Genomic DNA, 57671 nt, shown 5'->3' on the forward strand with positions numbered 1-57671 from the left:
CAGAACCGGGCTCTCCTCACCACCGGTGAATAACTTTGGATGAGCTATAAGCGGCATGGATACCACAGAAAGACCAGGCGATTTAATTTGACGCTGCCCGGAAGCGGCAGCGGCTCACAAGGGAGTCTCCCCGTATCCTCCCCGTATCCACACCATATCCACACCGTGGATACAGCCTTGACATCCCGGGGCGCTTCTGGCGCAACCCATTGTGTTTAATGCACTTACAACAAAAGGGCCGCTCCCAAGTCCGCCGGAGGGCCAAATTCACCACAAGTAACGCCAATTCAAATAGATACGCAAATCTGCCACCCATCAGCCGTTTTTACCCGACCGGAGCCCCCCGAGCCCGCGGCAGGCACTTGCACCTGCGGAAAATACGAAGCTATTTTGTTTGACTCCTCGCCAAAAGGCTTGTCCGCACAACAAGGTTGCGCCCGCACGGCAGGGGACGCGCTGATGGGGCTTTCCTCGGAGCGCAGGTAAGCGCACATTTGGGGCATGGCTTATACAAATAGCTTCCGGCTGGCGGTATGTTGGTTGTGCGGAATGGCGTGGCTGAATACCGCGGCGGCCGCGGCACAGCGGCAGTCCGCGCCCGACCCGCGGAACTTCGGCAACGGCAACCGCATCCCTGCCCAGGGCTACTGCGACCAGCCGCGCATCGTGGTGACCAGCGACGGCACCTGGGTGTGTGTCCTGACCACCGGGCCCGGGGACGAAGGCGACGCGGGCCAGCACGTGGCGGCGAGCTTCAGCGAGGACAAGGGCAAGACGTGGTCGCCGCTGGTTGCCGTTGAGCCGCCAGACAAGGATCGGAAGTCGGCCTACGCGCTGGCGCTGATCACGCCGCAGGACCGCGTGTATGCCTTCTACAATTACAACGGCGACGCCATCCGCGCCAAACCCGACGGCTCACCCATCCGCGACGACATGCAAGGCTGGTGCTGCTACCGATATTCAGACGACCAGGGCAAGACCTGGTCCCAGCGGTATCGCGTCCCGATGCGCCTGACCGCCGCCGACCGCAACAACGAGTGGCAGGGCAAGCTGCAGATGTTCTGGATCATCGGCACACCCGCCGTGTTTGACGGCACAGCCATGTTCGGCTTCACCAAGCTGGGCAAGTACATCCTGGAAAATGGCGAAGGCTGGTTCTTTCGCTCGGACAACATCCTGCGCGAGCCCGACCCGGAGAAGATCGAGTGGCAGCTTCTGCCCGACGGCGATCACGGCGTGCGCGCGCCGGAGTTCGGCTCCGTGCAGGAGGAGTTCGACGTCGTGCACCTGGAGAAAGACGATTGGTTCTGCGTCAACCGCACGACGCTGGGACACGCGGCGTGCTCCTACAGCCGCGACGGCGGCCACACCTGGACCCGGCCCGACGCGCTGCGCTACAGCCCCGGCGGCCGCATCGTGAAACAACCCCGCGCCTGCGCCAAAATCTGGCAGGCCCGCAACGGCCGTTACCTGCTCTGGTTCCACAACAACGGCACCACCACCTACAACAACGGCCCCAACGCCGGCAGCCGCAACATCGCCTGGCTGAGCGCCGGGCGGCTCAAGGACGGCTTCGTCTTCTGGTCGCAGCCGGAGATTGTGGCCTATGTGGACGGCGGGCTGCAGGGATGCAGCTACCCGGATTTCATCGAGGACAGCGGACGCTACTATATCTGTGCGACGCAGAAGACCGAAGCCCGCGTGATGGATGTCGAGCCGGGCTTGCTCGCGGGCCTATGGGATCAAGACACCCGGGGCGAGATCGCGACCAACGGCCTGGCGCTCAACCTCACCGGCGAGAATTGCGCCGCCAACGCCAAAGCCCGCGCGCCCAGGCTGGCGCCGCTCTGCGGGGACATCCAGCGCCGCAAACCGGATGACGAAGGCGCGGGCGGCCTGACCATCGAAGTGGCGGCGCGCTTCGCCGACCTCGCGCCGGGCCAGGTGCTGCTCGATTCGCGGGACGGCGCCGGCCGGGGCTATGCGCTGCGCACCATCGAAGGTGGCGCCGTGCGGTTTGAAATGGCGGACGGCTGGCAAGCCGCTTCCTGGGATTCCGACGCCGGCCTGCTCCAGACCAACACCACGCATCACATCGTGGTCGCGGTGGACGGGCGCGTGAAGGTTATCTGTTTTGTCCTGGACGGCGTGCTGAACGATGGCGGGGCGCGACGCCAGTTCGGCTTCGGGCGCTTTAATCCGACCTTCAAAGACGTGAGTGGGGCGCGCGACCTGCGGATCGCCCCGGCCCTGCATGGCGAGCTGGGATGCCTCCGGCTCTACAACCGGACCTTGCGCACGAGCGAAGCTGTCGGTAACTTCCGGTCCCTGCCTCGCTGACGCAGCGGCGGCGGTCCCTACTGGACCTGAATGCGGTAGTACCGGGAAGCGTTGGTCGCCGCCTCGTCCGTCACAGTGATCGGCACTCCCGTGCCGGTGACATTGGTCAGCAACTGCCAACCGGATGCCTCCAGGTCATCCTTGTGCTCCACCGTGTAAACCGGGCCGGCCTCCGTGGTGAAAGTGAGACTGAAACCGCTCACATCCAGGCTCGGGGAACTGACCGTGGGCTGCGCCGCCAGCACGAGCTGGGCCGGGCTGCTGAGCACGGAGCTGCCATTGCCGCTCACCAGGACGGTGTAAGTCCCGAAATCAGCCGCCTGGATGTTGATGAGGTTCAACGCAGTGCTTGTCTCTCCGGCGATATCCACCCCGCCCAGCCGCCACTGGTAGGCGGTCGCATTGGTCGCCGTGACCTGGAAAGTCGCGCTGCCTCCCGGGCCGCGGATGCAGCTCTGCGGCTGCGTCACGATGCCCGGCGCCAGCTCGTTGGTGACCGTCACGAAGCGCGCCAGAGAATCCACCGTCGCGCCGCCGTTATAAGTGGCTCGAGCCGTCAGGCTATAGCTCCCGGGGCTTGGGTTGCTCCACGAATACACGTAGGGCGCGGTGGCAACATTGGCGATCAGGTTCGTCCCCCAGGCATAGAACCCGACGTAGTCAATCACATTGTTAAAGCTGACGACGGTGGCCCTGAGGTTGATATTGGTCGGCAGCGAATAGCGGGAGTTGTTCAAAGGCTCCATCAACCCAATGGCCGGCTGCCGATTGGTAACAGTGATGTTGCTGCTGGCGGAATTCACATAGCTTGCGCCGTTGTACACGACCCGCGCCCAGACCGCGCTCTCGCCGATCGGCGCGTCGGTCCAGGAATAGGCGTAGGGCGAATTCGTGACATAAGCCAGCAGCGTCCCGCCGTTGAAAAAGCCGACGTAGTCAATGGAGTTGCCGTTGGTGGTGACGGTCGCGGTCATGGCAATGGTCGCCGGGTACGAATAGCTGGCGTTGTTGGTCGGCGTGTTCAGCACCACGACCGGGGCCGGGGCATTGAGCGTGAAGTCATAGCGCACAACGTCGCCGGCCAGCACTTTGGCATTGGCGATGGTCTGCGGCGTCATTCCGCTCTTGCTCGCGGTGGTTGAGCGGACGGTGCCGGCGGCCGTCGCCGGAATCAGGGTGACGACGTAGCAGCCATTGCCGTCCGTCTTGACGCTGGATTTGCCCACAACCGTGACGGTGGCATCGTCCACGTATTGGCCGGTGTTGAAGTCTTTGACGCGCCCCCACATAATGCCCTCCTTGGCGGTGGCCGGGTTGCGCCACGGCATGTCAGGGGTGGTGACAACGCTTGTGTTAACGTTCGCGGCGGCGTAGGCCCACCAATCGGACGGAGCAGTAAAGTAGGAGTAAGTTGCATATCCCTTGAGCCCCTTGCCGCGGAGATAGCTGATCTCGCTGGCGATGGTGGCGCTGTCCGTCCCGCTGAAGCTCATGCCCATGAACACCGGCCGGACGGCTATCCAGCAGGAGGTGATGCGGTCCGCCCACGAGTTGAAGGCACTGGTGCCGTAAGCCTGCGGGATCACCGCGTCCAGCCAGCCGTTTTGGAGCATGGCCGGCCAATCCGAGAAGTAGGTGTAGGCTTCTTCGCTTGTGAAGGTGCAGCTTCCGGGCGGTGAGCCGTAGGCCATCGTCGCGGAGGTGTGGCGCAAGGGCTGGCGCGGGTTGCTCTTGATGGATTGAATCTCGGCCTGAACGCGGGCCATTAGCTCGTTCTTGAAGCGGCGGCGGTAATTAGACCAGGCGGTGTCGCCGTTGCTGGGCGTATAGGTGTCGGCATACCCGTTATTGATCCGGAAACGCGCCAGCCCGGAGCGGGGATAGCTGGCTTGGCTGTAAGCGGGATAGCCGAAACCGGCGGTGTAGCCCGCACCGTTGAGTTCGTCGTCCCAGTTGATGCCATCAATCGGGTAGTTGTTCACCAATTCTCTCACAATGCTGACGATGTATTCCTGCACATCGGGAGATCCCATATCGAGACTGTAATAGCCGTCCACGGGCAAAGGTGTGCCCCCCTCGCTGTTGGCCACTGGAGCGATGAACCATTCGGGATGAGCAATAAGGGTGGAGTTGCCGTTGGGCGGGAAGGTCAGCGAGACGCGATACATGGCGCCGCCGCTGCCGCCGATCCAGGCATGGACCTCAATACCGGCGGCATGCGCCTGGGTGCACAGGTAGGCCAGGGGATCGAAGTTGGCTTTGACCCGCGGAGACCAGGGCACGAGACTCGACTGCCACTGGGCCCCGTGCGAGCTGGTACCGTTGTAATCCATGTAACCAAGCACCTGGACGATGACCGCGTTATATCTGGCGCTGGCAAGGGTCGAAACCAGTGTGTCCACTTCGCTCTGGCTGCTCATGCCGGCATGAAAGATATCAACCCACGCCGCGCGGAACTCCTGGGCCGGGAGCGGAATGGCTGGCGCGAAACAAAGGACAACGAGGGTGGCGGCGAACCGCCGCATGCCGGCTCTGGACCGCCGTGCAAGACCAAAAAAGAGACTCATCCTCTATTTTATAACGAAATCGTTGCCGGAAGTCGATGGGTTTCCGGGGCCCAGGAGCCGCCAGCGGCTCCGAAAAGTGGTTCCCGCGCAACCGTGAAAGCGTTAGGCTGCCCAAAGTGAAAGCACCCGAACAGAGAATTAAACTGGCCCGGATGGATGCCAGCCAGGTGGCGGATGAAATCGGAGGGTTCATCCTGCGCAAGGTCCTGGAAATGAAGAAGACCGGCGGGGTGCTCGGTATCTCCGGGGGCGTGGACAGCACTTGCGTGGCCGCGCTGGCCAAACGGGCCTTTGACCGGCACAACGCAACCCACCCCGATCGCCCCCTGGAACTCGTGGGCTACCTTCTCCCCTCAAATACCAACCATCCCGCGGATGTGGAGGACGGCCTGAAAGTCGCAACCCGGCTGGGGATCCGGCATGAGATCCAGAGCATCGAGGCGATTGTGGAAGCCTTCAAGACCACCAATCCGGAGGCGCTCAATCACAAGTACCATCGCGGCAACCTGACTTCCGAGATTCGCGCCGTGGTCCTGCACGTCAAGGCCGCGACCGAAAACAAAGTCGTCATCGGCACCGGCAACAAGGACGAAGACTACGGCGTCGCTTACTACACACTCTTCGGCGATGGCGCGGTGCATATGAGCCCGATCGGCAACCTGCCCAAGCGGCTGGTGCGCGAAATGGCCGCTCATCTGGGCTTCGAGGAACTGGCGGGCCGGGTTTCCACCGCCGGCCTTGAGCCGGGGCAGACCTCCTTCAAAGACCTCGGCTGCGATTACGAGTTCGCCGAGCTGGTATTGAATGGCCTGGAACAGGGCCTGCGGCTGGAGGAGCTTGCCGGGCACAGCCAGGTGGTGGCATACGCCCGGCAGCAAATGGAGAAATACGTCCAATGGTACGGCGCGCCGAAGTTCACCTCCATCGAAGCTCTGGTCCGCGAAATCATTCGACGGCATGAGATCGCCCTGCTCAAGGCCGAGATCGTCAATCCGGATATCGCTTCCATTACGCTGAAGCTGGAGTAGCTTGATCCTGAACTTATGAACACAACCATTCCGCCCGCTCCGCCGCCGGCGCCCGCCACCCAGACGCCGCCCCCCAAGCGGCGCTCCTTCCTGTTTTACGCGTGCGGGATCATGCTGGCCCTCGTGGTGATCATCGCCGCGACGGTTGCCATCACGCTCTGGTGGATCCAGCGTCCAATCAAGCCGGTCGTGTTGTCACCGCCGGAAAAGGCCGTCGTGGAGGAAAAGCTCCGGCATCTCAGCGGCGCGGAGGATCCGGTCCCCAGTCAGCCTCCGCCGCCCCCGCATGAATCTCAAGTCGAGGCCACTCCCCCTGCGGCCCCCAGTGACGCGTTCTCGCATCCGAGGCATGATCGGCGCTACGTGCCGGGGTCGAAGATGTTCAAGCTGACCGAACGCGAACTCAACGGATTGCTCAACGCCAACACCGACCTGGGCAGAACCGTGCGGCTCGAGCTGGCCAGAGACGCCATCAACGCCTACCTGGCTGTGCCCATCCCGCAGGACTTCCCGATTGGCGGCGGCAAGATGTTTCGCGCGCGCGGCCGTTTCCGCGTGTCGCTGGGCAACGCGGGAGCGCCGGTCGCGATGCTGGAGGATATCACCGTCTTCGGCCTGAGCCTGCCGAAGGCCTGGCTGGGCGGGCTGAAGGGAGAGAACCTGCTGGGCGACGCGGTGGGCAAGCGCGATGGATCGCCCATAATTCAAGGGATCAAGGGCCTGCGTGTCGAGCCCGGAGCTCTAGTCCTGGAGGTTGAAGACTGACCGCCAAGTGACCGCGCGCAGACCAAAGAGCCGCGGTAATCCCTCAGTCTGGCAGGGCGCTTTCGCCGAAAGCGCCACCATTCGGCCGCCTCGGCGAGGCGGCCGTCTCAGCCGTTGTTCTGCCGGCGGTTTGATGGACCACCCCGGGAGCATGACGGAGCGGGCGAGCAGGGGGTGTGTGCTTTGGCCTGCCTGAGGTTCGCCGGTGCGGTTGCGAACGTTACCGTTTGCCTCGCGTGGAGGAGCACACAGCCATGAACAGGACAGTCTCACGAACGGACGCTGCCAGGGATCAGCCTGCCGAGTTGGCGTTCCTCCGGAGCGAAGAACGCTGCCGCCGAATGATCCAGACCACCCACTAGTCGGCTGAGTTGGGGGGAGCGGTGACCGCCCCTCGCCGTTGTGACCATAGCGAGGCCAGTGCAATCCCTGAGACCAGCCCGGCGAGGTGCCCTTCCCAGGAGATGCCTGCCAGGGTGGGCAAGATCCCTCTGAGCATTCCGCCATAAGCCAGCAAGCAGAGCATTGACAAACAAAGAGCTCCAAAAGTGCGTTTGAAGTACGCGAGGGAGGTCAAGTAACCAAAATAACAGAAGATCAGCCCGCTTGCACCAACATGGCAGGCGCTTCTCGCCAGCAGCCAGGTCACCCCCCCGCCCAGAAGTATGCCGCCGACGGTGACCACCGCGAATTCGCTCCGGCTGCGGCCGCAAATAACGCACCCGAGAACCAGTAACGGCAAAGTGTTGGCGGCCAGGTGCGGGTAGGAAGCATGGAGAAGCGGCGCCCACAGCACCCCCGCCAGGCCGTGCAGGTTGCGAGGGATGATGCCGTGCTGGATGAGTTGGCCCTTCCAGACCAGATGATCCAGCAGCAAGAGCAGCCAGCAAACGGCCGTCAACGTGAGTATGGGAGCGAATCGTGTAAGCACAGGCTTTATGCGCGCCAGCCTCCAGCGCCGTTGCGGCTCCGCCCGGAAACCGTTATGGCCGGCATTGCTTTGAGGGCATTCACAGTTCCAACGCGGCAGAATGTGGAACGACGAAGGCTCTATTGGAATAACAAAATGGGGAGCGCCTTTGAAAGGCCGCCAGGGCGTAAATTATTTGTCTTTTCCTCACCGCCCGCCTCAGGCTAGAGTCCGCTCATGTCTGAAATTGTGGCTTTTGTCAATCGTGGAGCGGTGACCATAACACCGGCGATCGTGGAGAAAGTCCTCCGGCATCTGCCGCAATGGAAATTGGAGTTCACGCAGATTTACGAGCCCCTGTTCCCGCACCTGGTGGATCAATTGGAGTTTCTCGCCGATGCGGTGGAGGACATGGCGGAAGGCGCCTATAAGGAGCTGCCGTACTCCGCATTTGCCCAGGCGGTGTTCGCGCTGATTTACGCGCACAAGAAGGTGGGCATTATTCCCGATACAATTCTGAACCTCGGGCGGGCCGACGATTCGAGCGTGGTCCGGGCGGTGCTGATTCAAAACGAGAAGGCCTTCGCGATTTACGCCACCCACCAAAGCCTCGAGTGGTCCAGGATCACCAGCCAACCCTAGCCGGAATGAGGCAAAGAGGGCTCCGGGGCAACCGCCTATTGGGGCGACAAGAACCGGGTCCTGGCGCCAAGCCCTGCTGATTCCTTAGTCAGTCCTGCACCTTCCCGAAGCAGCTCGTCTGGAGGTAATCGCGGAACTGCTGGCGCTTGTGGACTACCTCGTTGTGCCCCAGGTCGGTGTAAAGGAAGATTAACCGGTTTGTCTGCAGGTCGGCGGGCGTGACCTCGCGCTCATTGCCGGCATGGAAGGCGGTGCCGCGCTGCTTGAGCGTGGCCATCAACTGCTCCGTTTCAGCCTTGGTGCCGCCCTGCGCCGTGTAAAGGTCAATGAACCGCCCCTGTTTCCGGTCAATCCAGGCCAGAAAACGGCCCGTCTGCGCGTAGAGGGCATCGAGCAGCCAAACTTCACGCACCTGCTCGGTCAAGCCGCCGTGATCCACAATAGCCGAAATGACTCCATAGCCGCCGCTGTGGCCCGAGAGCACAATTTGACCCATGGCAAAGTCCTTCTGCTTCAAGGCGGACTTCGCGCGCAGCGCGGCAACCACGTCCGCCATGAACCGCTTGAAGCCGTCGGGGTCCTCCAGTTTGCCGCCAAAAGAATCGGGCGCGTTGCGCGGACCTTGCGGGACGATCAGCACGGCGTTGCGTCCGCTCGCCGCCAGTTGCTCGATAAGCTTGTATTGGCCCAGCACCCCTTCCACATGGTTCTTCCAGCCGTGGAAGTGAACGACGAAATCAATCTTGCCGGTTTCGCGGAAGCCTCGGGGGATGAATAGGGCTACGGTCTTGTCGAAATAGTGCTCGTGGGCCGGGTAGAGCTGGCCTTTGTAACGGTGGCCATCCGCGCGTTTGGGGTGTGGAAACGGAGCGGAGTCCAGTTGGGTAAGGATCAACGTGCCTTGGCTGGCGTAGCGTCCCGGCAGGTTCTCGGCGCAGGCGGCCACAGCGGCACATCCAGCCATCAGCAACAGCAGTCGTTTCATGCGTCGGGCTCCATTGTGCCTGGGATGCTGGGCCGGGAAAAGCAGATTGCACACGACCGCGCCAGAAATCGCTGCCGGACCGTGCCAAAATTAGACACATGTGTCTGGCGATTAGCACCCGACCGCTGCGGCGCATGGGAAATTCACGATAATTGCGGCTGCTTCCCAAACTGGCCACAAGTTTGCTGCGGGAAACCCCGTCCGAGCGTCGAAATGAATCGGCGATTGGCATGCCTTGACCGGTCACAGATGAATCGCATGGTTAGCGCTTTAAGTCCGGGCGAAGAAGCCCAATTGGTGCAGACGATTGAGATGTTTGAAGTCATCACTCAATCGCAGCCAAATGATATTCAGTCCCTCGAGATTCTCAGGGAAGCTTATTCCAAACTCAACCGCGAGAAAGACCTCGTTAACACCTCCAAGCGGATCGCCCAAGCCTACGTGCAGATGGGCCAGCTCTCCTCGGCCATTCTGGAGTACGAATCCATTCTGCAGCGCCACCCGGATGATCCCGACGTGCAGGCCGCCTTGCGGCAAATCGAAAGCAAGGCGGAAACCTATCCTGTCGAAGCGCAAACGGAGACTATTATCCTGGCCCAGTCGTCCAATGCGCCCCAAAAGGCTTCGACCGGCCCGAAAGCGGTTGCCAGGGAGCTCGAGGACGGGCGGCGAGCCATGCACAAAATCTTCGTGGACGGCAAGATCATCACGGCCGGCGACTTCGACCTGTGCTGGTCTACGCCGGATCTAATCTCCCCGCCAAACGCTGTGGTGGAACCTTTTATCCAGGTGATGGCCGACAAGGGAATTCTGACCGCGGACGCTTCTTTGAAGGTCCTGTGCGACAAGTCGCGCCTGGCCTTCCTGCCGCTCAAGAGTTATGAAGTTGACATGGAGTTGGCGCGGAGCTTTCCCAAGGATACTTGCCGGCGGTGGTGCGTGTTGCCGTTTGACCGGATGAGCAAGTCGCTTCTGGTCGCCACCGCGAACCCGTTCAACCAGGAGGTTGCGAAAGAGTTGGCTGAGGTCACCAATAACCGTCTGATATGGTATTTGGTGCCGCCCGCCGAGTTGGTTGCTGACCTCCGCAAAGTTTTCCGCTAACCCCATGCCCCCAGTTAAACCATTTGGCGAACGCATCGCGGACGCCTTAGTCGAAGATGACCTGCTGACCGCGTCGCAGGTCGAGGAACTGCTCGAGCAGCAAAAAAAAGAAGGCACTCGCCTGTTCAAGCTGATCCTCGAGAAGGCCTACGTGACCGAGTCGGACATGGCTGTGGCGATGGGCCGCGTCCTCAACACGCCGCCCGTCAACCTTGCCCGCCTTTCCATTCCGCTTGAAGTGGCGGACCTGGTCCCGCGCGAAATGGCGCGCAACCATAAGGTTGTCCCCGTGTCGCGCCTGGAGAACAAGCTCTTCCTGGCGATGGCCGACCCGCTGAACGTGCTGGCCATTGACGACGTGCGGCGCATCACCAAGCTGGAGGTGTCCACACTGATCGCCTCGGAGAAGTCCATCCTGGACAAGCTCAACCACATTGATGCCTCCAAGAGCGGGAGCATGGAGGACATCATCCTGGAGGCGCAGAAGAAAAGCGACGCCGAAGCGGACGCCGACAGCTTGGAGGTCTCCCGGGATATCACCGAGGAGGTCAACCTGGACCAACTGGCGGTTTCCAGCCAGGAAGCTCCTGTCATCAAGCTCGCCAACCTCATCCTCGTCCAGGCGGTCAAAGATCGCGCCAGCGACGTGCACATCGAGCCGTTCGAAAAGACCTTGCGGCTGCGCTACCGGATTGACGGCGTGTTAGTGGATGCGACCCCGCCGCCCAAACAGCTGCAGCTGGCGCTGGTCTCGCGGTTCAAGGTCATGAGCAGCCTGGACATCGCCGAACGCCGCCTGCCGCAAGACGGCCGCATCCGCATTCGCGTCGGGGGCAAGGACTATGATTTGCGCGTCTCGATCATGCCCACGGTGCATGGCGAGAAAGTCGTGCTGCGTCTTCTGGACAAATCCAACCTCTCGGCCAGCATTGATAAGCTGGGCCTCGACCCGGACACGTTCCAACAGTTCAAGGCCGCCGTGGATGCGCCGCACGGCTTGATACTCGTCACCGGCCCGACCGGTTCCGGCAAAACCACGACGCTGTATTCGGCCCTCAACGAACTTAACAGCCCGATCTATAACATCATCACCGTCGAAGACCCGGTTGAGTTCCAGATTGCGGGCATCAACCAGGTGCCAACCAAGAAGGACATCGGCCTCTCCTTCGCCAACGCGCTCCGTTCGATCCTGCGCCAGGACCCGGACATCATCATGATCGGTGAGATTCGCGACGCGGAGACCGCCGAGATCGCCATCGAAGCCGCGCTGACCGGCCACCAGGTCCTGAGCACTATGCACTGCAACGACGCGCCCGGCGCCATTGCGCGTCTTGATGACATGGGCATCGCGCCGTTCCTGATTTCCTCGTCCGTCATTCTCGCCTGCGCGCAGCGCCTGATGCGGCGCATCTGCTCCCACTGCAAGGAACCAGTTACCTACCCGACCAAGATGTATCAGGACTTGAACATTGACCCGAGCATCTTCGACGGGGTCACCCTGTTCCGCGGCCGGGGCTGCGACCGCTGCAAGGGCTCCGGCTATGCCGGCCGCATGGCCATTATCGAAGCGATGACCGTCACGGATGAAATCCGCAAACTCATCATCGCCCGCGCCAACTCCCGCGAGTTGGGCAAGATCGCTATCGGCCAGGGCATGCGGACGCTCAGGATGGTGGCGCTGGACCGCGCCCGCGAAGGCATCTCCACGCTGGAACAGGTGCTGGTGATGACCTCGGCCCATTGATCGGACCATCTGCGCCTTCGCGCGGTTGCGATCCGGGGGGTAATTGGGTTACATGGTTACATGCGTTACGACACTGCTCTGAGGTAGTAGCCTGTGTAAACCGGTAACCCATGGCGTCCACTCGACCAGTCTAGCACCATGCTCCAATACGAAGCAGCCCTGGCGCGCATCCTGGCGGCCGTGCCCGCCCCTTCATACGAAGACGTTTCCCTGAGCGCCGCCGCCGGACGCGTGTTGGCCGAGGAGGTGCGGTCGCCGATTGACCTGCCCGTCTTCGACAATTCCGCGATGGATGGCTATGCCTTGCGCGCGAGCGACGCAGCCTCGGCCAGGCCGGACGCCCCGGTGCGCTTGCGCCTGACTGGCCGGGTTGTCGCCGGGGAAGCCATGACCGGTGAAGTTAGGCCGGGCACTTGTGCGCGGGTATTCACCGGCTCGCCGCTCCCCCGCGGCGCCGACGCCGTCGTGATGCAGGAAGCAACGCGCCTGGAACCGGGCGACCCCAGCGAAGTCCTCATCCAGGATCGAGCCAAACCGGGGGAGAACGTGCGAATGCGCGGCGAGGATGTGCGGTTCGGCGCGCGTTTGGCCGAGGCAGGCGAGACTCTGACAGCCGGTCGAATCGGACTCTTGGGCGCGGCGGGATTGACAGCCGTCCGCGTGGGGCGCCAGCCATTGGTGGGATTGCTGGCCACCGGTTCAGAGTTGAGAGAGCCGGGGCAGCTGCTGGCGCCCGGCCAGATCTACGAGAGCAATCGCGTGGCATTGGCGGCGCTGCTGGCGCGGGTCGGGGCGGTTCCCCGGATTCTTCCCCTGGTGGCGGATGCGCTCGCATCAACCGGCACGGCCCTGGCGGACGCATTCAACCAATGCAATGCCGTGATAACGACAGGCGGTGTCTCCGTGGGTGAGATGGATTTCGTCCGGCGCGCGTTCGAGCAGATCGGCGGCAAGCTGGAGTTTTGGAAGGTGGCTGTCAGGCCTGGCCGGCCGTTTGCGTTCGGCCGCTACCGGGAAAAGCTGCTGTTCGGCTTGCCGGGCAATCCGGTTTCGGCACTGGTAACATTTCTAATGCTGGTGCGGCCCGCGTTGCTGCGCTGGCAAGGCGCGCTCCACGTTACGCTGTCCGCCCGGCCGGGCGTACTGGCCGAGCCGCTGGTCAATGAAGGAGCCCGCCGGCATCTCCTGAGAGTCACGGTGGACTCGGCAGGCAGGGTCTGGTCCGCGGGTCTTCAGGCCTCGCATGCGCTGAGTTCGATGGCGACGGCCAACGGCTTGGTAGATTTGCCGCCCAAAGTCACTCTGGCGGCAGGGGCAACCGTGCAGGTGATGTGCTGGGATTAAGGAGCCCTGCGACGGGTAACAGCTGGCGGTACGGCCCCGCAGCCGTGTGTGCGAGACAACGGGACCAGTCGATGTCGCCGCCGGGCGCGTCCTGCCCATCCCCCTAAAAAGGCCGCTTAGGCGCGGTAAAATCAGGCGCGCGCGGGATTACTCTCCGCTCCTGGACCTTCGGCAGGCCGGCGGTTGATCGGGTTTGTCCAACGGCCTGCGCGTTCACATCAGGCAGCGGTGATGGACCTAGCACAGGATTCAGCACGTCGTAGGCCACGTCTGTCCCATTGCGCAGAGCGGGATTGGAAACGCTGGGCAATCCCGCGGATGGCTTCCCGGCGGTTGGGGCTGGACCAGCCAGCGCCAGAGCCGGATCTAACGCGTTAGCCGCGGTGGGCGGGCGCCAAGTCGGATCCACAATGGTACGGTATTCGTCCATGAGTCGCTTGTGCTGCAATACCTGGTCTTTGGACCGTTCCTTGCGCGCGAGGCCGAATGGATCGGAGAGACTGCCGAGGCTCGAATCCTGGCCAAAAGGGCTCTCGCTCTTGCCCGATTCGAAAACTTTCATCAGCGCTTCCGCGCTTTCCTTGAGCCCGCTGGGCAGGTCCATTTCGTCCTTCGCCGAAGCGGCTTCAGGCGCGTTTGGCTGCCAGGAGGGGCTGAACCGCTCGTTGTCTTTCTCCAAAGCAGGATTGACTCTTAGGGCCTGCTCGCGGACCAGGCGCTGATAGTAGCGCTCCATCGGCAGCAATTCTTCCTTTGTGTGCGATCGCTCCTCGGACTCAGGCGTCTTAAGAATCTGTTCGACCGTCGGCGCGGCCAGCAGGTCTTCGGGAGTCATGAACACCCAATCCTTGCGGCGTTCGAGCAATTCCTTGACTCGTTTGCTCTGGATGGCCGATGGGGCGAGCGTTCGGCGGAGTGGAGCCGCCACGCCATCCAGTGAACTCTTGGGCGTGAAGGTCTGCAACGGCTTGTAGAGGTCTTCCTCCAGGTGCTTCAGCCCGTCCTTCTTGGTCGCCAACTGCTGGAGATTGGTCATGACCTCGAAGCTCTTCGGCTCAGAGAATTCAATGCGCCGGCCTTGCTGCCGGCTGCCCGCGTACGCAGTGCACACCGCCGCGGCACCCAAGGCAACCACACTCAGGCCCAAGCCGCATCGAAGAGTCGAACGCATGACACTCATGCTGCAAGGAAATCGTAGCCCCAGACGGAGCCGTCGTCAAAGCTCAAAACCGGTTGCGTCACAGCTCGCTGCTGTCGTCCGAGCCGCCAACGTCAGCGCAGATCCCGCGTTTGGAGTCGGCGATGAAATCCAGCATCACCCTGGCGGGCGCGCCGGAGAATTGGCTGCGGGCCTCGGCCACGGCTGCGCGCAGGCTGCGCCGTTCGCGGAAAAGCGCACGGTAGAGCTGCTTCAACTCCAGTCGCTCCGCCGGCGACATACCGGCCCGCCGAAGGCCGACGGTGTTCAGCCCACAGATGCCGTTATGGCCACGCGCCACGGTATACGGCGGCAGATCCTTACTGATGGCCGTACCACCTTGCATCAGCGCCAGCGTTCCCACGCGCACGAACTGGTGAATGACACAGTTGCCGGAAATAAAGGCGCGGTCGGCCAGCGTCACGTGTCCTGCCAGCAATGCCCCGTTGGCCAGAATCACCCGGTCCCCCAAGCGGCAGTTGTGCGCCACGTGCGAGTGGGCCATGAGGAAGTTATGCGACCCAATGAGGGTCTCTTCCGCTGTCTGGTTCGAACGGTGGACGGTGACGTGCTCTCGGAAGACATTATGGTCGCCAATTCGCAGCCGAGTGGGCTCGCTGTTGTATTTCAGGTCCTGCGGCGCCTCGCCAATGACACATCCGGCGTAAAAGTGGTTGTGGGCACCAATAGTCGTCAGACCCGTCAGATAGGCCTGCGGGCCGATGACACAACCCAAACCGACCTCCACGCCTTCATCAATCACCGTGTAAGGTCCCACCCGAACCGTCGGGTCAAGCTTGGCCCGGGGATGAATGATGGCGGTCGGATGGATCACGAACAGAAGGGTAGGGCATATACCTGCCTTGCCAAGCCAAAAGGCGCGCGCCGTGATCCGTTATACCTATCCGGACACCCACCTTCGCCAACCAGTAGCACGTAATCGAAACATTGACGCGTTGGTGAGTACCCTGTGGATCTCCAGTTCGCCTTTCCGTCATCTCCACCCACGGCAACGTTACCGTTGCGCTGCAATCTGGAGGTTATTGACAAATCTCTGCATTTGAACCCGTTCTCCCGCACTGCTGGTTACCTACGTTCCTCCCCTTGGCCAGAATCGAATCCAGAAGCGCTGCGGGGATTGGATGAGGATCTCTCGCAGGAGTTCCTCCATGCTGGCGGCTTCAGGTTCATGCAAACGGCGGGCGAGAATCAACGTGACCAGGAAAGCGATGGCGGCAGCGGCGAAGAAGACGGTGAACCGGTTCCACGAGAGACCCAGCCAGATTGGGGAGCGCGCGCCGACGGCGTCAATGAGCAATCCCCAACCGATCGGTGCGAGGCCGAGGGTGACGTTTCCGATGGTGGAGTAGATTGCAAAGAAGTGGTTGCGGCCCATTACGGGGATGACGGCCATGGCAAGGCGGGTGTTGGCCATTTGGATTAACGCGGCCAGCAGGCCCATCAGGAACTGCAGCAACAGAACGCTGACCAGTTTCACCGGCAGGACGCCGCCGGACAAAGTGATCCATCCCCCAAGCACCGCCACCCAACCGGCGAAGCAGAAGCTCAACACAGGTTTGCTGCCGAGGTGGTCGAGCCGTGAGCCCAAGAACCAGAGGCTGCTGAGGCCGCCCAGGAAGGCGCTGGAGTTGACAAGTAATATCTGGCCCTCGGACATGCCGGTTTGGCTCTTGAGAAAGGCCACGACAAACGCTGTCAGTCCGCCATAAGCGATCGAGAAGGCCACGAGCGTGCGCAGCAGCTTCTTGAAAGGGGCATAGCGGATCATCTCCACCCAAGGCACGCGGCCCTTGGATGCCCGCACTGCCTCCGGCATCTCGGCGTCCGGGATGCGGTTCAGGAACGCGAGGCTTACGGCCCCCATGACGGCGCTGAAGGCGAAGAGGGCTGCAAATTGCCAGGAGCGCGTCTGGCCGCTGAGACAGGCACCGGCGATAAGGAAGGTGATGAGGCTGGCGCAGTTTTGCACCGCGGCGTCCCGGGCCAGGTACTTGCCGCGCAGGGGGGCCGGGACCAGGGCGGTGATCCAAGGCAGCCAGGCGCAACTGGAGATGCCGCGCGAGAGGTTAAAACCGAACAGCAGCATGAGCATCAGCGCCAGCCGGGTCTCGGGTCTGAGGAAGAAACCGCTTAGCGGCACCAGCGCCATGGCGAAGATGAACATGACCCGGATGCCCCACCCGGCATAGACAAAGCGTTTGAAGCCGAGCCGGGGGATATGGTTGGCGGCGGGGATTTGGAAGATGACTAGCAGAGGCATCATGCCGGCGATGATGCCGAGCACAGTGGCGCTGGCACCCAGGCTCCTAGCGTAAAGGACCATCGGGCTATTAAGGATGATCTGGTAGGAGAAGGCGTTGAAGACCGAAAACAGGTAGGCATGGTGCAAGCCGGGCGGGAAGACGGGCGCGCCCATCCCTGCCTGGTTCAATTTGTCTGTTGGGTGTTCAGCCATGCTGCCAAGTCCTGCTCCTGCCATTCAATCACCAGACCCGCGGGGCGTCCATGTCGGAGTTGGCCAGGATGTTATGAACACGCGCCAAGCGCGCAACTGGAAGTGTGCCGGGCCGAGTTTCAGCACCAGCTGACCGCATCCCCGGCGGCTCGGCGCGGGCGGGTCTGACTCTAGCTCCTGCGTGCGGCCAAAAGTCGCGCGCAGGGATCCGCGCTAAGCGCGCGGCGGGAGTTTCTTCTCCACCTTCGTTTTTTCCAGCACGACGTAGCGCGGCAGGCCGGCTTCGACCGGGAACTTGACCTCGCCCTCGACCAATGGCCGGGCGTAAGCAACAAACTTCTCGTTGGGCAGGTAGCCGTCTTCGCTGATCCAGTCGCGCGGGATGAAATGCTCGACGTTAGCAATGTCAGCCAGCGGCTGGAGGCCGGTGCTCCACTTAACCGAGCCGTCGGGCTGCGCTTCCCGTACTATCTTGACCATGTAACCGCTCTGGCCGGCAACGGCTGCCTTGACGGCGGCTTCGCCGCAGGCAAAGGCGTTGGAGGCATCGGTCAGGCTCGCGCTGTGGGCCGCCGCGCGCTGGGCGTAGCCGAGCAGCACGGTGCGGGTCTTGGTGTTGAGCCTGCCTTGCACGAGTTCTTTGAGTTCTTCCGCCGCCCCTGCCAGCACGGGGTGGCCAAAGGCATCCAGCCGGGTCTTGTCGGCGCCGACCTCGTGGCCAGTGGGGTCCTTGATGCCTTCGCCGACAACCACCACGCAGTACTTGTAGGCGGCCACTGTCTCCTTGACCTTGGCGAGGAACTTCTCCTCCTCGAAGGGCAGTTCGGGCAGCAAAATGATGTGGGGCGGGTTGGCCGAGTGGCCACGCTTGGCCAGGACGGTGCCAGCGGCGATCCAGCCTGCCGAACGGCCCATCACTTCGATTATGCAGCAAGAGCCGTCGTCGGTCGCCATGCTCCCCACATCGAGGCCGACTTCCATGACGGTCGTCGCGTTGTACTTGATCACGGAACCATAGCCGGGGCAGTTGTCCGTGTGAGGCAGGTCGTTGTCAATGGTCTTGGGCACGCCCATGACTCGCATCACGTAACCGCGCTTGATGGCCTCTTCATGGATCTTGTGCGAGGTATCCTGCGAGTCGTTGCCGCCGATGTAGGCAAAGTAGCGAATGCTATGCGCCTCGAAGACCTGAAAGAGGCGGTCCATATCCCGGGCGGCCTGCTCTGGCTTCTTCTTGAAATCAATCTTGTAGCGGCACGTGCCCAACGCGGCGGCGGGCGTGTATTTCAGCCCGTCGATGGTCCGAGCCTTCTCGTCGTTAATGTCCACCAGTTCCTCGTTGAGGATGCCAAGGATGCCATTGGCGCCGCCGTAGATTTCCTCAATGCAGTCATGCCGTCCTGCTTCCTGGATGACGCCGGCCAGACTGGCATTGATGACGGACGTCGGCCCGCCAGATTGTGCCACTAACAAGTTTCCGTTTAGCTCTGACATAATATTTTAATTAATTCGGTAGTTACGCTGACCCCATTTAGTCCTGCAACTTTGGAAGCCCTTCCCAAATTGGGGTGCCACCCTGCCAGCGAACCGGACAACTGTCAAAGAGGAAATCGCATGAAATTACCTGCCGCGAAGAAGCCCGGGGCCTCAGCGAAGGCAAGGCGGGCAGTCCTCTGCACGGTGTACGGATGGTCTGACGTGTTTATGAGCGGCGGTTCGGAAACAGCAGCTTGGCAACGCCTCGTGGTTTTCACTCTGTCGCCGGCCTGCCGACTGAGTGCGACTGAGTTTCCGATTGCTTTCCAGCCCGGTATTGTCCTTCATTCGCGGACGCGGCCAGCCATGAAGTGTTTTGACGCATACTACAACCGCCTCCCCAAAGCCGAGCTCCACTGTCATCTCGAAGGTGCCATCCGGACGGCGACGATCATTGACATCGCCCGCCAGCACGGGCTCAAGCTGCCCGCTGACGATGAGTCCGCGCTGAACCCCCACGTCAAGGTCTATGACCAGCTCAAGGATTTGGGGGCTGTGCTCGAGGCGTTCCGCATTGCACAATACAGCATCGTTTCCCCGGAGGCGGTGGAACGCATTGCCGACGAACTCTTCGAGGATGCAAACGCGCAAAACATCAAGCTGCTGGAGGTACGCTTCTCGCCAGATTGGGCGTTTAGCGGCCACCGGCTGGATTGGGACGAAGCCCTGGCGGGCATCTTGCGGGCCAAAGAGCGCGCCGTTACCCGCTTTGGGATGGCGGTCGGCTTGATCGCCATCACCTCGCGCAGTCTGGGGGCCGGCTCCTGTGAGAAGACGGTTGACTGGGCCGTCCGCTGGAAAGGCCAGGTCTGCGGCATTGACCTGGCGGACACCGAAACCGCACACTCCATCGGCGAATTCGTGCGCCCGGTCCTGAAGGCGAAGGAAGCCGGGCTCAATGTGACGGTCCATTCCGGCGAGGACACGCCCGCCTCGGCGGTGCTGGAGACCATTCACGCCGTCAACCCGGACCGGATCGGGCACGGCACACATGTCATCCACGACCCGGCTGCGGTGGAGTTGGTCAAGGAGTCCGGGGTGACGCTGGAGATGTGTCCGTGGAGCAACTACTTGACGAACTCCGTCAGGCGCATCGAGGATCATCCGCTCAAACAGTTGTTCGACCGGGGCGTGCGGGTCACCATCAACTCCGACGACCCGGAGGTGCTGGATACGAACCTGAACAACGAATACCGCATCGCCCACGAAATCCTGGGCCTGAGCCTGGAGGACATCGCCGCGTGCAACCGTTGCGCGGTGGAGGCCTCGTTCATTCCCCAAGCCGAGAAGCAGGCCGTGGTTCAGACGTATTTCCAGTGACCAGCCAGCGGTCGGCTGAGGGGCGCGGAGTTGGTGAAGTCGCAAGCTGCCGACACCCGCACTATTCCCGAATGCACGATTTGTGCTTGGCTGCGCGATTCCCCGGCGGGCGACTTGCGCTGGCGCACCTATCGTGCGAATGGTGACACAGGAGCCGGCAGAAATTACGCAAGGCCGATTCCATGCAAATCACAATAGAATGAACTCGACCATGATGACGCGCAGACAAGCCTTGAAGACAACCGCACTGGCGTCCGTGGCCTGTTCTACGGTCGCGGTCTTGCGCAGCGTGAAGGCTCAACCCGCGCCAGGACCGGCTCCGGCGGCAGGACCATTTACGTTGCCGCCGCTGCCTTACGCCTTTGACGCGCTAGAGCCTCACATTGACGCGCTGACCATGCAGATTCACCACGACAAGCACCATGCGGCCTACGTGGCGGGCTTGAACAAGGCCGCGGCCGAGATCCCCGCCATCGGCAAGCAGCCGGTGGAGAAGTTGCTCAGGGACTTGAACGCCGTGCCGGAGAAGGTGCGCACCGCGGTCCGCAATCATGGCGGCGGGCACTATAACCACACGTTGTTCTGGCAAATGATGAGAAAGGGCGGCAGCCAACCTTCGGGCGAGCTGCTCAAAGCTATCGAGAAGCGGTTCGGGAGTCTTGCCCTTTTCAAGGACGCCTTCACCAAGGCGGCTTTGGGTCAGTTTGGCAGCGGTTGGGCCTGGCTGGTCCTGCGGGCCGACAAAAAGTTGGAGATCGAGCCGACCCCGAATCAGGATTCGCCGATCAGCCAAAGCCGGCTGCCCTTGCTCGGGGTTGATGTCTGGGAGCACGCCTACTACTTGAAATATCAGAACCGCCGGCCGGAATACGTGGCGGCGTTCTTCAATGTGATCAACTGGGACTTCGTCTCCGAGCGCTACCAGAAGTCGCTCGACTGAGGCAACGCCCGTCAGTTACCTTATCTATTCATAGTAGTGCCGGCCAGGGCCAACTGACATTGGCGGCTACAATTCCTTCATCCGCGCCTTGTCGCTTCCGTGCCGCCGGTTCGACTTTCAAATCCGCGCCAAACCGGCTACTTTATCACCCATAGACACTGCCGCCATGAGCAGCACGACCATTTACTACTTCGACAATAACGCTACGACACGTGTGGCACCAGAGGTGGTGGAGGCAATGCTCCCTTTTCTGCGCGATTACTGGGGCAACCCGTCCAGCACTTACACCTTCGGGCGGCAGCTTGGCAACCATCTGGACGAAGCACGGGCCAGGGTCGCCGCGCTGATCAACGCCGAACCCCGGGAGATCGTCTTCACCAGTTGCGGCACTGAAAGCAACAACTCGGCCATCCAGAGCGCCCTGGCCACGCAACCCGACAAGCGCCACGTCCTGACCACCGCCGTCGAGCACTCCGCCAACATCAAATGCTGCGAACTCCTCCAGAAACGGGGTTACGCTGTTACCTTCCTCCCCGTTGCCTCGGACGGAGCACTCGACCTCGAGCTGCTGGAAAAGTCCATTCGCGCCGACACGGCCATCGTCTCGGTCATGTGGGCCAACAATGAGACCGGCGTCCTGTTCCCCATCCGCGACATCGCCGCCATTTGCCACCGCAAAGGGGCCCTGTTCCACACCGATGCCGTCCAGACTCCGGGCAAACTCAAGATTGACGTGCGGGAACTCGACGTGGATTTCCTCTCGTTGTCCGCGCACAAGCTGCACGCGCCCAAGGGCATCGGGCTGCTCTACCTCAAGCGCCGGGTCAAATACCAGCCCTACATCGTCGGCGGCGGGCAGGAGCGTGGACGGCGCGGCGGCACCGAGAACGTCGCCAACATCGTCGCCTTTGGCCGCGCGGCGGAACTGGCCCGGGCGAATCTCGACGAGGAGAACACCCGCGTTCGCGCCCTCCGCGACAAGCTGGAGGCCGGCATCCTGCAAGGCATTCCCGGAACCGCGCGCAACGGCGCCCGAGAACCGCGCCTGCCCAACACCAGCAACATCGCCTTCGAGGGCGTCGAGGCGGAAGGCATCCTGATGCTGCTGGACCAGGCGGACATCTGCGCTTCGAGCGGGTCGGCCTGCACCACCGGCTCGCTCGACCCGTCGCACGTGCTGACCGCGATGGGCTGCGACGCCGCGCGCGCGCGAAGCAGCATCCGCTTCAGCCTGAGCATCTACAACACGGAGGACGAAGTGGAATACGTGCTCCGACATCTGCCCGGCATCATCGCCAGACTCCGTGCCGGCGCGCCCGCCTAGTTTGCCTGGCCCCTCCCGCTCCCGTCGCGGTTTAGCGCGGCCAGGGCCCCCAGGATGCGCTGCCAATGGGTGCCGTGCCAGAAGAGCTTGTCGCAGCGAGCGCAGATAAAGTATTCGTCGCGCCAACGAAAGGTGCGGGGTGGTATTCGTTCGCGCAGAGCTTCTTTGGCAACCGGACGCAGTTCACCGCCGCAACTCATGCAGCGTGCCCCGCGCAACGTGAGGTCGAATTCGCGGATTACCAGCACCAGTTGCTTTGCGATGCTCAGCGTCGGCGGAAGCCAGAAGGAAGGAATGATCTCGTCCCGCAGAAGGCGACGCTCCATCAACATGCCATCGGTAGTCAGGACAGTGGCGGAGGTGGCTTGTGCTTCGCGCAGCAGCTCGTCGTCGGCGATGTCCGGCTGCCAGTGGGCATCGTAGCCCGCAGCCCGCAACCACCGGGCCAGGCCGCCCAGGCCGGCATCGCACAGGAACAGGTACGGGATGGGCGCAGGATCCGACCTCGGAAGAGGCCTGCGGGCGGCGAGTTGTTCATACACCCGGTCCAGGGCGTCAGCGAGAGAGATTTCGTCGTGCGCGCTCAGGTCATGCGCTTTCGCGAGCAGCCACTGGACACCCTGGTCCAATCGCCGGGCCCGCGCCTGGCGCAAGCGCCTGCGAAACCGGGCTTCGTAGCCTCTGCGAATACGGCTCACGCTCGCAGTGTAGCCGCAAAGCAGCACGGGGAACGCAAAATCTTCGCTTCCTTCGCGCCAGCTGTGGTAAAAAGGGCTATGAAGTGGTGCTTGAGAGCGGCAGTGATGGTGCTGGCGCCGGCGTTGTCCGCCGCGGATTGGCCCCAGTGGCGCGGGCCCGGTCGCGATGGAGTCACCTCGGAGCAGGTCAGCGCGCAGTGGTCCGCCGAGGGGCCCAAGGTGCTTTGGCGGGCGTCGGTTGGCACGGGGTTCTCCTCGATCTCCATCAGCGAAGGCAGGGCTTACACACTGGGCAACACGAACGATCAGGACACGGTCTGGTGCTTCGAGGCCGATAGCGGAAGGACGCTTTGGCGACACACATACGCGGCGAAGCTTGGCCCGCAGTGGTACGAAGGCGGTCCCGGGTCAACACCCACTGTCGTTGCCGGCCGGGTGTTCACGATCAGCAAGTGGGGGGACGTGTTCTGCCTCGACGCGGTCAAAGGTGACGTCATCTGGCAGCGTGATTTGCGCCAGGCCGACTTCAAGCCGAACCGCTGGGGTTTTGCAGGCTCGCCGCTCGTCTGGGGCGACAAAGTCATTCTCAACGCCGGGACAGCGGGCATCGCGCTGGATCGTGACACAGGCCGCGTCGTGTGGTCCAACGGCACCAACGTTGCCGGCTATGCCAGCCCAACCCGTTTCGCTTCCGGCGGGCGGGAGTGTGTGCTGATGTTTGCCGCCAAACACCTCGTCGCCCTGGACCCGCAGAACGGACGCGAGCTGTGGCGACAGTTCTGGGAGACGGACTGGGACACCAACAACGCGGACCCGCTGGTGCACGGCGGGCGCATCTTTATCTCCAGCTTCAGCCGCGGCTGCGGTCTGCTGGCCGTGCGCGAAGGCGCGACACGGTTTGTCTATACCAACAATGCGATGCACATGCATCTCAGCCCCGGGGTGGTGCGGGGAGACTATCTGTATGCGTTCAGCGGCGAGGCCAAGCGGGACACGGACCTGCGCTGCGTGCACTTGCCGACTGGCGAGTTGAAATGGGCGAGCAAGGACCCCACGTTCGGCTCGTTAATCCTGGCCGGGGACAGGTTGATTGTGCTTTCCGACAAAGGCGAGTTGCTGATGGCCGAGGCCTCGCCGGACGATTTTAAGCCTCTGGCGCGGGCCAAAGTGCTGAGCGGCCTGTGCTGGACACCGCCGACGCTGGCCAACGGTCGGCTCTACGTCCGCAATGCGCGCGGGGAGGTGCGCTGCCTCGAACTCCCCTCACGGTGACTTGGGGTTGGGCACCCAGGGCAGAATGATCTTCGAGGGGTACACCTTGCCGTGACGGATGGTCTGGTGGGCGACGACCAGTCCGGCGTCGGCGTTCTGGTCCGCGGCGGTGTTATGGTTGCGGTCGTAGCTGGGGAAGTCGGAACTGGTAACATCCAGGCGGATGCGATGCCCGGGCAGGAAGGCGTTGGAGGTGGGACCCATGTGGATCCTGTATTTCACCACTTCGCCCGGCTTGATTAGTTTGGGTTTCGCCACGCCGTTCCGGTAACGGGCGCGCACCAGGCCCATGCAGGCATCGCGGGCCATGCCGTCGGGAGCCACATCAATGAGCCGCACCACCCAGTCCGTGTCCGGCGCCGAGGAAACCGCGTACAGTTCGACTTCGGGCAGGCCCGTGACTTCGACCCGCTCGGCCAAGGGCTCAGTCTGGTAAACGAGAATGTCCACCCGGTTGGAGAGCCGCCGCTGGTCGCTGGCACAGGTAAAGTTGCCCGGCAGGAAAAGCGTGGGGACCGGATCCTGCGGGTTGTAGGTGTATTCGTCCTGGCCGTCGGCGGCCGGACGCCGCCAGGCGAGCTTGCCATCGCCGGCGGGCGTGTTGGCCTGGCCATCGCTCGTGAGGTAGAGCGTCTTGGGGCGTGTCCGCCTGGGAGGCCACGAGACTTCGTCGCGCCATTGGTTGTCGCCCATCACGAAAATTCTCACTGGAGCCTCGCGGTCCACGCCGTTGGGCTTGCCCTTGAGCCAGTAATCAAACCAGCGCACATCCAGCGCATCCAGGTTCAGGTCGGCCGCGGGACCAAAGTCAATGTTGCCGAATTTCCGGCCGCCGGGCGGGAAATGGGCCCACGGTCCTACCACCAGGCGCGACCCCTTGCGCGCTGCCTTGGTCTGGCCGTATTTCACGAGCAACTGATAGAGCCGCATGTTGCCGTGTGCGTGATCATACCAACCCACGACCTCGAGGTTGGGCACCGTGACCCGCCGGCAGGCTTCGTCCAGCTTCCAGGGATCGTAGGTCGGGTGCTGCAGCCAGTGACGCAGATAGGGCATGTCGTCCTCGAAGACTTGCTGCGGCAAATCCAGCCACGGAAGGAAATGCAGCCACTGCTGGCCTTCCCCGCCGTCCCAGAGCGCGGAGGCCTCGGCTTCGGTGTGTGTGCCGGCCCGGTTGGCCCGCCGCCGCACGTCGGGCATCAGCGTTACAATGGACCAGCGAAGGCGCCGCCCCGGCCGGATAGTTCCCGGCCCCTCGATTTCCGGGTAGGTGGCCGGAATGCTATGTGCCGACATGGCGCCCAGAGCCGGCGGCTGCAAGGCCGCCAGTTTCCACTGGTAGTACCCGCCGTACGAGAAGCCGATGGTTCCGACCTTTCCGCTGGCGCCGGGCAAACTGGCCGCCCATTGCACAGTGTCATAGCCGTCCTCGGCATCATGCGTCTCCGGACGCAGCCACGACTCCCAGGTTCCATCCGACGCATACCGCCCGCGCACGTCCTGGCAGACGACGATATAACCGCCCTTCACATACTCCACGAACTGTTTCTTGTGCTTGCCGTAGGGAGTCCGCCACACCAGCACCGGGTAGGGTCCCCCGCTGTCGGGCCGATGCACGTCGGACCGCAGCACGACGCCATCGCGCATCACGGTCGGGACGTTGGTTTCGATGATGACCCTGGGCTCGCCCGCCGCCGCACAAACTACGGCGAGCCAGCTCAGCCACGGACTTGCTGCTCGCAGGCTCTTCATGTTCTTGCCTCACACTCCCAATGTCACAGGTCCTTGGCCAGCCAAAATACAGTTCATCGGCATATTCCCCCTTGTGCCCGTGAGCGGTTCATCACAATTCTCCGGCAATTGCCAACGGTGGTCTTCGCCCATTCAACCCGGATGGGCACCCCCGACCTCCACTGTCCAAATTTTGGACAGTGAGGTTGCCTGGCTGCACTTTCCAGTCCCCGCTGACACCGGCACCTTTGGCTTGAGTTTACGATGACGGCACGGTGGTGCCCCGGTGTGTATCCCATGGGGAGCGATCCCCATGGGATACACACCGTAGCCAGACCGCACTGCCAAGCCATCCTCCAGCCAGTCGCAAGCCAACGCCAGCGTGTGACTGCCATAACGGCGGCATCACCCGTCTGGCGGTCGTGCTGGAGGCAGGAGGGGGATTGCCTGCCGCAGGGGTGCAGGTTGCGGCGCGCAGAGGACTACGCGCTCTGCCCGTGCACGAAGCACTGTTTTGGGTCAGGCCGGGACGAAAAACAGGCGCCGCTGTCCCCAGGCGTTCAGGGCCTTGAAACGCAGTGTGCTGCCGGTGCAGTCGCAGGTGATCTTCTCTCCAAACGAGCCGAGCTTTGCTCCCTGCGCATAGAGCTCGCCGTTGGTCACCTGCTGCGGCAGCGGCAGGCTCATGTCAGCCTCGCCCTGGACCCAGATTTCCATGCTGGCTCCCCCGGGCACGCGCCGCTGAGGCAGGACGGGAGCCCAGGCGACCAGCGCCATCGGTGCGCTCGCAAAGGCGAATTCCCGTCCGTCAATGGCGATCTTCTGGCACTCGTAGCCCGCAAATGCCCCTAGCGTCGCCTGCTGCATGCGGAAGGCCACCGCCAGCTGGCCTTTGTAACTGACCAGATGCCCGTTAACCCGCAGCTCTTGCAGCTCCAGCGCGGCCGAGGGCAAGGGGTTCTTCGCGAGAATCTCCTGGTCCCGCTTCGCATCCCGATGAAAGCCGCCGGGCCAGCTTTCCACGTGCGCGCGGTAATGCGCGGCGAGCACGGTGGTGCCATTAGGGAAACTGCACGCGACGAAGTCCGTCCGGCGAGAGACGACGCTTGGGTTGTCGTTATGGTTTTCGTCGGCCCCGCTCCCGGGATAGGCGCCGAGGGCCAGCAAGATCTCAAACCAGGTGCGGACTTCAGCCCCCAGCGAGGCGGCCTGGTCGTCGCGGGGGCGGAAGCCGACGAAGGTCGCGCTCCCGGTCTTTGCCATCGTCCGGTGAACGCCAACGATGTCCTGTCCAACTCTCGCGACGACCTCCGGCCCCGCGTCCGGTTCGACCGGGTAGATATAGTCCACCAGGAAGTCAGTAAGGATCGTCTGTGGGGGCACCTTGGCGAGGCGCCCGGCGAATTGAACCTGCCAGCCGCCGGCGCCATGGCCTTCGAGGTCAAACCGCAGCGCCTTCACGCCGAACAGCTTCTGCCATTGAGCCTGCACGGCTTTGCCGGCGAGGTCCACGCGCGGGGGTGGGCCCGCCCAAATGACCTTGCCCCCGGCGCTGGCAAATTGGTCCAGCAAGTCCAGCAGACCCGGCGGCGGCAGCGGCTCGAACAGGACCGCCACCGTGCCGAACTTGCGCCCGGCCATTTCGATCTGGCCCTTTGCGTTCACGCGCCCGTGCTGCAGCAGCCGCTGCGGAGTCACGTAGTTGGCGTAGGCGTATTGCACCATCCAGGAACCGAAGCGCTCTTCGCAGGCGACCAGCGACAGGGGGTAGAGCATGAGCACGTCGGTATCCCGGTGCTGGCAGTCTTGCACGGCCTGAAACCAGGGCGAGGCGGATGCGCCGAAGGCATCGCACACCGCCTGGCGGCGATGAGCTGCGGCATGCGGCATGCCCCACGCGGCGGCATAGGCATAAGGGGTGCGGTTCAGGATGCCAGTCGAGCAGGCCAGGGCGATGCCGTAGTAATTGCGGTCCGACCAGCCGCCCTCGGCATGGTCGTTGCCGCCGCCGGTGAGGAAGTCGTTCCAGGCGAAGTAATCGTCGCAGGCCGACGCCGCCTGGTGGACGGTGTTGGACCACCAGAAGTCCGGCGTGTAGTCGTAACGGCGCGGCGGCCCGTGCCGGGTGCGGGTGCGCCAGAAGTCGCACGTGGGGCTCTGGGCCCAAGTCGCGTGGGCGCGGGCTTCCAGTTCGTGACCGTAGGCCTTCTCGGCGAATTGCTTGGCGCCGGCAAAGAGGCCGACCACCGTGTCCTTGAGCAACTCATAGTAGCGTCGCCGCAGGAGGAAGGTCTTCTGGATTTCCTCCGCGCTGCGCCCCAGCACATGTTGCGCCGGCACGCGCGCCTCCAGGTTGGGCAGGAACCCGTGCTGGGCGTAGGTGAAATACACCATGTATTTCTCGAAGTCCTTGAACTCCGCGCCGTAGAGTTCGGCGTAGCGGTTCGCCAGGTGCGGGGTAAGGTAGCGGAACGTGAGTTGGCCCTCGTCTTGGTGGCTGTTGTAGCCCCAGTCCTGCTGGATGTGCATCTCGTCCGCGTAAAGGCCATTCAGGGGCACCCCCGCCGCGCGGTATTGGCGCACCAGCTCCTCCAGAAACGGGCGCGCCTGCGGGCTGAAATAATCCATCTCCGGCGTGGCATAGCTCACAACCGCAAGGACACGATTCAATCCGCCGATCTGCGTCTCGCCGCGCCCACGGATGATCAAGCGCCGGGCATCGGTGCTCGGCTGCGGCGACTCCCCGACCTCGATGTCCGGGGTGGCCTTCAACTCCACAATGCCCGCCGGGTCAACCCAGTATAGATCCGTCTCGGCGAGCCGTTGTTCGCGGAAAGCGAAGAGCCGCACCCCGGTGCGCTTGAGAACGATGCTGCCCTTGTTATTGGTCCAGCGGCGCTGTTCCCAGAGGGACACTGTGAATTGGCCGGTCGCCGGATCACGGTAGCCCTCGCGGTAATGCACCCAGCGGCCCGATTCGCCGGTCTTCTCCTGATAACCTCGCCCAATCTCCAGGGGGCTCAGCAGGCTCAACTCCAATCCCAGGTCGTAAGCCTTAAGCGTTTGGCTGATCCTGGCCAAGCGCTGGAGGTAGCCCTCCGTATCCGGCAGCAACTGCCTCGATTTCCCGCCCTGTCCTTTGCGGTACTGCGTCCAGAACTCGTCGAACGCGAGAATGAGCGTTCGCGCGCCCTGAGCTTTGGCTTGCTCGCACATCTTTCGCAAGGTGGTCAGGTGCGGCGTGCTGCTCGTGCTCAGGTCCACCTCCCGGTCCGGGTCCTGCAAGTCCTCCAGTTGCTGGTCGCTGACGAGGATAATCCATGACCGCGGCAGCGAAAACGCCCACGGCCCCGGGAACGTCAGCGCCTGCTCAGGCAGGGTGGACGGTTTGGCGCCAACGGCCTCCCACGGCGGCCGTGAGGCCGAGACCGCGATGCCCAGCGCTGCGAGTCGTTGTAAGAAAGTTCTACGGGATTCGCACATAACGCCATGTGGCATATCAGATGGAGAGTTTTTGCGACAGGGTATTCGAACCGGGCGTTGGCCACAGTTGACCTTCACGGACTTTCCCGCCACCTTTCGCCCGTGCAGAACTCTGAATCTCTGCGGGACCATCTCGCCAACCAGATGCCCGCCGCGCTCGAGATGTTGCGCCAGATGGTCGGCATTAACAGTTTCACCGGGAACCGCGACGGGGTGAATCGGTTGGGCCGACTCACGGCCGAGTGCTTTGAGCCGCTGGGGTTCAGCGCAGACTACGTTCCTTCCACCACCAGGGAATGGGGCGACCATCTGGTGCTCACGCGGCGCGGGCGATCCGGGAAGGGAATCGCCATGATCTCGCACCTCGATACCGTCTTTCCACCCGCCGAAGAGGCGCGCAATAACTTTCACTGGCAGCCGGAAGGCGACCGCATTTTCGGCCCCGGCACGCACGACATCAAGGGCGGTTCAGTCATGATGTGGCTGGTGCTGACTGCGCTCCGCTCCCACGCCCCGGAAATCTTCGAGGACATCACATGGAAGCTGATCTGGAACTCGTCCGAGGAATGCTTCTCCCCCGACTTCGGCAATGTGTGTCGGGCGCATTTCAACGGCGGCACGCTGGCGGCGCTGGTCTTCGAGTCCGAAGGGCGCGCAGGCAGGACAAGCCTGATGGTCGTAGCGCGAAAAGGCCGGGGCTCGTGGCGGGCTACGGTCAGCGGCCGCGGGTCGCACGCAGGGGGCAAACACGAGCACGGCGCGAATGCCATCGTTCAACTCGGCCGCACGGTGCAGCGCATCGCGGCGCTCACGGACTACGGGCACAGCCTGACCGTTAATGTCGGCACCATATGTGGTGGGACCGTGCTGAACCGTGTCCCGCATGAAGCCGTGGCGGAGGGGGAATTCCGCACGTTCACCCCCGAGACATTCGCGCAGGCCAAGGAGAGCCTGCTCGCGCTGTCAGGCCCGGGCGAGGTGCGCAGCCCCGCGGACGGGTTTGCCTGCGAGGTCAAGGTGGAAATCCTCACCGAGTCCCGTCCCTGGCCGCGCAACCCGGGCACCGAGGGACTCTACAAGCTCTGGAAACAGTCCGCCGACGACCTCGGGCTGGCGGTAAATTGCGAGGAGCGCGGCGGCCTGAGCGACGGCAACCTCATTTGGGACGCGGTGCCCACGCTCGACGGACTTGGCCCCTGGGGCGACAACGACCATTGCTCCGAACGCAGCGCCGACGGCGCCAAGCTTCCCGAGTTTGTGGAGGTGAGCAGCTTTGTGCCGAAGGCCATGCTGAACTTCACCGCCATCCAGAAACTGTGCGGCTCCTCCTTATGAAACGACTGTCTCTCCCGCTAATGATGTTCGCGGCGCTGACCGCCGCGTTGAGTTTGGGCGCGGCGCCTGCGCCGATGGTCGTCCGGACCAACCGTGCCGACCGGCTTGAGTGGTTTCGCGACCAGGGCTTCGGCTTGTTCATTCACTGGAACCTTGATTGCCAGCTCGGGTCGGTCATCAGCCATTCGATGGTTGGAGCGACTGAAGACTACATGAGGCGCTACGTTGAGGAACTGCCGAAGACCTTCAACCCGCGCAAGTTCCATCCCGAGGACTGGGCCGTGCTGGCGAAGCTGGCGGGGGTGCGCTATGTCGTTTTCACCGCCAAGCACCACTCCGGCTTCTGCATGTGGCCCACGAAGACCACGGACTTCAGCATCAAGCACACGCCTTACCGGCGCGACATCACGGGCGAGCTGCTGCGGGCCTTCAAACGGCATGGCATCGCGCCCGGGCTTTACTTCTCGCCGGACGACTTCTGGTGGCTTTACAAGAACCAAAAGACGCTCCAGCGCAACATCCCGGACGTGCAGCCCGAGAACAACCCCGGCCTGATGGCGCACGATCTGGCCCAAGTCCGCGAACTGCTCACCCGCTACGGGCCGATTGATGTGCTGTTTTTCGACGGCCAGGGCCAGGGGTTGCGCGACCTGGCGTGGCGGCTTCAGCCCGACACCGTCGTCACCCGCAGCGCGATCAGCACTCCCGAGCAGTTCGTTCCCGGCCAAGCCAACGATCAAGCGTGGGAAGCCTGTATCACCATGGGCAAAGCCTGGGGTTACCAGCCGACCTTGGAAGACTACAAAGACGGCGGGCAGTTGATCTCCCTGCTGATTGAAACGCGTGCCAAAGGCGGCAACCTGCTGCTCAACGTCGGCCCCAAGCCTGACGGCGAACTCCCCATCGAGCAGGAGGAGCGCCTCCGTGAGCTCGCCCTTTGGATGTTCGTCAATGGCGAGGCCATCCACGACGCCCGCCCCTGGGTCGTCACGAACGAGAAAGACATCTGGTATACCAAACGCAAGGATGCCGACACCGTGTACGCCTTCGTGAAAGAGAAGGAACGGTGGAAAGTGGGCGAGTGGAAAGAACTGGTGTTGCAGTCTGTCAAGGCGACGGACCAGACCAAAGTGAATGTCCTCGGCCAGAACGACAAGGTGCTCGAATACAAAGCGACCGTCCGGCCCAAGACGACCTGGAAACAGGAACCCGACGGCCTGCACATCCGCGCTATGCGCGCCCAGCGGCTCGATGATCTGCGTCAGTGGCCTAACCCTGTGGTATTGAAGATCACCCATGCGCTGCCCGCACAGCCCGCGCCCCGGGTCCAAATCGTCAGCGTCAAATGGGATGGGCAAGCCCGCCTTGTCCGATGCGTGGGTGTCCTGGAGGCGCTCGGCGGCGCCGGCGCTGTCGAGGTTGGCTTCCAGTACCGTGACATCACGGGTCTTGACACGCACGAGCGCCGGGATAACTGGCAAACGCTACCCCTGTCCAGTCGCAGCACGCCGGGCGAATTCTCATTCGCGGCGCCCGGCCTCCAGCCTGGGCGGGCATACGAATTCCGCTCCCTGGCCCGGAACTCCCTCCTGAACGTGTTCGGCGGCGAGATCGTGCTAAAGATTCAGTAGCCGCCGCACGGCAGCCTATACCCCGCCTGCTGCGGTGTGCCTCATAAGGATGGCAGGCGGAGACACTCCTCCAGCGGTTTGGTTGGAAAGGTGTCACCTGGCCAGAAACCCGACCGCGGAGTTAGCTGCGCGCCGGACGGGAGGAACGATTGGCCGGCAGCGGGCGGAAGCGGCCGCAAGCAGTAGCTGGTTGAGTCCCGGAGTTCTTTGACTTGAGCGGGCATGCAGCGACAGATGAGCGTGCTGATTGAGCGCGTGCCCGCACGAAGATATGCAATCGGTCCCATCGCGACCGGACCGTCGTCGATAACCCGGGCGACGATCACGTTGGGGGCTTCCTCCAGGCTGCGTTCCGTGGCGTAGCGCCGTCCCGGCAAGGCTTTGCCGAATTGAGCTGCCGCTGCGGCTTCAAGACGCTGTGAGACGAAGATCAGGCTCGCGCCGGAACTGTCGGCCAGCGCTTCCCAAATGACGGGCTGGCCGTCCGAGTTGAGCGTGATCCGGACGCCCTGCACGGCTAGGCCGCCTTCGCCCGGTTCCGAAGATTGGAGGCAGGGCGCCATCGGCGAGCGCGGCGGTCCGCAGGAGTAAAACCACCAGTATGCGAGCCGCGCGTGTGCATTGCCGTGGAGCGTGACGGTGTCGGCCTGCCAGTAGACGACAGCTAGTGATGGGTTGAGACGCGGGGTGCCGTTGGAGAAACTCAACATGCCGAACCGGTCCGGCGAGGGTAGCGGTGCGTTCGCGCCGTCAACCTCCTGTATGATCAATGGTGCGAGTGTGAAGGCCAGATGGTTCGTCTCTGCTTCGGCGGGCTTGTAGAATTCAGCCAGCGCGAATTGGTTGGTTGCTCGCTGGTAGATCGCGGCCTGCCGCAAGGTGGCATCAACCGGCGTGGGATGGAGCCTGGCGCACGAAGTGACAAAACAGGCCAGGGCGGATGCCATTACCGCCGCCTTCATTTCACATAGCCGTTTTGGCGAAACCACTGGGCGGCGTCCGCGAGTGCCTGCCGGGGCGGCGTTTGCGGCAGCCCCAATTCGCGAATCGCCTTGGCCGGGCTAAAAAACATCTTATGCCTGGCCATGCGCACGCCGGCCAGCGGGGCTTTGGGCGGCAGGCGGGTGATACTGGAGATGGCTTCGTTAACATAAGCCGCGCCCAGCGCTACCGCGTAAGGAATCCGTACCCGCGGCGCCGGAATGCCTGTGATCTCCTCCAACACGGCAAAGGCCTGCTTCATGGTCCAGTTGCCCTCCGCGTGCCCGAGGATGTAACGCTCGCCCACGCACCCCTTCTTGGCCGCCAGGATGTGGCCGTGGGCGACATCGCGCACGTGCACCCAGTTGAGACCCGTGTCGAGGTAGGCGGGCATGCGGCGATTAAGGAAATCCACGATGACCTGGCCGGTCGGGGTCGGCTTCACGTCGCGCGGGCCAACGGGCGCGGTGGGATTGACAATGATAATGGGCAGGCCCTGGCGGGCCATGCGGATGGCCAGTTGCTCCGCTTGCCATTTGGAGCGCTTGTAATGGTTGACCATTTGCCCCTCGCGCACCGGCGTGACTTCGTCTGATGGCGAGACCCGCCCCCCAACGGGTTCAGGCAGGCCAATGCAGCCGACGGTGCTGGTATAGACAATGCGCTGGCAGCCGGCGGCGGCGGCGGCCTGGAGGACGTTTTGGGTGCCTTCCACGTTGGTCGCGTACATCGGCCGGTAATCCCGCAGCCAAAGGTGGTAGCTGGCGGCGACGTGAAAACACCATTCGCAGTCGTACATCAGCTCCTTGAGTTTGGTGGCATTGCTCAAGTCTCCATCCACCCGTTCGAACCTGGCCCCCTCCAGCCCTCGCAGGTCGCACCCTGGCCGCAACAGTGCCTTGACTCTATGCTCGCGGGCAGTCAGTTCCTGCACAAGGTTTGCCCCGATGAAACCGGAGGCGCCGGTGACGAAGCAGTTCATGAGGGCAGTCTAGGAAGTTCCCAGCGGACGCAGAAGCAGAAAACCCAGGCAACACCGGCCTCCGGCGCGCGGTGCCGTACAAAGAAGCAGGGACGGCTCAACACCGTCCCTGTGTCATGAGTGAAATGGATGAGGATACTACTCTGTCTTCTTCTTGCCCTTCCGCTCGCCACTCTTCTTCTCGCCGCCCTTCTTTGCCGCCGCACGGCCTCTTTCCTGGTATTTCTTGTATTGCTCTTCAGTGAGGATGCCCTTCATTTTCTTGTTAGACTCCTCCATGAGGCCCCGCATCTTCTCGCGACGCTGCTGTTGGTCCAGCGCGGTATCCCCGCGCAGTTCCTGCATCTTCTTTTGTCGTTCCTCCAACGCGGCTTTGACCTTGGGAACCTGATCATCCTTCAGATCGAGGTCCTTCTTCAATTGCTCCACGGAAGGCCCGCCCCGAAACCCCTTCTTGGCGTCGCGCTTGCCGCTATCCTGTGCGATGGCCATGCTGCAAGCCACCAGGCTGCCCAGCGCCACGGCCACAATTATACTCAGTTTCTTCATTTTTGATTGTCCTATTTACTCTATTGATTTGGTTTGTTTGCCAGCCGCCGCATTCGCTGTCGGCGGCCCGCTCATCTACTACAGGCTGATAGACGCCGCACAAGCCAATTGGTTTCACTAAAACTCGGCCTTCGGGAGCTGTCGGTCGGCGAGCCGGGCCGAAATGATCCAAACGTGGCCCAGGTAGCGGTGCAAGCAGTTGATTTACAGGCACTTCTGACTAGAATGCCCGTTTTGCGCGCAACGCAACGCATGCCGGGGTTCTGGGAAGTCGAGGGGGTAAAGTCGAGGTCCGCTGACCGGGAGGAATTCCGGGCGTGACTTTGCAGCCATCTCATGGAAGATTTCCCGCACCTATGAAGATAGCAACGGCAATTTGCGCAGTGAGTTTGGCCATGGGACTGGTTGCGTGCCAGGGCCAGGAAACGAACAACCCAAACCAGACAGAACCAAAATCGGCAAACAAGCCCGATTCCAAACAGGAGAAAAGCAGTGTGAATGTGAAGGAAGTTGCAGTGATCAAGACAACGGAAGGCGAAATGGTCGTAGAATTCTGGACCGATGTAGCCCCCAAGACGGTGGAAAACTTCAAGACCTTGGCGAAGAAGGGATTTTACGATGGCACCTGCTTCCACCGTGTCATCAAGGATTTCATGATCCAGGGCGGCGACCCGCTGACCAAAGACCCGAATATGGAAGCCCGTTGGGGCACGGGTGATCCCGGCTACAAGATCAAAGCCGAGTTCAACGAGCGCCATCATGACCGCGGCGTCCTCTCGATGGCTCGCTCCAACGATCCCGATTCCGCCGGCAGCCAGTTCTTTATCTGCCACGGCAGCCCGCGGTTCCTGGATCGCCAATACACCGCCTTTGGCAAGCTGATCAAGGGCGACGACGTGCTGGAGAAGATTGCCACCACTGCGACTCACCCCCCGGATCGGCCCAACAAGCGCATGGGCGTCGAGAGCATCAAGATCGTCGCAGCCGACTCGTTGAAGTGACCGGCGAAATGGCCGAGGCACTGGGGGCCGAGCGGGTGGGGGCGGTTGACGAAAACCAGGCCAGTTCATCCAACGATTGTGACGACTGGCCAGGATGAACTGGCGGCGGCGCTGACCCGGATGGGCTGTCCCGCAGGCAAATCCCTGGAGATGGCCGGCCAACTTGATAAGCGGGCGCGGCAGTTGTCCCAGCAGACCGGCCGCCCCTACGCGGAAGCGCTGGCGCATCTGCTTGAGTTGATGAGTCGGGGTTGGGCGGCGAAAGAAGGCAACCATTAGCAGGTTGCCGCGATGCTTCGCCTTTGGCGGACGAGCCCGGTTGGGCGGAGGCTGTGCATTGGTGTGGGCCAACTTCTCCGGCAGAGCGGCAGAGGCGACCTGGTAAAATGTGTTGCCCGCGGTAGCCGCCTCCGTTAGCCTGTCTGACAATGGCGACCTGCCGCGCAAGACGCGTTGGCAGCGGTCGGTTGATGGTTTTGCGCGGTTAGCTCAGTGGTAGAGCACTTCCTTGACACGGAAGGGGTCAGAGGTTCAAACCCTCTATCGCGCACCATTTCGTGGAGGTGCTAGCAGTGGACGCATCGGATGCGCCGCACGCTGGCCCGCTTCCCAAGGATAGAGACTTCCGTATCACCAACAATCGTGGTGCTTTTGAGGTGCACACAGGGCCACGCGCTCGATCTGCGCTAGGACCAGTGTCAGTCTGCCGCGCATAGCCACGCCGCTATCGCCGAAGCACGTAGGTTCAATGGGTGCCCCACCTTGCCCAAGGGTGTCCGGCAAACCGATGCCGGTTCAACCGGCGAAGTATCCCCGATTGCAAAACGTCCGGGTGACAGACGCCAAGGAGGTGGGGGTGGGGAACCCCGCTGAAGAAACGTTCTGTCACCCGGACTACCAAATTCACGCACAAAGCCGTCGCATCGTCAAGCCCCGCCGTGTAATAATCCAGGGCAGACGCATTAAAAGGCACGGAGGGAAGGGGTGTGCAAAATTTGCACTTGTACTTTTGGGTGACCTGTATAGATGGGGAGGATGCCAACGCATCCTGAATCGAATCATCGGCGAGAAAACAACGTAGCGTCCAGCAGTCTGGTGGCCCACTTTGGGCGGATGCCCGACCCACGGATTGATCGGCGAAAAGCGCATGACCTAGTCGATATCCTGGTCATTGCCGTCTGCACACTGCTCTGTGCCGGAGAGAGCTTCAACGACATGGAGGATTTTGGGAAGGCCAAGCGGGAGTGGTTCAAGACGTTCCTGGCCTTGCGCAACGGGATTCCTTCGCATGACACCTTTAACCGGGTGTTTGCGGCCCTGGATCCCCAGCGGTTTCTGGAATGTTTCCTGCGTTGGACGCAGAGCTTACGCCAAGCGGTTTCACAGGAGATTGTGGCCCTGGACGGCAAGGCGCTGCGCCGAGCTTTGAACCAAGGCCAGAGTACGAAGTATGTGGTCAGTGCTTGGGCCGAGAGTAACGGCCTGGTGCTGGGCCAGTTGAAAGTTGCGGATAAGAGCAACGAGATCACCGCGGTGCCGGAACTGCTGCGGGTCTTGGAGTTAAGCGGCTGCATCGTCACCCTCGACGCGATGGGCTGCTAAAAGAAGATTGCCCGGGAGATTATTGAGGCCGATGCCGATTACGTGCTGGCCCTCAAGGGTAATCAAGAGGTGGTGCATGAGGAGGTCAAAACCTTCCTGGATGCCACGCTGGCGGAGCAGCAGGCCCCACGGCCCGTGGGAGCCAAACTGTCCCCAGCCGCGGCGAGCCTGGCACGCTTGGAAACCGTCGAGAAGGACCACGGGCGCTTGGAGACGCGCCGTTACTACCAGAGTGACCAGTTGGCATGGTTTGCCGACCGAGGCAAGTGGGAGGGCTTACAATCAGTGGGCATGGTCGAAAGCCTCCGGGAGGTGGCGGGCAAAGCTACTGTCGAGCGGCGCTACTATCTAAGCAGTCTGCGGCTGGATGTCGCAACCTTTGCCCGAGCGGTGCGCAGCCACTGGGGTGTGGAGAACAAAGTCCACTGGGTCATGGATGTTTGTTTTCGCGAAGATCAGAGCCGCGCCCGGGCTGGCCATGCCGCCGAGAATTTGGCCACCTTGCGCCGGCTCGCGCTCAACTTGCTCAAACGGGAGACGACCAAGAAACGCGGCATCCGCGGCAAACAGCTTAACGCCAGTTGGGACCATGCCTATCTACTCCGCCTCTTGGGCCTTTAAATGCGTCTGCCCTGTGTAATAATCTGAGTTTCGGCCATCCGTTTTTCTACCTACGGTTTGCAGGTAGCGCATGGAATTGCATCTCCTTGCCCGGCGTTCAAACTCTACTCCAGTTCCCAGACATGGGGACGGGAAGGGCGGTCGCAAGGCTTGTTGTGGGGCCATCGGCCGTCATTCCGGGGCGCAGTCTTCGCTGGCTGCGCCTTCTTTAGCTTCAGGTTAGGTGCACGGCCGTGAGCGTCACCACGAAAAAGGCGACCCGGCTGTTACACCGGGTCGCCCCAACCCAACCCAACTAGGAAAGCCGGGCGGCGCCTTCTTACGACGGCCGCCCGAACCATGAAGGCGCAGGCTATCAACCCGCACCGGGGAGCAGTATTGGCAGATCACGTGTCACTGCGCAAGCCTCCGTTTGCAGCCTGCCTTCAGTGGCATCGCAAGCCGGCGGGCTTGGGAAGACTTGCTCTGGCCCGCAGGGTGTGAGTTATCCTGCTCCCTCGAAAGACAATATGCATGCAAATGTTGATGAGAAACTCGGCTTTATCTTTGGTCGCAGGAGCATTCGCGCATTCTTGACAACTCCGGTAAGCCAGGCGGTGGTGCAGAAACTGTTGGAGGCCGCGATGGCGGCTCCCTCGGCGGCCGCCAAAGATCCCTGGCGGTTCGTGGTGATTCGCAACCGCCGGACCCTCGCCGAGATCGCCCACGCCTTGCCCAATGGCCAGATGATTGCCGACGCAGCGCTGGGCGTGGCTGTCTGCGGCGACCTCCAAGCCGCGCACGACCAGCAGCTCAGCTACCTGCTACAGGATTGCTCGGCGGCGGTTGAGAATCTACTCCTGTGCGCCCACGTTCTCGGCCTTGGGGCTTGCTGGCTGGGGGTCCATCCCCGGGAACAGCGGGTGCAGGCGCTCAAGCAAGTCCTTTCGCTGCCAGCCTCTGTCCTGCCAATGGCCTGCATCGCTATTGGTTATCCGGCTGAGACGAAGGAGCCCCGCACCCGTTTCAACCCGGAATACGTGCACTGCGACAAGTGGTGACGGCGGGACAGCGCCCGCCCGCCGCGACTTCCCTCTAAGCCGCCTCCCGCTGCAGCCAAGTCTTGCCCAGGTCTGTGAGAGTTTCCGGCTGGAGGGTTTTCTCGAGCAGAGGAAACACGCTGCGTTCCTCAGCGTGGAAGTGCTCACGGGAAGCCCGTATGGCCAATTTTAGCAAGCGCCGGGCTTCGGCGCAGGTCTGGGCGGTATGCACGCTCCGCAGGCGTTCATCAATCTCGTGGTGATCCTGGTGCATGCGTTTCAGGTCGCCGTTGTCTGCCAGCACGTGATCCAGGGCCAGGTATGCCAGGTTGGTTTCGGTTTTGGCGTGGTCCTCCAACAACCCCTCCACGATGCTGGCCATCGTCCTGATCTCCGCCGGTGTGACCAGGCTGGGGAGCACGCGCTCAATCTGATCGAACACGCTTCGAAAGATGGTATGCTCCGCGATCAGGGCTTCGGTAATCTTCATGTTGGGCGTCATCTTAGCTGAACTGCGCCGAAGCCGCAACCGGCGAGGCGTTGCCGGGGCCGGATTTTCAGCCAAACAAATCCAGCTGCGGAGGCGGGGCCAGTTGTTTAAGCTTGTCACGGTCCTGCTGGCGGCGGGTCGCCTGGCGCACGTTGCCCTCGGGCGTGAGTTCGGACTCCTCCAGGTTGCCCAGGATTTCCTTCGCTCGCTCCAGGACGGCCCTGGGCACACCCGCCAAGCGCGCCACCTGGATGCCGTAGCTCTTGTCCGTGCCACCTTCCACGATCTTGCGCAGAAAAACGATCTGCTCGTGCCACTCGCGCACGGCGACATTTAAGTTCTTCAGTCGCGGCAGCCGCCCCGCCAACTCGGTCAGCTCATGATAATGCGTCGCGAAGAGCGTTTTGGCGCCGACCTGGTTGTGCAGGTGCTCGACAATGCTCCAGGCCAGGCTCAGGCCGTCAAAGGTGCTCGTGCCGCGGCCGATCTCGTCGAGTATAATCAGGCTCCGGGGCGTTGCGTTGTTGAGGATGTTGGCCGTCTCGCACATTTCCACCATGAACGTGGATTGTCCGCGCGCCAGGTCGTCGCTGGCCCCGATGCGTGTGAAGATGCGGTCCACCAGGTCAATCCGCGCCTCCGCCGCCGGGATGAACGACCCGGTCTGGGCCAGCAGCACCAGGAGCGCCACCTGGCGGATATAAGTGCTCTTGCCGGCCATGTTGGGGCCGGTGATCAGGGCGATCTGTGTCGCGCCGTCCAACCGCGCGTCGTTCGGCACAAAGCGCTCCTCGCTCAAGTTCTGCTCCAGCACCGGATGCCGACCTTCGCGGATGAACAAGCCGCCCTCGTCGCCGACCTGTGGGCGGCAATAGTTGTGGAGACGCGCCGTCTCGGCGAAGGACCCCAGGACGTCCAGTTGCGCCAGCGCCGCGGCCGTCTGCTGGATCGCCGCCAGCCGCCCCAAAACGGCCTCGCGCACACGCTGGAACAACTCGTACTCCAGCTTCACGCTCCGCTCCTCCGCCCCCAGAATCTTGCCTTCCATCTCCTTAAGGTCCGGGGTGATGAACCGTTCACCGTTGGCAATCGTCTGCTTGCGGATGTACTCCGCCGGCACCTTGTCCAGGTTGGCTTTGGTGACCTCGATGTAGTAGCCAAACACGGAGTTGAACCGCACCTTGAGGGACTGGATGCCGGTGCGCGTTATTTCGTCCTGCTGCAGTTTCGCAATCCAATCCTTGCCCCCGCGCATCGCCACGCGCAGCTCATCCAGGGCCGCATCGAAGCCGTCGCGAATTAGCCCGCCTTCCTTCACGGCCAGCGGCGGCTCTTCCACAATTGCCCGCCCAATCAATTCCACCAGGTCCGGCAATTCAGTCACGCGCCCGGCCAGTTCCTCCAGCAAGGCAGGGTGCTCCGCCTCCACGTCTGCGGACGCCCCGGGCGACGGATTCGCAAGGAGGCTCTGATCCAATTCCGCCCCCCGCACTGCGGGTTCCGCGGTTCCTGCCATCAACTCCTGCAAGGTCTGCCTTAATCCCGGGAGCTGCTCCAGCGCCAGGCGCAGGGCGATGAGGTCGCGCGCGTTGCCGGTGCCCGCGCTGAGCCGGCCCAGGGTCCGCTCCAGGTCCCGGACTTGTGCCAGTTGCGCCCGCAGTTCCTCATGGCCGGCGACCTTCTCCATGAACGTCTGTACCGCCTCCTGCCGCCGCCGAATCGGCGCCACCGCCGCCAGAGGCTGAGAGAGCCAATCGCGCAGCCGCCGCGCGCCCATCGGTGTCACGGTGCGGTTAAGCGCGCCGTAGAGTGAGGCGTTCCGGGGCGCGTCGTGATGCAGGGGCTCCAGGATTTCCAGGTGCCGCAGCGTGGTGTGGTCCAGCGCCAGGTAATCGCTCCGCTGGTAGAAGGAAATGCGGGTCAGGTTCGCCACGTCACGCCGGAGGTGTTGCGTCAGGTAATGCAGCGCCCCCCCCGCCGCCCCAATGGCCGCGGTGTGGTCCTTCAGGCCGAAGCCGTCCAGCGAGGCTACCTTGAAATGCTCGCGCACCGTGAACAGCGCCGTCTCCGGCGCAAAGACCCAGTCGTCGTAGCCGTTGAGTATCCAGCCATAGCCCGCAGCCGTTGAGTTGGAGCGGCGGGCGACTTCGGAGCGCGGACTTTCTTGTCCGCCCGATTGCCTGGGGTCGCCGGGCGGAAAGGAATGTCCGCGCTCTGATGAGGAGGAGTTCAGGGTCGGGGCGGGGCCTTCCTCTCTCGCCCCGCGCCTCGATCCCTGCAACAAGTCTCTCACCTGCCCCGCCTCTGCCGGATAGATCAGTTCCACCGGACGCAAGCGCTGGAGTTCAGTCAGGGCTTCGGCGTCCCCATGCACTTCGGTGGTCGTGAAATCGCCCGTGGTCAGGTCCACAAACGCCAGGCCGAAAGTCCGCCCCGCAGCGCACACGGCGCCCAGGAAGTTGTTCCGCTCCGCCTGGAGCATTCGTTCATCGAAGTGCGTCCCCGGACTCAGGATTTGCGTCACCTCGCGCTTGACCAACTGCCCGGGCCGCGCGTCTTCCATCTGGTCGCAGATGGCCACCTTGCGCCCGGCCTTGAGCAGGCGCCCGACGTAGGCGTTGGCAGCGTGGAACGGAATGCCGCACATGGGCACCACGCCGCGCTTCGTCAGCGCCACGTTGAGGAGCTGGGCGCCCGTCTGGGCGTCCTCGAAGAACATCTCGTAGAAGTCGCCGAGGCGGAACAGCAGCAACGCGTCCTTGGGCAGCTCGCTCTTGATGCGGCGATATTGCGCCATCATCGGCGTGAGTTGGGCGTTGCTGGCCATCGGCCAAAACCTTAGACGGGTTTGCCAGCCGCGTCGAAACGAAATTCAGTCCGGGAGCGAGTGGACCTTGCTAGGGAATCGCCAGGCGATTGGAGCCGCCCTCGGCTGTGCGGACAACGGTGCGAGGATCGCCGTTTCTGACTCCCTCAACTCGGCCGTCGCCAAAGGCGATGTATCCGCTCCGGGAGTGGATCTCCCGGGTCCAGCCAATCCTTGTGCCGTTGCCGACGGCTACAAAGCCTGCGTTTCCCGCTGCCTGGTTCGTCAGATTCCGGTCCCCGCACAGCATGCTGGAACCGTCGTCGGGAACAGCGTCAACGTTGAGGAAGTAGCTGATGTTCTTATCCGTCAACCCGCTCGTGAAGTTGGTCGGGCAGGTCCGGCTTTCTTCGTTGGGACACCAAAGGATACGTGGGGTGCCCAGTTCATTCGACACAACTTGGAAGTGTGGGAATACCAGGCCGCTGCCGATCTGCTCCAGAGTGCCCCCGTTGGTTACCGACACCTGCATGGGGAAACGATCGTCGTTGTCGATGGCCCAGGTCCTGAATGCCAGGCTGACTTGTTTCAAGCAGTTGGCACATCCAATTCTTGAGGGGCGGGCTCTGGATCTCATCAACGCAGGCAGGATGACGAAGGCCAGAATAGCCAGGATGGCGAGGACAATGAACAGGTCAACGATGGTGAAGGCACATGCCGATTTCCTCAGCGGCACTTCTCGAACTGCCCCGGCTCTCATGGCTTCATTAAAGCCGGCCAGCAGGTCTTGGCGAGAGATTTCTTGGCCGTGTCGCGTAGCGGCGTCTCGGCAGAGCGCCGCTGTTTTGGTCCAAGATCAGCGGCGCTCTGCCGAGACGCCGCTACGCAGGCTGGCCATCACCTGCGCCATCGCCAGCGCGGTCTGGGCCGCCTCCCGGCCCCGGTTGCGCTTCGGGTCGAGGCAGCGGGCGCGCGCCTGGTCCTCGTTCTCCAGCAGCAGCACCTCGTGGATCACCGGCACCTCGTGTGCCACCTGGATCTCCATCAGCGTCCGGCTCACCGCCTCCCCGATGTGCGCGGCGTGGACGGTTTCGCCGCGAAGGATGACCCCGAGGCAGATGATGGCGCTGAAAGGCGACGCGTGGTGCGTGGTGCGTGGTGCGTGGAGGGAGCCGGCCCGGGCGAGGCGCGCCGCCACCAGGGGAATCTCGTATGCTCCCGGCACCCGCACCACCTGGACGCCTCGCGCCCCCGCGCGCTTCAACTCCGCTGCCGCCGCCCGCAGCATGCTATCCACATAGCGCCCGTTGTAACGCGAGGCCACTATGGCAAACCGCGCGTCGCCTGCCCGGAATCGTCTCGACTTGATCGGTTTCAGCATAAACAGAACGGAGCCATGGAGTGCTGGAGCGGTGGAGCGGCGGGCGGGCCGGAAAGGGCAGCACGCCAATACTCCGTTACTCGGTCACTCCGCCGGTTCACAATAGGTGTCCGAGCTTGTCGCGCTTGGTTTTGAGATAGTGCGCGTTGTGCGGGTTGGGTTTGACCCGGATTGGGACCTGCTCGACGATTTCGAGGCCGTAGCCTTCCAGCCCCACAATCTTGCGCGGGTTATTCGTCAGCAACCGAATCTTGCGAAGGCCCAGGTCCGCCAGGATTTGCGCGCCCAATCCGTATTCGCGCAGGTCCATGTCGTAGCCGAGTTTCTGGTTGGCCTCGACGGTGTCGTAGCCTTGTTCCTGGAGCTTGTAGGCCTTGATTTTGGGCGCCAGGCCGATGCCCCGGCCTTCCTGGCGCATGTAAATCACCACGCCGCACCCCGCCTCCGCCACCTGCCGCATGGCCTGGTGCAACTGCGGCCCGCAATCGCACCGCCTCGATCCGAAGACGTCCCCCGTCAAACACTCGCTGTGGACCCGAACCAGCACGTTTCGTTTCCCCGCGACCTCGCCGCATACCAGCGCCAAATGGTGCTGCCCCTCGATCTTCGATCGGTAGAGGTGCAGGTCGAAATCCCCGTATTCTGTGGGCAGCTTTACCACTTCCACCCGCTCCACCAGTTTCTCCCGCTCGCGGCGGAACTGGATGAGGTCGGCGATGGAACAGATCTTCAGCCGGTGTTTCCGGGCGAACCTTACCAATTGGGGCAGCCGCGCCATGGTGCCGTCGTCGCTCATGATCTCGCAGATCACCCCGATGGGCCGGCAGCTCGCCAGGTGCACCAGGTCCACCGCCGCTTCGGTGTGCCCCGCCCGCTGCAGCACGCCGCCCGGCCGCGCCCGCAGCGGGAACACGTGCCCCGGTTGCACCAGGTCTTCCGGCACCGCGGTGGGGTCGGCCATCACCCGGATCGTCTCTGCCCGATCGGCGGCGCTAATGCCCGAGGTGATCCCGCGCGCCGCATCCACGCTGACCTGGAAGTCCGTTTTGAACGTTTCCCGGTTCTGGTGCACCATGCGTTCGATGCCCAGTTGCTGGAGGCGTTCCGAGGTGGTGGGCACGCAAATCAAGCCGCGCCCGTGTTTGGCCATGAAGTTCACCGCCGTCGGCGTCACGAATTGGCCGGCCATGATCAGGTCGCCTTCGTTCTCGCGATCGGCGTCGTCTACTACAATCACCATCTTCCCGCGCCGCAGGTCGGCGGCGACCGATTCGATGGAGTTAAACCGCTGCGTCATATTCCAGCCAAAGGCTACCGGAGCGTTCCATAATTGCCAGCTCCAAAAACTCTCCGGTTCAGACGGTGAGGCAGGTTTCCGTCGGGCCCGGCGCCCCGGGACGAACTGGGGTCCGTAAGAGGAGTCCCCCGCTCGTGTTCCGCTTGGGGCGGGGCCGGGAGATCGCCTTGGCCTTCCTGGCTTTGCAGCGGCTGCCTGGTTTCGTGGTCGTTACCGCGACGGATGATCCGGGTATCTGCTTGCCTCGTTTCGGGCGGTTTCCCTCAAGGCCTGGATCAACTCCAGGGTGAAGGTCTCACTGCGCCTGAGGGAGTTGGCGACGCGCTCGAACGGGGTGGCTCCGGGCTCCTTGGCCGGGTTCATAATGTCGCGCTCGAAGAGCTTGTCCACGGAAGGCGAGTGCAGGCGGGCCAGTGATTCTGCCAGCTTCGGCCAGCTCCACACATTCTGGTAACCCGTGCGCTGCTGCCAGGCGTCCAACGCATCCACGAAGCCCTCCAGCGCCGTCTTGACCCCGGTGCCTGATTCCGATGTGGCCACGTAGTCGAGGAAGGCGGCCTTGAGCCGGAGCATGCACACGAGGTCCGCCACGAAGCGCTCGGGATTGTCGAACAGCAGCCCCTTCAGCGGCCCGGCTTTGAGCTGGCGGTTCGGCAGTTGATCCAGGCGATCGGCGGCGACGCGCATCGCGGCGGTGTAACCCGATTCGAGGCTCTCCCATCCCTGCGCGATCAGCTCGCCCTGGCCCGGGATCAGGTCCTCGGCGAATCGCACGAAGTCCTCGCGGGCGATGGGCTGGCCGGTCGCGCCGCGCGCGAAGGCGAAGGTGTTGGGCAGTTGCACGCAGTGGGTCTGCGCATTGCCCATGACCCCGCGCGGGCCTTGGTTCTTGCCCGCCTCGCGCGCGCCGGCCACATCAAACCGTGTCATGGGCAGAGAAGGCTCGCCCTCGATTCGGCCGTAGTTGAACGAAATGACCTTGTCCGCCACGCCGACCTTCTCGGCATACTTGAGGCCGTTGGCGATGCCCCACGGCCTGGGGTCGAACTTCTTCAGAAGCGTCAGCGCCTCCACAAACTCCTCTTCCGTGCCGTAGTTGAACTTGCCGTCCCGATACCAGCGCCCGTAGGCGGGCCAGCCGACGTGGTTCCAGTAAACCAGCTCGATGCCCGGGCGGAGGCTGTCGAACATCTTGCGGTGCGCCACCAGCAGGTTGACGAACTCCTCGTTGGTCGAGCCGGGATAGCCGCCGGGATCGCTGTCAATGATCGCCACGCCATCCACCCTCGCGAGCGGGCGGAACAGTTCCCGGCGCCGCTCGATCAGTTGGCCCAGCGCCGCCGGGTCGCCCGGATTCACCCGCGTGTCGCAGTAGAAGAAATGCCGTTTCTCGAACGGCGCTTTGCGGGCTTCCTCGTCCTTGACGCCCACATTCGGGCAGAGGGCGATGTAGACCCGCATGCCGAGTTCGCTGTGGAGCATGTCAATCACCGCGGAGATCTTCTTGAGAGCGGCGCGGTCGCTCCGGGTCAGCGGCGAGGGCATGGTTTCGAGCACCGGCCAGATCATCACCGAGTTGTAGCCCAGCGCCTTCAACCCGCCGCAGTAGCCGCGGTAATCCTCCACCTTCCACGTGCGCGCCGCATAGGGGTAGTTGTAAGGCCAGTGCTGGTGGATGTACATGCCGACGAGACCGCGCGGCAGTTCCTCCGTCCGCCCGCCGGCGCCCGCCAGCACCCCAAGCAACCACAAAGCCGCCGCCAACTTTCCAATGGACCGCACTCGGCCACCGGGACTGCCCCCCGTCACAATTCTGCTTCGCATAGTCTTCCGTCCAGCTTCATTCCTATCTACTACAGATTTGGAGTGATGTCGCGCAATTACCGGCAGATGTTGGCGCCAGAGCGCATGGGGGCCGGCGCACTCCGAAGCGCTATCGCGCTGTTATGACGTTCGTTGGCGCGTCAGCGTCGTGGAGAACCGCCGTCCTCGGGCGCCCTCATCCGTCGCTCCAACGGGCCGTTTAGGGCGCCCGGCACTTGATCGCCGTCAGGCTGCCGTCGAACGCTGTCAGGTAGGCGTTGGCGCCGTCGCAGGCGACCGAGCACATTACAAAGAGTTGAGGCGAGGCCTGGTATTGCCAAAGCAATTTGCCGGAATCCGCGGCGAGAGCTGACACGGTGCCTTTGCCGCTGCACACATAGACCACTCCGTTCTTCTCGGTTGGTGCGGTCGGGATGGCGCTGAGATGGGCGGGGACGCTCCACAGTTCCTTGCCGGAACTGTCAACTTTCACGAGGTCGCCGTTGGTCTTGCGCAGATAGACGAACTTGCCGTCCTCGGAAAGGCCGGTCGCGGAGACCCCCTTTACCGAGCCGACCGGCTCGCCGGTTTCGGCGTTGAGGATGCTCACCATCATGTTCCGGTCGGCGATCATGAGCTTGCCTTCGGCGATCACCGGCATGGCGTCGGCCGGGCTGTAGTAACGCTTGGCGCCCTTGGCAACGCGCGAGCCCTCGCCCAGTTGCTGCCAGACGAGCTTGCCGTCTTTGGCGTTCACGCAGCGAACGTATTGGTCCCAGGCTCCGTAGTAGATCTTGTCGTTCCAGGCAAACGGCTTCGACTCGACCGCGTAGGTGCCGTCCTTGTTGACCCAGGCCAGCTTGCCCGTGGCCGCCTCGAGCGCGTAAAGCCAGCCATCGTTGCACCCGAAGATCACTTTGCCATCCGCGAGCACGGGCGAGGAGTAAACCGCGTCGCCTGCGGTGAACGACCACACTTTCACGCCGGCAGTGGTGTAAGCCGAGACGACACCGAGTCCGTTAGCGGTATACACTTTCCCGCCGGACACCAGCGGTTCGGCCAGTATTTCTGCGCCCGTATCAACCGCCCACGATCCTTGGCCGGTCTTGGCATTGATGGCGCGCAACTTGCCGTCGTTCGCGCCGACATAGACCACACCGTCGGCGACGGTGGGTGTGACCTTGCTGGACGCCGCAAGGTAGGCGCGCCAGGCCGTGGGCTGGTTCGCGGGTTCGAAGAAGAACTGCGTGCTGCGCGTAAAATGCCCGCCGCCCCCGGCGAAATCCACGCGCAGGTAGTGCGCCCCGGGCAACAGCCCGCTCACGTCCGCGCTGCCGGCAGCGGTCCAGTTCGGCGCCTGGCCTGAGAGCGTTAATTCGCCATTCAGCTCATCGTCAACTGTGTAAGTGACCTTCTCGACGCTCACCTGGCCGGACAGACGCGCCGAGATGGCCAGCTTGCCGCCGCCCGACGCGCGGAAGGCGGGGGAAGTAATCGTAATGTCGGGATAGGACGATTTCGCGGGGAGCGTTTTTTCGAGGAGCTTCAAGCTCGGGGCGGGCTGGCCCACTTTCCAATATGCCGCACGCAACACGCCGCTCTTGACGGACAGGACCGCAAAACCTGCGTTCGGTCCGAAGGTCGAGCCGCCGGTGGTCTCGTCAATTCCCTCAACCACGCTGTGCACGTGGCCATGCGAATGGCCGGCCATCAGCAACACGGTGTTGTGGCGGTGCAACACGTCCAGCAGCCGGTCGTAGTCATAACGGCTGGCGAACTCGCTCCCCGGCAAGGGATGGTGGAAGAACACGAATACCGGAGTTCGGGTTCCCACCCTGGCCAGGTCCTTCTGGAGCCAGATAATTTGCTCCTCGCCGACCGATGGACGCGGGTCCTGGAACGTCGGCGTCATCAGCGCCACGAAGTGGCAACCGAATCGGTCGAAGGAGTAGTAGGCGGCCAGGCCCAGCGCGCGCAGGGACTTGAGATTGGCGCGCCACGTGTTGTCGTGGTTGCCGAGTTGGTGATACACCGGAATGGTGCAGCCCTTCCAATAGGAGAGGTAGTCCTCCCATGCCCCGCTGCCACCCCCAAACTCATTCAGGTCGCCGGTTACCAGCACGAAAGCCGGTTTGGGTGCCTTGAGTTCGAACGGCGCGAGGTCAATCTCGCCCAGGCCATGAATCCGCGCGATGGTGGCCTGGCTGTCCGGCCGTGGCGCATGGACGTCGCTGGTGTGGATAAACGTGAAGTCCGACACCGCGACGCTCGGCTGCGCCCGGCCGCACGACGCGACCATCGTCAGCAGCAGCGCCGACAAGGCCCAGGACTCTATTCTACGCCGCTGCGCGCGCCGCGGCCTTCGGATCTCAAACCAGTTCATCAACTTATCCTGATGGCCGGCCTGGAAGTCGTCAAGCCTGCGGGATGAAATCAGCCGGCTCTGGCTGACCGCTTCACGGGGCCAGCAAGGAATGCCACAGGTCGAGCATATTGGCGGGGTCGAACATTGCGGGCACCGCTGCCAACGGTGGTTTTCCGAGCTTCGCATCAATGAAACTGGGGCTTTTTCGTCTTTCGCAGTGCTTTACGTGCTTCGCCGACCTCCGGGGAGCGCGCCGGTGCTGATCCGCCGTCTCAGACGCCTTTCTTGCCTTCAGCTCCCCCGCCGGACGGGCAACGGCACCGTTAAGGTGGTCGCGCCCCGCCGTTAGCTTGTGGTTGGCTGGGCGATGGCTTGTCAATGCGGTCAGGTTACGGTGTGGTTCCCATGGGGGTCGGCCCCCATGGGAACCACACCGTAGCACCGCCATACTGTCACTGTATCGCCAAGCCAGGGGTGCCGGGGTCCGAGGGAGCTGGAGAATGCAGGCAGGCAGCATCACTGTCCAATATTTGGACAGAGCGCGGAGGGGGGCGGGGGTGCCAATCCGGTTCTGGCCGGGGAGCAATGGTGGATTCGAATTCCCTCTGCCTCGGCCGCCCAGGTTTTCCGGCTGAAAACCATGGCGTTAGTCTGTCCCAAGCCCTCGTTGTTAAGGCATTGGCAGGTCAATACCCGGGAGCAGCCAAAAGAGCCTTGCCTGAGAAGCCCGCCTTGTTCCTGGGCGTGGTTTGAGCGGGGGAATTAGCACCCTAAGCTTTAGGGATGGCAGGGCGGTTTCGACGTGAACTGCCGTCCCCCGGCGCTCTCGGCGGGAGCGCCCTACCTTCACCGACAGGTGGAACATCTTCGCAATTCGCCGAGGATTGGGGGAAATCGAACTGCCATTCGGCTTATTTCTCGGCTTGCGCACGACAGGTCGTTCTTTACATTGTCCGTCCCTTTGAGCGTCGGCTCGACCGGCAACAGATGAACTGGGCAGTGACAATTTATGAAAGACTATCAACCAGGTGACATTCGTAACTTCGCCATCGTAGGACATGCTTCGTGCGGGAAGACCATGCTCAGCGAGGCCATGCTGGCCTGCGCCGGCGTGATCAACCGCATGGGGGGCATCGCCGCCGGCACGACGGTGTCGGACTACCATGACAGCGAGCAGCAGCGGCAGATCTCGGTCCTGACCACGCTGATGCACTTCGAGTGGCAGGAGAAGAAGTTCAACATCCTGGATTGCCCGGGCTATGCGGATTTCATCAGCGAAGCGCTGGGCGCGCTGCGGGTCAGCGACGTCGCGGTCGTGGCGGTCCACGCCAACCACGGCGTGGGCGTCGGCACGGACGCCGTCTGGAAATGCGCGAGCCAGAACGGCATTCCCAAGATTCTCGTTGCCAACGCGTTCGACAAGGAGGAGACGGATTTCGAGAAAATCCTGGCGCAACTCCGGGAGCACTTCGGCGAGCGCGTCTTCCCGCTGAGCGTCCCGATCAACGCCGGCCCCGGCTTCAACCAGTTGCTGGACGTGCTGCGCAATCAGGTCACCACCTACGCGACCGACAAGAGCGGCAAGTTCACCGAAGCCCCACCGACCGGCGCCCTGGCCGAGCGGGCCAAGCAGTTGCACGGCCAGTTGATCGAGTTCATCGCCGAGTCGGACGACGCGCTCATGGAGAAGTTCTTCGCGCAGGGCGGGCTCTCGGAGGAGGAGGTGCGCGCCGGGATGCGCGCCGCCATCCAGAAGCAGGTATTCGTGCCGCTGTTCTGCACCGCGGCCGAGAGCAATATCGGTGTCGCGCGGATCATGGATTTCATTGCCAAGTATGGCCCTTCGCCGGCGGACCGGCCGAAGGCGGAGGCCGTGAATGGCGAAGGCAACAAGGTGGAAGTGGCGCTGACCGATCCCGACCCCGTGCTCTACGTCTTCAAGACGATGAGCGAGGCGCAGTTCGGCGAGCTTTCATTCTTCCGCGTCTATTCGGGCCTGGTGAAATTCGGCAGCGAAGTCCATAACACCGCCCGGCGCAGCACCGAGAAGATCGGCCAGATCTACCTGCTCAACGGCAAAACCCGCACGAGCGTCCCCACGCTTTGCGCCGGGGACATCGGCGCGGTGGTCAAGCTCAAGGACACCCAGACCGGCAACACCCTCTGCGGGGGCAAGAAGCCCGTGACGCTGCCGAAGGTTGAGTATCCCCACCCGAACATCCACGCCTCCCTCAAGAGCAACGTCAAGGGCGAGGAGGACAAGGTCGCTTCGGGGCTGGCGGCGCTACACCATGAGGACCCGACGTTCATTTACACGGTGGACTCCGAACTGCGCCAGACCATCGTGTCCGCTCAAGGCGAGCTGCATCTGGAGGTCATCGCTGACAGCCTGCGGCGCCGCTACAACGTGCACGTCGAGCTGGGTGAGCCACGCGTGCGCTACCGCGAGACCATTAAGGCCCGGGGCGATTCGAAGTACCGGCATAAAAAGCAGACCGGCGGCGCCGGGCAGTTCGCCGAGGTCTGGATGCGCATCGAACCCAAGCCGCGCGACACCGGCGTCGAGTTCACCAACTCGCTCGTCGGCCAGAACGTGGACCGCGTCTTCGTGCCCTCGGTCGAGAAGGGCGTTTTAAAGGCCTGCGAGGAAGGCATCCTCGCCGGCTACCGCGTCGTGGATGTGAAGATTGACTTTTACGACGGCAAGATGCACCCGGTGGACTCCAAAGACATCGCGTTCCAGATCGCCGGCTACTTTGGCTTCAAAGAGGCCTTCGCCATGGCCCGGCCCTGCCTGCTCGAACCGATTCACCTCGTTGAAATCCGCATCCCGGACGATTGCATGGGCAAAGTCATGGGCGACCTGTCCAGCCGGCGCGGCAAGATCCAGGGCATGGACATGGAAGGCGGATTCCAGTTGATCAAGGCGCATGTCCCCGCCAAGGAGCTTTACCGCTACTCCAGCACCCTGCGCTCGCTGACCGGCGGGCGCGGCATGCATGCGGAGTCTTTCAGCCACTACGAGGAAATGCCGCGAGAGGCCGAGCAGAGGGTCGTCGAAGAAAGCAAGCGCGCCAAGCAGGCGCAGCAGGCCGAGTAAGCGCCACCGGCGCGCAGTTCGCTCTTGCAGTGCGCCTGCGCCGGTCGCATGTTGCGGCCTATATGAAACTACTGGCTACCTTTGCCTTCGCCCTTTGCCTGGCCGGCGCAGCCGTCCAAAGCCGCGCCGATGACACCAATGCCACCACTGTCACCATCGGGGCGGCGCAAGCGGCGGATCACATTGGCAACCAAGTCACCGTCACCGGTGTCGTTGCCCAGGTCAGCTTCAGGCCGGGCCTTGTCTTTCTGAACTTCGACAAGCCCTATCCGAACAACTCGTTCACCGCACTCATCCGGAGCAAACGCACCAATGATTTTGAGAATCTCCCGGCCCTGAAGGGCAAGGCCGTTGCTGTCAAAGGGAAAGTCATAGACTATAACGGCAAGCCCGAGATCGAGCTGACCGGCAAGTCCCAACTGAAATTGTTGAGCGAGCCAAAGTAGTCGGGGCCGGTCACTTCGCCACACCGGCGTGCGTTCGGCCGCCTTGTCCGGCTGGGCCGCGGCAATCAGACCGCCCCCGCCTGTTCCACCATCGCGGCGATCGTCTCGAGCGCATTCCCCTCGAAACGGTTGTTCACGTAGATGAATCCCCTGGCCGCGCCGCGCTGGCTGCGAGTCTCCAGAATCAGGCCCGCCCCGGCGGCACGGCCTTCCGGGTAGGGTTCCTTGACGCAGTCGTAAGGGCTGAACTGCTTGACGGCTTCCTCGTACTTGCGGCCCGGGCGGAGCAACAAGCGCGCGCCGAGGAAGTCCGGATTGGTGCGGCTGCCCGCCAAGCCAAGCTGCTCGGTCAGGCTTGGCATGTTCTGCCAACTGCTGAATACATGGGCTGCGCCATAGCGCGCCAGCACCGCAAAATACTCCGCCCGCAGAAACGTCCTGTTCCGAATCTCCACCCCGTAGCGCCAGCCTGGCGGCAGCCGGCCAAGGAATTCGTCCAGCGCGGCGACAAACTCGCGCCCGCACTCGAACTCGCGGGGCGAGAAGCGCGAGAACTCGAAGATCAGCAAACCGACGTTCGCCGCGAATTCCCGGCAGGGGCCAAGGAAAGCCGATTCAAACCGCCCGGCATTCAGAAAATCCGGGTTGACCGTGCCGGCGCGCCGCCCGAACCGCGGCAAATTGGCAAAGCGCTTGATTGTGATTTGGTCGGTCACCTTGAGCGCGAACAGGAAATCCTCCGGGACCTGCGAGACAAGCTGTGCGAGGAAAGCGCGGTCGGGGAATTTGTAGTAGGCTGCATCCACACACACCGTCTTGAACACTTCCGCATACTCCGTCAGGCAGAGCCGCTCGAAGCGCGCCTCGGAGAACTTGCCATGCCAGATGTAGCGATCCGTATCGTAAAGCTGGCCTTGCCAGCCGGGGTATTTCCAGGAAGAGGTGCCGATAAAGATCCCTTCCCTCGCCAGGGCCGCCGCCGCCGCCTTCATCTTGTCGCGGTCAAATGACATGCGCCGTGGACAATCTGGCGCCCAGGGCCTGATTCTTCAAGGTCGCATCGCTTGTCTGCATCACCTTCCGGGATGAGTCCTGCAGAAATTCAGTGCCAGAAACCTTGCACCTTGACAGAACACCTGTGCATTCAAAGTTAAGTATATGAGTTCTGCGAAGATTAATGGCAGGCTGGTTGGGAGTTGGGCCGCCACGGCTATGGTGGCGGCGAGTTTGAGTGCGCCGGCGCGAGCTGCGGCGCCGCTCACGAAGCCGGCGAAGTTCACGTTCGACGACGCGGGGGCGCTGCTGGTGGATGGAGAAAGGAAATTCCCCCTCAATCTGACCGTGGTGCCAGGGCCGGACGCGAAGGCTCCGAATGGCCGACCAGCCTACGCGGAGTTCGCGGATTGCGGGGTGATGTTCATGAGGTCGGGCGGTCCGTCCTGGAACGACGAAATGATCGAGAAGGAGAAGGCCCTGCAGTCGGCTGCGGCTGCGGGCGGAATGCGCTGCTGCCCTTGGCTGGGCTGGGACCTGTCCAACTTCGACCCGGGCGACATGCAAAAGGAGGCCAGGCTAAAGAAAGTGATCGCGGCCCTCAAGGACTCGCCGGGCATGGGCCTCTGGAAGGGCGCAGATGAGCCGGACTGGGGGAACTCGCATAACGCCAAGAATTCTACACCGCAACAGGTGGCGCACGTGGCAAAACTCCTCCACGAACTCGACCCCGACCATCCGATCTGGCTGGTGCAGGCCCCGCGTGGAACCGTGGCCTCGCTGAAGCGCTATGACGCCGGCTGGGACGTAGGCGGGATAGACATCTACCCGGTGAGCTATCCCCCTGGTGTGCATTCGGAGAAGCAGAACAAGGAACTGAGCATGGTGGGGGACTTCACCCGCCTGATGAAGCAGGTGGCAGGCGATAAGCCGTTCTGGATGACACTCCAAATCGCCTTCTCCGGGGTGGTCAAGCCCGGGCGCACGCTGCGCTTCCCGACGTTTCCAGATCAGAGGTTTATGGCCTACGAGGCCATCATCAACGGCGCCCGCGGGCTGACTTATTTCGGGGGCGGGCTGCCGCAGACGCTGAATGAGCGAGACAAACCGCTGGGATTCAACTGGACGTATTTCGACCGGGTGATGCGGCCGCTGTTTGACGAACTCGGGCCGAGGTCGCCAATCCTTCCGGCGCTGCTCGCCGCCGATTCCAGGATCAGACTCAAGGTCGTGTCGGAACCGCCGCCCAAGCGCGCGGTGGCCAATAAGGAGGAGGAACAGAACCGGCAGGCGGCGATCCCGAGACAGTTCGTGCAGGATGAAGTCAGCGCGGATGCGAGCGCTGTGGAGTTCCTGGTGCGCGAGGCGGGAGACAGCATCTACGTGCTGGCCTGCGCGAGGGAGGGCCCAACAATCCGTGTGCGCTTCAGCGGGCTGCCCCAGGAGATCCACGGACCCGGCGCAGGGACGGTGGTCTTTGAAGAACCGCGCAAGGTGGATGCGGAGCACGGCACCTTCGCGGATTGGTTCGGTCCCTTCGAGGTGCATGTGTACCAGTTCCGGCGGAAGTGACGTGCCGCAGACGGGCCAGATCATGAGCTGGTAATAGCGGGTGCGTGGTCGGGTTCGCCCGTGACCTTCGATGCTGCCGGCACCCGGCGGCAACTCCCGGCGCCCTCAAAGCGCAAGCCGCCTGGCTTGGAGGGTTTGCGACGCCTCCCGCTACGCCTGATTTGCGCTCCAGCGCGGATGTGGCAGGGTAGTAGCGAAGCTGAATTATGGATAAACTGAATGTCATAGCCTATCTGAAGCCGACCTGCGGTTGGAGCCAGGGCGTGCGCGCCATCCTTCGCAAGTACGATTTGCCCTTCGAGGACCGCGATATTATTAACAATCCCGCCCAGCGAGAGGAGATGGTCGCCAAGAGCGGCCAACCGCTCAGCCCGTGCGTTGAGATCAACGGTCACATGCTGGCCGACGTGAGCGGCCTGGAGGTTGAAGCCTACCTGCTGGCGCAGGGTCTGGTACAGCCCACCGATCGCCAGGTGGAAGCGCCTACGAACCAGCCGTGCGCCGACGCCATGCCCTGACTGGCGGATTGCGGAAACTCAATTCAGGACGTGGCGGCCGACGTAAGGCGCGACCCGCTCACGCCGGCTATCACATCTTGACTATGAGATTGATAGTTCCGCGAGGGTGTCACACCTTGGCGGGATGCGAATCGTAAGGTCGGTAGCGGCCATGCAGCGGCTGGCGTTGGCATGGCGCCGGGCGGGGCTGCGTGTCAGTTTGGTGCCGACAATGGGCTACCTGCACGCGGGTCATTTGAGCCTCGTTCGGCGCGCGCGCCGGTTAGTGGGTCGGCGGGGCAAGGTGGTCGTGAGCATCTACGTCAACCCCACCCAGTTCGGCCCCTCCGAAGACTTCTCGCGCTATCCGCGCGACCTGACACGCGACGCCAGGTTATGCCGGCGGGAAAGCGCGGACATAGTCTTTGCCCCGGACGACCGGCAGATGTATCCGCGCGGCGACGGCGAGGGCTTCAGCACGTATGTCGTCGAGGAGGACCTGTCCCGAGTCATGGAAGGCAGATCACGGCCGACGCACTTTCGCGGAGTCACGACGGTGGTCGCCAAGCTGTTCAACATCGTGCTGCCGGAGGTGGCGGTCTTTGGCGCCAAGGATTGGCAACAAGCGGCCGTTGTTAAACGCATGGCACGCGACCTGAACTTCCCCTTGAAAATTGTAGTGGCGCCCACCCAACGCGAGGCGGACGGCCTGGCCATGAGTTCGCGGAATAAATACCTGGTTGGCGGCTTGCGCGGGCAGGCTGTGGTGCTATGGCTGGCGCTGCAGCGGGCGCGAGCGGCGGTGCGCCAGGCGGCACGCCCCATCCCGGCGGCGCGGCTTAAGTTGGAGCTAAAGCGGTTTATCGAGCGCGTTCCGGCCGCGCAGCTGGACTACGCGGAATTCTTTGAACCAGACACGCTGGCGCCGGTGTCCAAGGTCACACGCGGCGCCCACCTGGCGCTGGCGGTGCAGGTGGGCCGGACACGCCTGATTGACAACGGACGGCTGTAAATGAAGCAGTTTGATTTTCTAGTCCTGGGCAGCGGCATTGCGGGGCTTTCCTTCGCCTTGAAAGTGGCCCCGCATGGCCGGGTGGCGATTATCACCAAGAAGGACCGCGCCGAGTCCAACACCAACTACGCCCAGGGGGGCATCGCGGCGGTCACCAGCAAGGAGGACTCGGTCGAACTGCATGTGCGCGACACGCTGGAGGCCGGCGCGGGTCTTTGCAGGGAAACAGCCGTTCGCTCCATCATCGAGGAAGGTCCGCCGCGAATCGCGGAACTGATTGAGTTGGGCATGCAGTTCACGGAACGCGAGATTCCCCGCTCGCGCGGCGCGCGCGAGCTGGACCTTGGCCGAGAAGGAGGGCATTCCAAGCGCCGCATCCTCCACGCGAAGGACATCACCGGCCGGGAGATTGAGCGGGCATTGCTGGCGGCCGTGGCGGCCATGTCCAACATCACCATCTTCGAGAACCACCTGGCTATCAACCTTATCACCAGTCAGAAGCTCGGACACGGCGGCGACAACCGGTGTCTCGGGGTATATGTGCTCGACAAGCAGGCGGGACAGGTGGAGACCTTCGCGGCGCCGGTCACCCTGCTCGCCACCGGCGGCACCGGCAAAGTCTATCTTTACACGACCAACCCGGACATTGCCACCGGCGACGGGGTGGCGATGGCCTGGCGCGCCGGGGCCGCGGTCGCCAATATGGAATTTGTGCAGTTCCATCCCACCTGCCTCTATCATCCCAAGGCCAAGTCCTTCCTGATCAGCGAGGCGGTGCGGG

Annotated in this window: 43 protein-coding genes, 1 tRNA gene and 1 pseudogene (1 of these 45 running past the window's edge); 24 read left to right on the forward strand and 21 right to left on the reverse strand. The window is 62.8% G+C overall.

Annotated features, from left to right (window positions below; translation table 11 throughout):
• The first annotated feature begins 549 nt into the window (after positions 1-549).
• Positions 550-2340, forward strand: coding sequence for a hypothetical protein (locus tag P5205_02075; protein HSA09134.1), 1791 nt, complete (start codon positions 550-552; stop codon positions 2338-2340).
• Between the two features lie 17 nt (positions 2341-2357).
• Here P5205_02075 and P5205_02080 read toward each other — a convergent pair whose 3' ends face one another.
• The gene (locus P5205_02080) at positions 2358-4907 is read right to left on the reverse strand and encodes a family 10 glycosylhydrolase (protein HSA09135.1); all 2550 of its coding nucleotides are present in this window, start codon (positions 4905-4907) and stop codon (positions 2358-2360) included.
• A gap of 116 nt (positions 4908-5023) precedes the next feature.
• On the opposite strand from P5205_02080, the gene nadE reads away from it, so the two are divergent.
• A complete protein-coding gene (nadE, locus tag P5205_02085) occupies positions 5024-5935 on the forward strand; it encodes an NAD(+) synthase (GenBank protein HSA09136.1) in 912 nt (303 codons plus the stop codon).
• Between the two features lie 15 nt (positions 5936-5950).
• Positions 5951-6700 carry a hypothetical protein gene (locus tag P5205_02090; GenBank protein HSA09137.1) on the forward strand — a complete coding sequence of 250 codons (750 nt, stop codon included), beginning with the start codon at positions 5951-5953 and terminating at the stop codon, positions 6698-6700.
• 358 nt (positions 6701-7058) lie between these two features.
• On the opposite strand, the gene P5205_02095 is transcribed toward P5205_02090, so the two are convergent.
• Positions 7059-7631 (reverse strand): rhomboid family intramembrane serine protease, encoded by a 573-nt coding sequence (locus tag P5205_02095; protein ID HSA09138.1) that lies wholly within the window; start codon positions 7629-7631, stop codon positions 7059-7061.
• 216 nt (positions 7632-7847) lie between these two features.
• Here P5205_02095 and P5205_02100 point away from each other — a divergent pair, with 216 nt between their 5' ends.
• Complete coding sequence (locus P5205_02100) at positions 7848-8252, forward strand: hypothetical protein (protein HSA09139.1); 405 nt, start codon at positions 7848-7850, stop codon at positions 8250-8252.
• A gap of 88 nt (positions 8253-8340) precedes the next feature.
• Here P5205_02100 and P5205_02105 read toward each other — a convergent pair whose 3' ends face one another.
• The gene (locus P5205_02105) at positions 8341-9237 is read right to left on the reverse strand and encodes a hypothetical protein (protein HSA09140.1); all 897 of its coding nucleotides are present in this window, start codon (positions 9235-9237) and stop codon (positions 8341-8343) included.
• 249 nt (positions 9238-9486) lie between these two features.
• On the opposite strand from P5205_02105, the gene P5205_02110 reads away from it, so the two are divergent.
• From P5205_02110 to P5205_02120, 3 genes are all read left to right on the forward strand, one after another.
• Complete coding sequence (locus P5205_02110) at positions 9487-10341, forward strand: tetratricopeptide repeat protein (protein HSA09141.1); 855 nt, start codon at positions 9487-9489, stop codon at positions 10339-10341.
• Positions 10342-10345: 4 nt separating this feature from the next.
• Positions 10346-12085, forward strand: coding sequence for an ATPase, T2SS/T4P/T4SS family (locus tag P5205_02115; protein HSA09142.1), 1740 nt, complete (start codon positions 10346-10348; stop codon positions 12083-12085).
• 138 nt (positions 12086-12223) lie between these two features.
• Complete coding sequence (locus P5205_02120) at positions 12224-13429, forward strand: molybdopterin molybdotransferase MoeA (GenBank protein HSA09143.1); 1206 nt, start codon at positions 12224-12226, stop codon at positions 13427-13429.
• 103 nt (positions 13430-13532) lie between these two features.
• Here the strand turns inward: P5205_02120 and P5205_02125 are convergent, their stop codons facing one another.
• From P5205_02125 to P5205_02140, 4 genes are all read right to left on the reverse strand, one after another.
• Positions 13533-14600: a hypothetical protein gene (locus tag P5205_02125; GenBank protein ID HSA09144.1), complete on the reverse strand. Its 1068-nt coding sequence runs from the start codon at positions 14598-14600 to the stop codon at positions 13533-13535.
• 67 nt (positions 14601-14667) lie between these two features.
• Positions 14668-15462, reverse strand: a complete 795-nt coding sequence (gene lpxA / locus P5205_02130) for an acyl-ACP--UDP-N-acetylglucosamine O-acyltransferase (protein ID HSA09145.1) — start codon at positions 15460-15462, stop codon at positions 14668-14670.
• A gap of 255 nt (positions 15463-15717) precedes the next feature.
• Entirely contained in the window at positions 15718-17103 is a 1386-nt protein-coding gene (locus P5205_02135; GenBank protein HSA09146.1) for a hypothetical protein, read from the reverse strand.
• 213 nt (positions 17104-17316) lie between these two features.
• Positions 17317-18597 (reverse strand): 6-phosphofructokinase, encoded by a 1281-nt coding sequence (locus P5205_02140; GenBank protein ID HSA09147.1) that lies wholly within the window; start codon positions 18595-18597, stop codon positions 17317-17319.
• 348 nt (positions 18598-18945) lie between these two features.
• Here P5205_02140 and add point away from each other — a divergent pair, with 348 nt between their 5' ends.
• The 3 genes from add to nifS all read left to right on the forward strand — a co-directional run bounded on the left by add (position 18946) and on the right by nifS (position 22223).
• Entirely contained in the window at positions 18946-19959 is a 1014-nt protein-coding gene (gene add, locus P5205_02145) for an adenosine deaminase (GenBank protein ID HSA09148.1), read from the forward strand.
• Positions 19960-20170: 211 nt separating this feature from the next.
• Positions 20171-20899, forward strand: a complete 729-nt coding sequence (locus tag P5205_02150; GenBank protein ID HSA09149.1) for a superoxide dismutase — start codon at positions 20171-20173, stop codon at positions 20897-20899.
• A gap of 166 nt (positions 20900-21065) precedes the next feature.
• On the forward strand, positions 21066-22223 hold the full coding sequence (gene nifS / locus P5205_02155; protein HSA09150.1) for a cysteine desulfurase NifS: 1158 nt from the start codon (positions 21066-21068) through the stop codon (positions 22221-22223).
• Here nifS and P5205_02160 read toward each other — a convergent pair.
• Positions 22220-22921, reverse strand: coding sequence for a Mut7-C RNAse domain-containing protein (locus tag P5205_02160; protein HSA09151.1), 702 nt, complete (start codon positions 22919-22921; stop codon positions 22220-22222). The two genes, nifS and P5205_02160, sit on opposite strands and share 4 nt — an antisense overlap.
• Before the next feature lie 78 nt (positions 22922-22999).
• On the opposite strand from P5205_02160, the gene P5205_02165 reads away from it, so the two are divergent.
• Entirely contained in the window at positions 23000-24193 is a 1194-nt protein-coding gene (locus P5205_02165) for a PQQ-like beta-propeller repeat protein (GenBank protein ID HSA09152.1), read from the forward strand.
• Here the strand turns inward: P5205_02165 and P5205_02170 are convergent.
• Positions 24185-25945 (reverse strand): CocE/NonD family hydrolase, encoded by a 1761-nt coding sequence (locus P5205_02170; protein ID HSA09153.1) that lies wholly within the window; start codon positions 25943-25945, stop codon positions 24185-24187. The two genes, P5205_02165 and P5205_02170, sit on opposite strands and share 9 nt — an antisense overlap.
• A 498-nt stretch (positions 25946-26443) precedes the next feature.
• On the reverse strand, positions 26444-29422 hold the full coding sequence (locus P5205_02175; protein ID HSA09154.1) for a hypothetical protein: 2979 nt from the start codon (positions 29420-29422) through the stop codon (positions 26444-26446).
• 87 nt (positions 29423-29509) lie between these two features.
• On the opposite strand from P5205_02175, the gene P5205_02180 reads away from it, so the two are divergent.
• Entirely contained in the window at positions 29510-30742 is a 1233-nt protein-coding gene (locus tag P5205_02180) for a M20/M25/M40 family metallo-hydrolase (protein HSA09155.1), read from the forward strand.
• Positions 30739-32373, forward strand: coding sequence for an alpha-L-fucosidase (locus P5205_02185; protein ID HSA09156.1), 1635 nt, complete (start codon positions 30739-30741; stop codon positions 32371-32373). Before P5205_02180 ends, P5205_02185 begins: the two co-directional genes overlap by 4 nt.
• Before the next feature lie 41 nt (positions 32374-32414).
• On the opposite strand, the gene P5205_02190 is transcribed toward P5205_02185, so the two are convergent.
• The 3 genes from P5205_02190 to P5205_02200 all read right to left on the reverse strand — a co-directional run bounded on the left by P5205_02190 (position 32415) and on the right by P5205_02200 (position 34885).
• Positions 32415-33335, reverse strand: coding sequence for a hypothetical protein (locus tag P5205_02190; protein HSA09157.1), 921 nt, complete (start codon positions 33333-33335; stop codon positions 32415-32417).
• Positions 33332-34336: an NAD-dependent epimerase/dehydratase family protein gene (locus P5205_02195; GenBank protein HSA09158.1), complete on the reverse strand. Its 1005-nt coding sequence runs from the start codon at positions 34334-34336 to the stop codon at positions 33332-33334. Before P5205_02195 ends, P5205_02190 begins: the two co-directional genes overlap by 4 nt.
• 138 nt (positions 34337-34474) lie before the next feature.
• Positions 34475-34885 carry a hypothetical protein gene (locus P5205_02200; protein ID HSA09159.1) on the reverse strand — a complete coding sequence of 137 codons (411 nt, stop codon included), beginning with the start codon at positions 34883-34885 and terminating at the stop codon, positions 34475-34477.
• Positions 34886-35241: 356 nt separating this feature from the next.
• Here P5205_02200 and P5205_02205 point away from each other — a divergent pair, with 356 nt between their 5' ends.
• The 5 genes and pseudogenes from P5205_02205 (at position 35242) to P5205_02225 (ending at position 39149) form a co-directional block, all read left to right on the forward strand.
• A complete protein-coding gene (locus tag P5205_02205) occupies positions 35242-35886 on the forward strand; it encodes a peptidylprolyl isomerase (GenBank protein HSA09160.1) in 645 nt (214 codons plus the stop codon).
• Between the two features lie 78 nt (positions 35887-35964).
• Entirely contained in the window at positions 35965-36165 is a 201-nt protein-coding gene (locus P5205_02210) for a hypothetical protein (protein ID HSA09161.1), read from the forward strand.
• A 199-nt stretch (positions 36166-36364) separates the two neighbouring features.
• A tRNA-Val gene (locus tag P5205_02215) sits at positions 36365-36439 on the forward strand.
• Between the two features lie 482 nt (positions 36440-36921).
• Positions 36922-38109: pseudogene (locus tag P5205_02220) on the forward strand (ISAs1 family transposase).
• Between the two features lie 509 nt (positions 38110-38618).
• Positions 38619-39149: a nitroreductase family protein gene (locus P5205_02225; protein ID HSA09162.1), complete on the forward strand. Its 531-nt coding sequence runs from the start codon at positions 38619-38621 to the stop codon at positions 39147-39149.
• A gap of 34 nt (positions 39150-39183) precedes the next feature.
• Here the strand turns inward: P5205_02225 and P5205_02230 are convergent, their stop codons facing one another.
• The 7 genes from P5205_02230 to P5205_02260 form a co-directional block, all read right to left on the reverse strand.
• Positions 39184-39618 carry a hemerythrin domain-containing protein gene (locus tag P5205_02230; protein HSA09163.1) on the reverse strand — a complete coding sequence of 145 codons (435 nt, stop codon included), beginning with the start codon at positions 39616-39618 and terminating at the stop codon, positions 39184-39186.
• 67 nt (positions 39619-39685) lie between these two features.
• Positions 39686-42445, reverse strand: coding sequence for a DNA mismatch repair protein MutS (mutS, locus tag P5205_02235; GenBank protein HSA09164.1), 2760 nt, complete (start codon positions 42443-42445; stop codon positions 39686-39688).
• A 70-nt stretch (positions 42446-42515) separates the two neighbouring features.
• Positions 42516-43184, reverse strand: coding sequence for a type II secretion system protein (locus P5205_02240; protein HSA09165.1), 669 nt, complete (start codon positions 43182-43184; stop codon positions 42516-42518).
• Positions 43185-43280: 96 nt separating this feature from the next.
• The gene (gene ribH, locus P5205_02245; protein ID HSA09166.1) at positions 43281-43805 is read right to left on the reverse strand and encodes a 6,7-dimethyl-8-ribityllumazine synthase; all 525 of its coding nucleotides are present in this window, start codon (positions 43803-43805) and stop codon (positions 43281-43283) included.
• 97 nt (positions 43806-43902) lie between these two features.
• On the reverse strand, positions 43903-45102 hold the full coding sequence (locus P5205_02250; GenBank protein ID HSA09167.1) for a bifunctional 3,4-dihydroxy-2-butanone-4-phosphate synthase/GTP cyclohydrolase II: 1200 nt from the start codon (positions 45100-45102) through the stop codon (positions 43903-43905).
• Between the two features lie 210 nt (positions 45103-45312).
• The gene (locus tag P5205_02255) at positions 45313-46926 is read right to left on the reverse strand and encodes a hypothetical protein (GenBank protein ID HSA09168.1); all 1614 of its coding nucleotides are present in this window, start codon (positions 46924-46926) and stop codon (positions 45313-45315) included.
• Between the two features lie 199 nt (positions 46927-47125).
• Entirely contained in the window at positions 47126-49288 is a 2163-nt protein-coding gene (locus P5205_02260) for a PQQ-binding-like beta-propeller repeat protein (protein HSA09169.1), read from the reverse strand.
• A gap of 991 nt (positions 49289-50279) precedes the next feature.
• On the opposite strand from P5205_02260, the gene P5205_02265 reads away from it, so the two are divergent.
• Together P5205_02265 and P5205_02270 are read left to right on the forward strand one after the other, a co-directional pair.
• The gene (locus tag P5205_02265; GenBank protein HSA09170.1) at positions 50280-52370 is read left to right on the forward strand and encodes an elongation factor G; all 2091 of its coding nucleotides are present in this window, start codon (positions 50280-50282) and stop codon (positions 52368-52370) included.
• A 62-nt stretch (positions 52371-52432) separates the two neighbouring features.
• On the forward strand, positions 52433-52816 hold the full coding sequence (locus tag P5205_02270) for a nucleotide-binding protein (GenBank protein ID HSA09171.1): 384 nt from the start codon (positions 52433-52435) through the stop codon (positions 52814-52816).
• A gap of 65 nt (positions 52817-52881) precedes the next feature.
• On the opposite strand, the gene P5205_02275 is transcribed toward P5205_02270, so the two are convergent.
• Complete coding sequence (locus P5205_02275) at positions 52882-53829, reverse strand: DUF72 domain-containing protein (GenBank protein ID HSA09172.1); 948 nt, start codon at positions 53827-53829, stop codon at positions 52882-52884.
• Positions 53830-53974: 145 nt separating this feature from the next.
• Between P5205_02275 and P5205_02280 the strand changes: the two genes are divergently transcribed.
• From P5205_02280 to nadB, 4 genes are all read left to right on the forward strand, one after another.
• The gene (locus P5205_02280; GenBank protein ID HSA09173.1) at positions 53975-55381 is read left to right on the forward strand and encodes a hypothetical protein; all 1407 of its coding nucleotides are present in this window, start codon (positions 53975-53977) and stop codon (positions 55379-55381) included.
• A gap of 206 nt (positions 55382-55587) precedes the next feature.
• Positions 55588-55899, forward strand: a complete 312-nt coding sequence (locus P5205_02285) for a glutaredoxin (GenBank protein ID HSA09174.1) — start codon at positions 55588-55590, stop codon at positions 55897-55899.
• A gap of 124 nt (positions 55900-56023) precedes the next feature.
• Positions 56024-56890: a pantoate--beta-alanine ligase gene (panC, locus tag P5205_02290; GenBank protein HSA09175.1), complete on the forward strand. Its 867-nt coding sequence runs from the start codon at positions 56024-56026 to the stop codon at positions 56888-56890.
• Positions 56891-57671, forward strand: partial view of an L-aspartate oxidase gene (gene nadB / locus P5205_02295; GenBank protein ID HSA09176.1) — the beginning only. 821 nt of this gene lie beyond the right edge of the window; the window shows 781 of its 1602 coding nt (coding positions 1-781); the start codon lies at positions 56891-56893; its stop codon lies beyond the right edge, outside the window.

The sequence above is a fragment of the Candidatus Paceibacterota bacterium genome, from assembly GCA_035452965.1.
GTDB lineage: Bacteria > Verrucomicrobiota > Verrucomicrobiia > Limisphaerales > UBA8199 > UBA8199.

Coding starts and splice junctions, on each gene's coding strand:
- P5205_02075 (HSA09134.1), top strand. CDS start 550: ATGGCGTGGCTGAATACCGCGGCGGCCGCGGCACAGCGGCAGTCCGCG.
- P5205_02080 (HSA09135.1), bottom strand. CDS start 4,907: ATGAGTCTCTTTTTTGGTCTTGCACGGCGGTCCAGAGCCGGCATGCGG.
- P5205_02090 (HSA09137.1), top strand. CDS start 5,951: ATGAACACAACCATTCCGCCCGCTCCGCCGCCGGCGCCCGCCACCCAG.
- P5205_02100 (HSA09139.1), top strand. CDS start 7,848: ATGTCTGAAATTGTGGCTTTTGTCAATCGTGGAGCGGTGACCATAACA.
- P5205_02105 (HSA09140.1), bottom strand. CDS start 9,237: ATGAAACGACTGCTGTTGCTGATGGCTGGATGTGCCGCTGTGGCCGCC.
- P5205_02110 (HSA09141.1), top strand. CDS start 9,487: ATGAATCGCATGGTTAGCGCTTTAAGTCCGGGCGAAGAAGCCCAATTG.
- P5205_02115 (HSA09142.1), top strand. CDS start 10,346: ATGCCCCCAGTTAAACCATTTGGCGAACGCATCGCGGACGCCTTAGTC.
- P5205_02120 (HSA09143.1), top strand. CDS start 12,224: ATGCTCCAATACGAAGCAGCCCTGGCGCGCATCCTGGCGGCCGTGCCC.
- P5205_02125 (HSA09144.1), bottom strand. CDS start 14,600: ATGCGTTCGACTCTTCGATGCGGCTTGGGCCTGAGTGTGGTTGCCTTG.
- P5205_02135 (HSA09146.1), bottom strand. CDS start 17,103: ATGGCTGAACACCCAACAGACAAATTGAACCAGGCAGGGATGGGCGCG.
- P5205_02140 (HSA09147.1), bottom strand. CDS start 18,597: ATGTCAGAGCTAAACGGAAACTTGTTAGTGGCACAATCTGGCGGGCCG.
- add (HSA09148.1), top strand. CDS start 18,946: ATGAAGTGTTTTGACGCATACTACAACCGCCTCCCCAAAGCCGAGCTC.
- P5205_02150 (HSA09149.1), top strand. CDS start 20,171: ATGATGACGCGCAGACAAGCCTTGAAGACAACCGCACTGGCGTCCGTG.
- nifS (HSA09150.1), top strand. CDS start 21,066: ATGAGCAGCACGACCATTTACTACTTCGACAATAACGCTACGACACGT.
- P5205_02165 (HSA09152.1), top strand. CDS start 23,000: ATGAAGTGGTGCTTGAGAGCGGCAGTGATGGTGCTGGCGCCGGCGTTG.
- P5205_02170 (HSA09153.1), bottom strand. CDS start 25,945: ATGAAGAGCCTGCGAGCAGCAAGTCCGTGGCTGAGCTGGCTCGCCGTA.
- P5205_02175 (HSA09154.1), bottom strand. CDS start 29,422: ATGCCACATGGCGTTATGTGCGAATCCCGTAGAACTTTCTTACAACGA.
- P5205_02185 (HSA09156.1), top strand. CDS start 30,739: ATGAAACGACTGTCTCTCCCGCTAATGATGTTCGCGGCGCTGACCGCC.
- P5205_02190 (HSA09157.1), bottom strand. CDS start 33,335: ATGAAGGCGGCGGTAATGGCATCCGCCCTGGCCTGTTTTGTCACTTCG.
- P5205_02195 (HSA09158.1), bottom strand. CDS start 34,336: ATGAACTGCTTCGTCACCGGCGCCTCCGGTTTCATCGGGGCAAACCTT.
- P5205_02200 (HSA09159.1), bottom strand. CDS start 34,885: ATGAAGAAACTGAGTATAATTGTGGCCGTGGCGCTGGGCAGCCTGGTG.
- P5205_02205 (HSA09160.1), top strand. CDS start 35,242: ATGAAGATAGCAACGGCAATTTGCGCAGTGAGTTTGGCCATGGGACTG.
- P5205_02225 (HSA09162.1), top strand. CDS start 38,619: ATGCATGCAAATGTTGATGAGAAACTCGGCTTTATCTTTGGTCGCAGG.
- P5205_02230 (HSA09163.1), bottom strand. CDS start 39,618: ATGAAGATTACCGAAGCCCTGATCGCGGAGCATACCATCTTTCGAAGC.
- mutS (HSA09164.1), bottom strand. CDS start 42,445: ATGGCCAGCAACGCCCAACTCACGCCGATGATGGCGCAATATCGCCGC.
- P5205_02240 (HSA09165.1), bottom strand. CDS start 43,184: ATGAGAGCCGGGGCAGTTCGAGAAGTGCCGCTGAGGAAATCGGCATGT.
- ribH (HSA09166.1), bottom strand. CDS start 43,805: ATGCTGAAACCGATCAAGTCGAGACGATTCCGGGCAGGCGACGCGCGG.
- P5205_02250 (HSA09167.1), bottom strand. CDS start 45,102: ATGACGCAGCGGTTTAACTCCATCGAATCGGTCGCCGCCGACCTGCGG.
- P5205_02255 (HSA09168.1), bottom strand. CDS start 46,926: ATGCGAAGCAGAATTGTGACGGGGGGCAGTCCCGGTGGCCGAGTGCGG.
- P5205_02260 (HSA09169.1), bottom strand. CDS start 49,288: ATGAACTGGTTTGAGATCCGAAGGCCGCGGCGCGCGCAGCGGCGTAGA.
- P5205_02265 (HSA09170.1), top strand. CDS start 50,280: ATGAAAGACTATCAACCAGGTGACATTCGTAACTTCGCCATCGTAGGA.
- P5205_02270 (HSA09171.1), top strand. CDS start 52,433: ATGAAACTACTGGCTACCTTTGCCTTCGCCCTTTGCCTGGCCGGCGCA.
- P5205_02275 (HSA09172.1), bottom strand. CDS start 53,829: ATGTCATTTGACCGCGACAAGATGAAGGCGGCGGCGGCGGCCCTGGCG.
- P5205_02280 (HSA09173.1), top strand. CDS start 53,975: ATGAGTTCTGCGAAGATTAATGGCAGGCTGGTTGGGAGTTGGGCCGCC.
- P5205_02285 (HSA09174.1), top strand. CDS start 55,588: ATGGATAAACTGAATGTCATAGCCTATCTGAAGCCGACCTGCGGTTGG.
- panC (HSA09175.1), top strand. CDS start 56,024: ATGCGAATCGTAAGGTCGGTAGCGGCCATGCAGCGGCTGGCGTTGGCA.